At 67.6% G+C, this 41416-nt stretch carries 44 protein-coding genes and 1 tRNA gene; 22 read left to right on the top strand and 23 right to left on the bottom strand.

Translation table 11 applies throughout. From position 1 onward, the window contains the following. Positions 1 to 96: 96 nt before the first annotated feature. The 3 genes from ACYVE7_RS02870 to ACYVE7_RS02860 all read left to right on the top strand — a co-directional run bounded on the left by ACYVE7_RS02870 (position 97) and on the right by ACYVE7_RS02860 (position 1636). A complete protein-coding gene (locus ACYVE7_RS02870; protein ID WP_460362924.1) occupies positions 97 to 897 on the top strand; it encodes a peptidoglycan-binding domain-containing protein in 801 nt (266 codons plus the stop codon). Positions 898 to 989: 92 nt separating this feature from the next. Then, entirely contained in the window at positions 990 to 1418 is a 429-nt protein-coding gene (locus ACYVE7_RS02865; protein WP_460362923.1) for a hypothetical protein, read from the top strand. Positions 1419 to 1450: 32 nt separating this feature from the next. Next, entirely contained in the window at positions 1451 to 1636 is a 186-nt protein-coding gene (locus tag ACYVE7_RS02860) for a hypothetical protein (RefSeq protein WP_460362922.1), read from the top strand. Between the two features lie 8 nt (positions 1637 to 1644). On the opposite strand, the gene ACYVE7_RS02855 is transcribed toward ACYVE7_RS02860, so the two are convergent. The 5 genes from ACYVE7_RS02855 to ACYVE7_RS02835 all read right to left on the bottom strand — a co-directional run bounded on the left by ACYVE7_RS02855 (position 1645) and on the right by ACYVE7_RS02835 (position 5493). Further along, positions 1645 to 2217: a dihydrofolate reductase family protein gene (locus ACYVE7_RS02855; RefSeq protein WP_460362921.1), complete on the bottom strand. Its 573-nt coding sequence runs from the start codon at positions 2215 to 2217 to the stop codon at positions 1645 to 1647. A 159-nt stretch (positions 2218 to 2376) separates the two neighbouring features. Then, the gene (locus ACYVE7_RS02850; protein ID WP_460362920.1) at positions 2377 to 3414 is read right to left on the bottom strand and encodes a hypothetical protein; all 1038 of its coding nucleotides are present in this window, start codon (positions 3412 to 3414) and stop codon (positions 2377 to 2379) included. Beyond that, on the bottom strand, positions 3411 to 3932 hold the full coding sequence (locus ACYVE7_RS02845; protein WP_460362919.1) for a SigE family RNA polymerase sigma factor: 522 nt from the start codon (positions 3930 to 3932) through the stop codon (positions 3411 to 3413). Before ACYVE7_RS02845 ends, ACYVE7_RS02850 begins: the two co-directional genes overlap by 4 nt. 155 nt (positions 3933 to 4087) lie before the next feature. Then, positions 4088 to 4942, bottom strand: a complete 855-nt coding sequence (locus ACYVE7_RS02840) for a CU044_5270 family protein (RefSeq protein WP_460362918.1) — start codon at positions 4940 to 4942, stop codon at positions 4088 to 4090. Next, a complete protein-coding gene (locus tag ACYVE7_RS02835) occupies positions 4927 to 5493 on the bottom strand; it encodes a hypothetical protein (protein WP_460362917.1) in 567 nt (188 codons plus the stop codon). Before ACYVE7_RS02835 ends, ACYVE7_RS02840 begins: the two co-directional genes overlap by 16 nt. Positions 5494 to 6005: 512 nt before the next feature. Between ACYVE7_RS02835 and ACYVE7_RS02830 the strand changes: the two genes are divergently transcribed. Then, positions 6006 to 6371, top strand: a complete 366-nt coding sequence (locus ACYVE7_RS02830; RefSeq protein ID WP_460362916.1) for a hypothetical protein — start codon at positions 6006 to 6008, stop codon at positions 6369 to 6371. 17 nt (positions 6372 to 6388) lie between these two features. On the opposite strand, the gene ACYVE7_RS02825 is transcribed toward ACYVE7_RS02830, so the two are convergent. Both ACYVE7_RS02825 and ACYVE7_RS02820 read right to left on the bottom strand, forming a co-directional pair. Next, the gene (locus ACYVE7_RS02825; protein ID WP_460362915.1) at positions 6389 to 7243 is read right to left on the bottom strand and encodes a CU044_5270 family protein; all 855 of its coding nucleotides are present in this window, start codon (positions 7241 to 7243) and stop codon (positions 6389 to 6391) included. A gap of 94 nt (positions 7244 to 7337) precedes the next feature. Continuing rightward, positions 7338 to 7790 (bottom strand): ATP-binding protein, encoded by a 453-nt coding sequence (locus tag ACYVE7_RS02820; protein WP_460362925.1) that lies wholly within the window; start codon positions 7788 to 7790, stop codon positions 7338 to 7340. A gap of 194 nt (positions 7791 to 7984) precedes the next feature. On the opposite strand from ACYVE7_RS02820, the gene ACYVE7_RS02815 reads away from it, so the two are divergent. Together ACYVE7_RS02815 and ACYVE7_RS02810 are read left to right on the top strand one after the other, a co-directional pair. Next, complete coding sequence (locus ACYVE7_RS02815) at positions 7985 to 8293, top strand: putative quinol monooxygenase (protein ID WP_460362914.1); 309 nt, start codon at positions 7985 to 7987, stop codon at positions 8291 to 8293. Next, a complete protein-coding gene (locus ACYVE7_RS02810; protein ID WP_460362913.1) occupies positions 8290 to 9492 on the top strand; it encodes a helix-turn-helix domain-containing protein in 1203 nt (400 codons plus the stop codon). Before ACYVE7_RS02815 ends, ACYVE7_RS02810 begins: the two co-directional genes overlap by 4 nt. Before the next feature lie 31 nt (positions 9493 to 9523). Here the strand turns inward: ACYVE7_RS02810 and ACYVE7_RS02805 are convergent, their stop codons facing one another. The 4 genes from ACYVE7_RS02805 to ACYVE7_RS02790 form a co-directional block, all read right to left on the bottom strand. After that, positions 9524 to 9997, bottom strand: coding sequence for a hypothetical protein (locus ACYVE7_RS02805; protein WP_460362912.1), 474 nt, complete (start codon positions 9995 to 9997; stop codon positions 9524 to 9526). 2728 nt (positions 9998 to 12725) lie between these two features. Next, positions 12726 to 13010, bottom strand: coding sequence for a DUF2283 domain-containing protein (locus ACYVE7_RS02800; protein WP_460362911.1), 285 nt, complete (start codon positions 13008 to 13010; stop codon positions 12726 to 12728). A 223-nt stretch (positions 13011 to 13233) separates the two neighbouring features. Continuing rightward, positions 13234 to 13662: a DUF6941 family protein gene (locus tag ACYVE7_RS02795; protein WP_460362910.1), complete on the bottom strand. Its 429-nt coding sequence runs from the start codon at positions 13660 to 13662 to the stop codon at positions 13234 to 13236. 252 nt (positions 13663 to 13914) lie between these two features. Further along, positions 13915 to 14289, bottom strand: coding sequence for a hypothetical protein (locus ACYVE7_RS02790; protein WP_460362909.1), 375 nt, complete (start codon positions 14287 to 14289; stop codon positions 13915 to 13917). A gap of 208 nt (positions 14290 to 14497) precedes the next feature. Between ACYVE7_RS02790 and ACYVE7_RS02785 the strand changes: the two genes are divergently transcribed. The 3 genes from ACYVE7_RS02785 (at position 14498) to ACYVE7_RS02775 (ending at position 16664) form a co-directional block, all read left to right on the top strand. Beyond that, on the top strand, positions 14498 to 14779 hold the full coding sequence (locus ACYVE7_RS02785; protein WP_460362908.1) for a hypothetical protein: 282 nt from the start codon (positions 14498 to 14500) through the stop codon (positions 14777 to 14779). A 28-nt stretch (positions 14780 to 14807) separates the two neighbouring features. Further along, a complete protein-coding gene (locus tag ACYVE7_RS02780; RefSeq protein ID WP_460362907.1) occupies positions 14808 to 15296 on the top strand; it encodes an ATP-binding protein in 489 nt (162 codons plus the stop codon). 201 nt (positions 15297 to 15497) lie between these two features. Then, positions 15498 to 16664 (top strand): tyrosine-type recombinase/integrase, encoded by a 1167-nt coding sequence (locus ACYVE7_RS02775; RefSeq protein WP_460362906.1) that lies wholly within the window; start codon positions 15498 to 15500, stop codon positions 16662 to 16664. 90 nt (positions 16665 to 16754) lie between these two features. Here ACYVE7_RS02775 and ACYVE7_RS02770 read toward each other — a convergent pair. Next, a tRNA-Gly gene (locus tag ACYVE7_RS02770) sits at positions 16755 to 16828 on the bottom strand. Between the two features lie 121 nt (positions 16829 to 16949). Between ACYVE7_RS02770 and dcd the strand changes: the two genes are divergently transcribed. Together dcd and ACYVE7_RS02760 are read left to right on the top strand one after the other, a co-directional pair. Then, entirely contained in the window at positions 16950 to 17531 is a 582-nt protein-coding gene (gene dcd / locus ACYVE7_RS02765; RefSeq protein WP_460362905.1) for a dCTP deaminase, read from the top strand. Positions 17532 to 17638: 107 nt separating this feature from the next. Next, on the top strand, positions 17639 to 18301 hold the full coding sequence (locus ACYVE7_RS02760; RefSeq protein WP_460362904.1) for a hypothetical protein: 663 nt from the start codon (positions 17639 to 17641) through the stop codon (positions 18299 to 18301). Positions 18302 to 18352: 51 nt separating this feature from the next. Here ACYVE7_RS02760 and ACYVE7_RS02755 read toward each other — a convergent pair whose 3' ends face one another. Then, the gene (locus ACYVE7_RS02755; protein WP_460362903.1) at positions 18353 to 20488 is read right to left on the bottom strand and encodes a (Fe-S)-binding protein; all 2136 of its coding nucleotides are present in this window, start codon (positions 20486 to 20488) and stop codon (positions 18353 to 18355) included. Positions 20489 to 20760: 272 nt separating this feature from the next. On the opposite strand from ACYVE7_RS02755, the gene ACYVE7_RS02750 reads away from it, so the two are divergent. The 3 genes from ACYVE7_RS02750 to ACYVE7_RS02740 are packed head-to-tail and all read left to right on the top strand — an operon-like array spanning position 20761 to position 22934. Continuing rightward, positions 20761 to 21450, top strand: coding sequence for a hypothetical protein (locus ACYVE7_RS02750; RefSeq protein WP_460362902.1), 690 nt, complete (start codon positions 20761 to 20763; stop codon positions 21448 to 21450). 11 nt (positions 21451 to 21461) lie between these two features. Continuing rightward, positions 21462 to 22190, top strand: a complete 729-nt coding sequence (locus ACYVE7_RS02745; RefSeq protein ID WP_460362901.1) for a hypothetical protein — start codon at positions 21462 to 21464, stop codon at positions 22188 to 22190. Positions 22191 to 22211: 21 nt separating this feature from the next. Next, on the top strand, positions 22212 to 22934 hold the full coding sequence (locus ACYVE7_RS02740; RefSeq protein WP_460362900.1) for a hypothetical protein: 723 nt from the start codon (positions 22212 to 22214) through the stop codon (positions 22932 to 22934). 119 nt (positions 22935 to 23053) lie between these two features. Here ACYVE7_RS02740 and ACYVE7_RS02735 read toward each other — a convergent pair whose 3' ends face one another. The 5 genes from ACYVE7_RS02735 to ACYVE7_RS02715 form a co-directional block, all read right to left on the bottom strand. Next, positions 23054 to 24154, bottom strand: a complete 1101-nt coding sequence (locus tag ACYVE7_RS02735) for a hypothetical protein (protein ID WP_460362899.1) — start codon at positions 24152 to 24154, stop codon at positions 23054 to 23056. Between the two features lies 1 nt (position 24155). Continuing rightward, a complete protein-coding gene (locus ACYVE7_RS02730) occupies positions 24156 to 24692 on the bottom strand; it encodes an RNA polymerase sigma factor (RefSeq protein ID WP_460362898.1) in 537 nt (178 codons plus the stop codon). 80 nt (positions 24693 to 24772) lie between these two features. Further along, positions 24773 to 26560, bottom strand: a complete 1788-nt coding sequence (locus ACYVE7_RS02725; RefSeq protein ID WP_460362897.1) for a HAMP domain-containing sensor histidine kinase — start codon at positions 26558 to 26560, stop codon at positions 24773 to 24775. Positions 26561 to 26565: 5 nt separating this feature from the next. Then, entirely contained in the window at positions 26566 to 27249 is a 684-nt protein-coding gene (locus tag ACYVE7_RS02720; RefSeq protein WP_460362896.1) for a response regulator, read from the bottom strand. Positions 27250 to 27296: 47 nt separating this feature from the next. Further along, positions 27297 to 27842, bottom strand: coding sequence for a L,D-transpeptidase (locus ACYVE7_RS02715; RefSeq protein WP_460362895.1), 546 nt, complete (start codon positions 27840 to 27842; stop codon positions 27297 to 27299). Positions 27843 to 28100: 258 nt separating this feature from the next. Between ACYVE7_RS02715 and dnaK the strand changes: the two genes are divergently transcribed. The 6 genes from dnaK (at position 28101) to ACYVE7_RS02685 (ending at position 35545) form a co-directional block, all read left to right on the top strand. After that, positions 28101 to 29942: a molecular chaperone DnaK gene (gene dnaK, locus ACYVE7_RS02710; RefSeq protein WP_460362894.1), complete on the top strand. Its 1842-nt coding sequence runs from the start codon at positions 28101 to 28103 to the stop codon at positions 29940 to 29942. Beyond that, positions 29939 to 30505, top strand: coding sequence for a nucleotide exchange factor GrpE (gene grpE / locus ACYVE7_RS02705; protein ID WP_460362893.1), 567 nt, complete (start codon positions 29939 to 29941; stop codon positions 30503 to 30505). The genes dnaK and grpE overlap by 4 nt, the downstream gene beginning before the upstream one ends. Before the next feature lie 105 nt (positions 30506 to 30610). Further along, complete coding sequence (gene dnaJ, locus ACYVE7_RS02700; protein WP_460362892.1) at positions 30611 to 31777, top strand: molecular chaperone DnaJ; 1167 nt, start codon at positions 30611 to 30613, stop codon at positions 31775 to 31777. Further along, entirely contained in the window at positions 31777 to 32214 is a 438-nt protein-coding gene (locus ACYVE7_RS02695; protein ID WP_460362891.1) for a heat shock protein transcriptional repressor HspR, read from the top strand. The genes dnaJ and ACYVE7_RS02695 overlap by 1 nt, the downstream gene beginning before the upstream one ends. An 84-nt stretch (positions 32215 to 32298) precedes the next feature. Continuing rightward, entirely contained in the window at positions 32299 to 34890 is a 2592-nt protein-coding gene (gene clpB / locus ACYVE7_RS02690; protein ID WP_460362890.1) for an ATP-dependent chaperone ClpB, read from the top strand. A gap of 430 nt (positions 34891 to 35320) precedes the next feature. Then, positions 35321 to 35545, top strand: coding sequence for a hypothetical protein (locus ACYVE7_RS02685; RefSeq protein WP_460362889.1), 225 nt, complete (start codon positions 35321 to 35323; stop codon positions 35543 to 35545). Between the two features lie 107 nt (positions 35546 to 35652). Here the strand turns inward: ACYVE7_RS02685 and ACYVE7_RS02680 are convergent, their stop codons facing one another. Next, on the bottom strand, positions 35653 to 36120 hold the full coding sequence (locus ACYVE7_RS02680; protein ID WP_460362888.1) for a hypothetical protein: 468 nt from the start codon (positions 36118 to 36120) through the stop codon (positions 35653 to 35655). 6 nt (positions 36121 to 36126) lie between these two features. Between ACYVE7_RS02680 and ACYVE7_RS02675 the strand changes: the two genes are divergently transcribed. Further along, complete coding sequence (locus tag ACYVE7_RS02675) at positions 36127 to 36399, top strand: glyoxalase/bleomycin resistance/dioxygenase family protein (RefSeq protein WP_460362887.1); 273 nt, start codon at positions 36127 to 36129, stop codon at positions 36397 to 36399. 181 nt (positions 36400 to 36580) lie between these two features. Here the strand turns inward: ACYVE7_RS02675 and ACYVE7_RS02670 are convergent, their stop codons facing one another. Then, positions 36581 to 36805, bottom strand: coding sequence for a hypothetical protein (locus ACYVE7_RS02670; RefSeq protein WP_460362886.1), 225 nt, complete (start codon positions 36803 to 36805; stop codon positions 36581 to 36583). A gap of 318 nt (positions 36806 to 37123) precedes the next feature. Here ACYVE7_RS02670 and ACYVE7_RS02665 point away from each other — a divergent pair, with 318 nt between their 5' ends. Next, complete coding sequence (locus ACYVE7_RS02665) at positions 37124 to 38698, top strand: alkaline phosphatase D family protein (RefSeq protein WP_460362885.1); 1575 nt, start codon at positions 37124 to 37126, stop codon at positions 38696 to 38698. A gap of 26 nt (positions 38699 to 38724) precedes the next feature. Here the strand turns inward: ACYVE7_RS02665 and ACYVE7_RS02660 are convergent, their stop codons facing one another. The 3 genes from ACYVE7_RS02660 to ACYVE7_RS02650 form a co-directional block, all read right to left on the bottom strand. Next, entirely contained in the window at positions 38725 to 39288 is a 564-nt protein-coding gene (locus ACYVE7_RS02660) for a tetratricopeptide repeat protein (RefSeq protein WP_460362884.1), read from the bottom strand. A gap of 83 nt (positions 39289 to 39371) precedes the next feature. Then, positions 39372 to 40871 (bottom strand): NYN domain-containing protein, encoded by a 1500-nt coding sequence (locus tag ACYVE7_RS02655; protein ID WP_460362883.1) that lies wholly within the window; start codon positions 40869 to 40871, stop codon positions 39372 to 39374. Between the two features lie 266 nt (positions 40872 to 41137). After that, positions 41138 to 41416, bottom strand: a 279-nt coding sequence (locus ACYVE7_RS02650; protein WP_460362882.1) for a hypothetical protein, incomplete at its 5' end; no start/stop codon positions are given.

Here is a 41416-nt window from a genome sequence, read left to right as displayed (position 1 = left end):
GTGACCGACGACAAGCCCGCGAGGTGCGTGCCTGGGCGTCGCGCAGTAGGACTGAAGATTCATAAGACACGGCCTAGCCTTTCCTCGGAGGTGGCGATGACGGGCCAGTTGGTTCTGCTGGTGACGGGTTTCGTGCTGACGAGCGTGCTGGGCGGTGTGCTCGGTTCGTTCTTCCAGCGCCGCACCTGGAGCCACCAGCACAAGGTCCAGCGGCAGGAGCAGGAACGCCAGCTCGCCATCAAGATCTTCGAGGAGGTCAGCAGTCTTCTCGACCGCCGTCTCTACCGGATGCGCCTGGTGTTCTGGGCGGCGAAGCGCCGCGCCCGCCAGCCGCCCGCCGGCGACCTGGATTCGGCCCTCGACGGCTACCGCGAGGCCCTGGCCACCTGGAACGACAACCTGAACCGTCTTCTGGCGTTGACGGAGGCGTACTTCGGCGAGCCGGTCCGCCGCGAAATGGAGAACGTGTACCAGGAGTTCACCTCGACGGGCCGCGCTCTGGACGAGTTCGTCCGCGACGTGTCCACCCACCCGGGCGAAACCGACGTCCCGCCGATCCGCCGTCGCCTCCGCATCATCAGCAACCGCGTCTACCGCCTCAACCTGCACATGCTCCAGCTGATCCGCTCCGGCCGCCTGGGCCCCGACGCCCCCTCCGAACCACCCCCCACTTCCCCCCGAATGCCCCAACTGGGCGACGAGGGCCCCGACGTCCGCCGCCTCCAGCAGTCCCTCCGCACCACCGGCCACCTGACAGGCCCCGCCGACGGCGTCTTCGGCCGAGCCACCCACCGAGCCCTCACCGACTTCCAACGCTCCCGCAACCTCACCCCCGACGCCATAGCCGGCCCCACCACCCTCACCGCCCTCCCCGATCCGGCCCCCCGGGTAGCCTGACGTGCCCCGCCTCCCGACCACCCACACGTGATCAGACCCCCGCGACGTGCGTCTTCCTCACCCCAAGGCCGCCCATCTTGACCAGCCCGCTCGTGATCAGACCTCACCCCGCGACGCGTGTCTCCCTCGCCGCGGTCTTCGCCGCGCTCGCCGTGAGCACCGCCGTCACGGACCCCGCGACCTGGCCTTTCGGGGCGCTCCTCGGCCTGCTCGCCCTCCCCACCGGATTCCGTGGCGTCCGCGCCGCCGTCCTCCTCGACGCGCGCCACGTGACCGTCCGGGGCTTCCTCTGGTCCAGAACCATCCCCCGCTCCGCGATCACGGCCGTCGTTCCCGACGCTCCCTTCGGCCCCCGCATCACCTGGACGGGCCCGCACGGAAAGCGCCGCTCCACCCCGCTGCTGTTCCTCAGCTCCTCGTCCGGCACGCTCCGCCCGATCCGCGCCCACCACGAACGCCGCACCCGAGAGCTCACCGCCCGCCTGAACCCCCGCCGCCGAAAGACCGGCCCGCACCGGTGAATCCGCAGGTCACGGGCGGTAGGCTCGCCGCCGTGAAACCTCCGACCCCACCGGCTCTGCGCTCCGCCGGGACCCTCGCCCTCACCCTGGCCACGACCCTGATCCTGCTGGACGCCGTCGCCCAATCCCCGGCCCGGCAGCTCCCTCTGATCGTGACGGCCCTCGTCGTCACCGGGGTCGGCCTGCGCCTGGAAGCCGCCATCCTGACCCGCCGCTGAGGTGGCGGTCAGCGTACGACGTCGAACACGTTCTTCTGGATCCCGTTCGTGTACGCCTCGTACTCGACGAGCTTGAGCTTCCGCGCGTCCATGTCCGCGGCGCTGAACAGCCGCTTCCCCGCGCCGAGCAGCACCGGGAACACCAGCAGGTGGTACCGGTCGATCAGTCCGGCCTCGGAGAGCCCCCGCGTCAGCGACGCGCTCCCGTGCACGATGATCGGCCCCCCGTCGCCTTCCTTCAACGCGGCCACCTCGTCCAGCGACCGCAGGATCGTCGTCTCCCCCCACCCGTCGACCAGGTCCTTCTCCCCGAGCATCGAGGACACCACGTACTTCGGCATCACCTTGTACCCGGCGAACTCCTCCATCCCAGGCCACACCGGACTGAACGCCTCATAACTCACCCGCCCCAGCAGCAACGCCCCCGCCTCTTCCTGCTCCCTGCCTTTGATCTCATACGCCTCAGGCACGAACTCGATGTCCTTGAACGTCCACCCCGAGTTCCGATACCCCGGCTCCCCACCCGACCCCTCCACAACCCCGTCCACCGAAACAAACGCCGTACAGATCAGATCCCGCATCCCAACTCCCTCCCCACCCCCGAACGCCACCCGCCCAGGCCCCCCAAGTATCCACCGACAAACAATTTTGTCAACACCCCCAAAACCTGTCGGCTGGTCGGCTCACCCCATCATCGGACGATGGACGCCCGCGAAGACCTGGTCGCACGGTGGAGCGGTTCAGAGGAGGCCGGTTGAGATGACGTCGCCGGGGGCCGGGGGCTCAAGGGGATCGCGGCTCTGTTGGTCTACGCGGTGAAGGGCGCCCTTCTCGTCCTGGACGATGAGGGCGGATCGGCTCGTTCCCACGATGCGGTCGCGCTCATGGAGGGGGGTTCGCTCGACGACCGTGCCGGTGAGGGTGGTTCGGAGTGCGGCGCGTTCGCCGGAATCGGTCCAGGTCGCGATCCACAGGAGCGGCTCGTCCGCCGAAGTCAGGATTTGCGGGGTGGATTCGTAGGTGCCGAGGAACTCTGAGGGGGGCAGTTTGTTTCCCGGTCGCACCTTGATCGGGTCGGGGGTGCCGGTGAGGGAAAGATCGAGGGTGCGGGGCTGCCGGGTCGGGGCTTGGGCTCGGGGGACGGAGAGGACTTGGCCCGTATCGAGGAGCGCCACCGGGTTCGTGTCCTGAGGGAGCTTCACCCGGCGCTGTTCGCCTGTGACGACGTTGAGGATGTAGAGGTCGGGAGCGAGGGCCGGTTCCTGCGCCAGGAGCAAGAACTGTCCGCCCGGGGACCAGGCAACAGCTTTTATCGCGGTTGTCGGGTTCGGGGTGCAGGGTTGCACTCGGAGAGCTCTGCCGTTGAGGGTGTTGGCCGCCAGGTAGGCGCCGGGCTCGGGTCCACCGATCCAGCGGCCGTCGGGTGAGGATGAGTCGGCGTCTCCCTGGTCGACGGACCGGCCGTCGGACAGGAAGATTCTGCTCGGCATACCGTCCTGTCTGCGGATCAGACGGGCCGTGCTTCCTAGTGGGGTGCCCCATCCGTGAGCGGCGGTGATGGGGGCGTCGCGGCAGGGGTCCGGTGGCGAAGCGGACGGCGTGGGGCCCTTGCCCGAGAAGGCCATCGAACCCGCCGCGATCATCGCTACCGTCGCCGCGGACGCCGTCATCGAGTACCGCCGTCGGCGGCGGCGATGCATCAGGGCGATGGCGCGGTCGGTGTCGGAGTAGTCGGATACCGATTCGGCCAGGGACTTGAGGTCGATGCGTGGATTCATGATCGCCTGCCTAGAGGCTCGTCAGGGACGGGAAGCAGATCGGGCAGGGACTTCCTCAGATGGCGCAGACCGTCGTGGGCCTGCCGTTTGACCGTGCCGATGCTGCAGCCGAGTTCGCGTGCGGTGTCGGCCTCGGAAAGGTCCGCGTAGTAACGGAGGTAGAGGACCGCGCGCTGTCTCGGCGGCAAGCCTGCCAGCGCCTTCCCGAGGAGCATTCGAGTGTCGGCACGTGCGGTTTCGTCACCGATGTGGGGAGTGTCGGGCAGGGTCGGGGTCAGCACCGTTTTCAGCCGTGGTCTCAGCCAGTTCCTACGCACCTGATTGATCATCACTTTACGGACATACGCCTCGGGATGACCGCCGGCGACGACCTTGTCCCAGCGCATGGCCGTCTGTGTCAACGCCTCCTGCACCAGCTCCTCAGCGTCCGCGTCGTTCCCCGTCAGAAAGAACGCCAGCCGTGACAGCGCCAACCCCCGCCCCCGGACGAACTCCCGAAAGTCCTGATGTGACGCCAACCACCCTCCTCGGCCGAGCTCTCACCCTAATAAGTCCCCCAGGCCGCAAAAGGTTGTGTGATCCCACGATCAGGGATGGTTCCGGGGAAACAGGGCGGTCGAGCATGACCACGCGAACGACCTTCCCACCCGCCGTATAGGGCTCGCGCCGCCTTTCAGGGAACGTCGCCGATGGCGGAAACTCGCCCCGTCCGAACCCAGAGCGAATAGCTGAGAAGCGATCCTGGCGCCACACCAAGTGAGCCCGGCGACCCGGTCAACGCTTTCTCCTCGGCCAGCAGAGCACCTGTGCGAGAGTCGAAAATAAGCGTGTATCGCGTTGGGAGCCCACCGAACGCGGAATCAACGCCGATGGCGATACCGCGACGCCCGAGCCTGTCGGTCACGTCGCCCTGGAACACCAACGCCTCCTCCGCCGCCAGCACCTTGAGAAGCGCTGCCTGAAGGGCCGGCGGCAGAATCTGGGAGCTCAAGAGATCCGTGACGGCGATCAGACGCTCAGCGGGGCCGTTCGCCACGGGATGGCCGACGGCGAGCTGCCGCGCAAGCAGTTTCGGGTCGCCGGAAAGCGTGGAAACGTCATAGAACGCCTCTCCCGCCTTGGTCTTGATGATCTCCCGCTTCCCGTGACGTCTGGTCCTGATCTCACCTTCGCCTTCTGCGGTGGCCCAGGTCTCCGCTGACCGTTCGACACCTACCGACGCAGCACTTCCCGCCACCCTGGTCTGGAGCGCCCACCCTCTGTTAAGGATGTAGCTGTAAGCGCCGGCACCGGCGGACGGCTGGGCACGTGCCTTCGCCGCGAGCCCATTGAGCACAGGACCCGCCGATACCTGTCCAGGGCGCGCCGAAAACGCGAGCCGCGTCGGCGTGACGACGGGTTCCACCGGACGATCGCGGCGTTCCCCTGCTCCACCGGCCCAGAGCGAAAGCCCCGCGACCAGCCCGGCAGCGGTCACTCCGACGAGCGGCCCGACCCACTTCGGCTGTACCTTCAGCAGTTGCCGCACGTCGACATCGTAAACGCCGTCGCCTTGTCATTGGCCGCAGTACCCACGTTCGAGTTCTCGCTGTTGTAATACTCCCACCACAGCTGGGTATTCGGCTGATTATTTGATCCGATGTTGTTGTACACAACAACTACACGATTATTGTTCGTGTTGACCCAGCTGGTGGTCTGATCATTGAAATCGTAGTCACTTAGGAACTGAGTGCCAGTCTGGGAGAATTGCAGCATACGAGCACCCGACCGGCCCGAATTGAACCGATCATGCTCATAAAAGCAGGCCCACCTAACCGTCACCCCGTAGGGACAGCCGTGCCGGTACTCGGTGTGAAGCCGACTTAGAGAGGAGCGAGCGGGCCACTGCCCGCGCTCATTGGCAAAGAGCATGACCACGGTACCGTTTCGATAGGAGACCTCATATTTCCCACTACGCTTACCGCCTTTCGTCCGCTGGAGCTGCCTGGCAATCGCAGACTCCACGGCCTCCTCTTTCTGCGCGAGGACTTTCTGCTCATGCGCGAGAGCCGGAGCCTCCCCCATGATCCCAACTGCCATGCAAACGGCTGTAGCCAGAGCCAGAACCGAACGACCGGTACCCACAAATACCTCCAGCGTCTACTCAACGACCCCGACACTGCCAGAGTCCGCCGAAACCAACCAGACGCCCTTCAAGAACCCGATCGACACTCCCCGCCATCACCACAGGTGGGCGATCACTTAGCCCTCGCGCAGCGGGCCATGTCCGCATTCGGACGCCGACCGAAGGCAACCAGCACGCTGCAGAGCCAAATCAGGTTGGCAACACGGAGAGGTAAGTCGGGATGCCTACCGCGATAAACCACCAGCGATGATCGATGACATCTATTGAGTCGACGCTCCCGCCAATACCGACCTAGTCTCCATAAATGAACCGAGAGCTCCCGAACCGCCATCCGTCTCAACAAGCGCTTCCCGCACAGGTCCAACCGGCACCACGCCCGCCAGACCTACGCACAGCGGCCGGGCCCCCCGACCCCAAAACCTCTCGGCACGCCCCGCCCCTTGACTCCCCCGGCCAGGTGATTCCCGTGCGCTACCGAACCACCGACGACCGCCGCATTCTCGAAGCCAGAGACGCCCACGTGGTCAAGGTCACCGTCACCCCCAGCCTGGAACTCCACCTCTCCACAGGCCTGGAACTCCACTACCAGGGCCCCGTAGAACACATCCTCGGCGCCTCTTCCCACCCCGACGCCCGCCGCCTGGATTTCCTGACATTCCCGCCCAAAGCCTTGAATCTCCTCATCGGCGCCCGCCCCCTGTCCTGGGTCGTCTTCCACACGGGCGACCAACGCATCGTCTTCTCCAACAGTTGGATGCTCACCCTCAGACCCCACCCGAACGACTCCTGGCGCCTGAACTTCCCCAACATCGCCCCATGGACCCACCCTTAACGGCCCCCGCGGACCTTTCAGGGAACGTCACCGATAGCGGAAACACGCCCCGTCCGAACCCAGAGCGAATACCCGAGAAGCGATCCCGGCGCCACCCCGAGCGATCCCGGCGACCCGGTCAAACTCTGCTCCTCACCGAGCAGAGCCCCCGTCCGCGCATCAAAGATGAGCGTGTACCGCGTCGGAAGCCCCCCGAACGCGGAATCAACCCCGATGGCAACCCCTCGACGCCCAAGCCGGTCAGTCACATCGCCCTGAAACTCCAGCGCCTTCTCTGCCGCCAACACCCGAAGCACCGCCGCCTGAAGCTCCGGCGGCAACACCTGATAACTCAAAAGATCCGTGACAGCGATAAGCCGCTCAGCCGGCCCGTTAGCCACCGGATGCCCAACAGCAAGCTGCCCCGCCAGCCGCTCCGGATCGGCAGAAAGCAAGGACACGTTATAAAACGAGTCCTCCGCCGTGCTCTTGACGACCTCCCGCACCCCAAAGCGCTTAGTCCTGATCTCCCCTTCACCATCCGCAGCGGCCCAGGTCTCCGCTGACCTCTCAACCCCACCCGACGAAACGTTGCCCGCCACCTTCGTCTGCAGCGCCCACCCCTTATTCAGGATGTAGCTGTAAGCACCGCCCCCGACCGCCGGCTGAGCACCCGCCTTAGCCGCAAGCCCCTCAAGCACAACCGCCGCCGACACATTCCCAGGGCGCGCCGAGAACGCGATTCGCGTCGGCGTGACAACGGATTCCACCTGACGATCGGGACGTTCCCTGGATCCACCAGCCCAGAGCGAAAGCCCCGCGACCAGCCCTGCAGCAGTCACCCCGACGAGCGGCCCGACCCACTTCGGCTGCACCTTCAGCAGTTGCTGCACGTCGACATCGTAAACGCCGTCTCCTGGTCAAGTCCCGCAGCCCTTGGCATCAAATCAGAGGGGATGCGAACACGCGAGTCGAGTGGCTATCGGCTCAGATGCGGGAATAGCAGATGCAGGAGGAAAGGTGCCAGCGAGTGATCGTGCGGTCAGGGTGCTGGGTGATTTCGACTTTGGATTGGCAGAGAGCCGTGACGACGAGAAGACCGCGTCCACCGATGCTCAGGTTGGCGACGAAATCGTCACAGGCCGGGTCGGCGTGCGGCGAGTGAAGCGACTCGATCTCCTCGATGGTGGTCCAGGGAATATCGATCTCGACGGGGGCGGCCGGAGCGTGGTCGATGAGGACACCCCGGATGCCGGTGACGTCGTGAGTGAGGCGGAGCGTGGCCGTCTGAGCGCTGCTGTGTTCGGCCAGGTTGGCCATGAGTTCGGTGACCACGGTGGCCAGGTCGTCTCTGGACTCACATCCAGGAGGAAGCCAGCCGAGAGCCCAGCGGCGGGCCTCTGTCGCGGCCCGGACGGTGACGGGGAACTCGCGTTCCACGAACGTCGAGGGGAGGTCGTTCGGGTCGGGGGGCTGTGGCACAGGAACACCTCACGATCATGCAGGTCATGGGCACGGCGACTCCTTGAGTAGTACTTAAAGTACGGCCATAGTAGAATCAATACAAGTCATTCGGAGTTTCTGTGCCGCACAATAGGTACGGATCTCGTGGTCGCCCGCGCCCTGGAGGAACCGTGTTCGGTCTGTACGTGCGCTTCACCTGCAAAGATGAGCAGAGCGCTGCGGCGTTCGACGAGCTCGTGGCGGAGACGCTGGAGCTGATCAAGGATCGGGAGCCCGGGACTCTGCTCTACGTCCCGCACGCGATCGAGGGCGAGCCGCTGGTGCGCGCGTTCTACGAGCTCTATGCGGATCGGGCCGCGTTCGACGCGCATGAGGAGCAGGAACACGTGAAGCGTTTCCTCGGGGCTCGCGGCGAGTTCCTCGACGCGGTGCATGTCGACTGGCTGAGTTCGGTAGACGGCAAGGGGATTCCGGAGTGAGCACGGAGTATCAGCGGGCGCTCGGGCGGAAGATCGCCCAGGAACGCAAGCGGCGAGGGCTGTCGCAGGCCGACCTGGCCAAGCTGATCAATCGTTCGGTCGCGTGGGTTTCGCAGGTGGAACGCGGGGTCCGCAAGGTCGACAGGATGTCGGTCCTGGAGCTGGTCGCCGAGGCGCTTGAAGTGCCGCTGTCCGAACTCGCCGCCGAGGCCCCGGTGGTGGCTGCCGTCTCCGAGGAGATGCCCGGTGCGAACGGTCTACGGCTGGTCCTTTCCGGGACGCATTCGCTGCAGGCGATGCTGCACGACGAGACGTCGCCCGATCTCCCCAGCCTGGGGACGAAGGTCGAGGAAGCCTGGACGCTGACGCACGCAGCTCGCTACCAGGAGCTCACCGAACTGCTACGGATCTTGATTCCGTCGCTGGAGAGCGCGGTGCGTTCCGTGCCGGACGCGCAGCGCGGGAAAGCGTGCGAGCTGCTCGCCGAGACCTACCAGGCGTGTTCGGCCGCACTCGCGAAGCTCGCGGAGCCCGAGGCCGCGTGGATCGCCGCCGACCGGGCGATCGCTGCCGGCGAGCGGGCCGGCGACCCGCTGATGATGGCCGCGGGCGCCTATCGCCTCGCGTTCGTGTTCCTCGGCTCCCGGCACTTCGACCAGGCAGCGGAGATCGCGCGCACAACCTCGGACGCGCTCTGGCCTCTCGCCGACGGAGGCAGCCCGGGCGCCATGTCGCTGTGGGGCGGCCTCACTCTGCAACGTGCCGTCGCCGCGGCCCGCCTCAACGACGCGGACGACGCCTACGCCCACATCGACCGGGCCCGCCGCATGGCCGACCGGCTCGGCCCTGGCCACAACCATTTCAACACCGAGTTCGGCCCGGCGAACGTCTCCGTCCACGAGGTCGCCGTGGCCGTCGAAATCGGGGATGCGGGACGAGCCCTCCGAGTCGCCCAGAACCTCGACCCCTCGGGCCTCTCCGACGAACGCCGCAGCCGCATGCTGATCGACGTGGCCCGAGCCCACGCCCAGCGACGCCACGTCGAGGAAGCAATCTCCGCTCTCCTCAACGCAGAACAGATCGCCCCCGAACAGATCCAGAACCACCGAACCGTCCGCCAGCTGGTCTCCGACCTCCTCACCACACACGAACCCCAAAACCCCGCCCTCCTAGCCCTAGCCACCCGAATGGGTCCCTAGAACCCCACGCCGAATCCGAAGCCGGCCCGATCTAGAGGGAGGGAAGTCCTTCGGGAATCGACAAACCCAGCGCCTTCAGGAACTTCGCGGTCTTCAGCTCCACGAAGATGTCGGCGTCATCCGGTTCGGCGGGGTCTTCGACAGTCTCGTCGTCTTCGACCTCGGCGGTCGGCTCCTCGTCCTGGGCAAGGAAACGCCGGAGCTCGATCTCCTTCGGCCGGACATCGGCTGGGACGGCCCGGTTCCGGAGCGCCCACCAGTCCGCCAGCCCGGCGGCTTCACGATCTGGATCAGTGGCGGGAGCATCGTCGTCACCGACGTAGGAGCGCGGTGTGAATCCCAGATAGGCAACACCCTCCCCGCGCCCGACAGGCGCGTACGACAGTTCGGTGAGATCGCTGTCGTGAATATGGATCCTGAGCCACGGAGCAGTGGGTACGACCTCCGATCCCGGTTCTTCAATCCACTGGTTGCCATCGAGAAGATAGTTTGCGAAGAGACCCATACCCCGTATTTCTCCTACTGGGAGCCATGTTCAGCCGACTACTGTCACCCGCCTGGCGGCCGCTCACTCGCGTCTGGAGCTTGACCTGACGATTCGGCTTCCACCCAGGTCTGGTCTTAGCGCAGCGAGCTTCGATCGTGAATGCTCTCGTTGTGACGATCGTCGGCCTTGCCTGCGGGCTGCCTACTTCAGACGCCTCAAGTCCTTCACTGCGATCTCCGGGACATGGCGCATCAGGTAGCGCGAGCAGACCCGGAATGTGATCACTGCCAGGAAGACAAGAAAGCTCGCAGATCCCGCAAGTATGGCCCTCGTAGCGCCGGTCAAACGATCAACCTACCTCAAACGGGAAATTCGTGCCGCCAAGATACCCAATGGGCGCTTAAGTGTTGAATGTCCCCGGCACACCGTTTCATCCAATCTAGGCCTTTGTCGTTCTTCCTGGCCTGCCTAGGACGCGCCCTCAACCCGGGCGAACTCACCAAACACACGAGCACCCCAGCGGGGTTCGGGGGTATCGGGGGCCGAGCCACTGACCGGGGTTCAGGGCGAAGCCCTGAAGGAAAGGATGAGCCCGAGCGGAGCGAGGCCCAAGCAACTAATGGCTTGGAGCTCCGGGGTCACGTCTGGTTTCACCCTCATTACGGCCGTGACCTCGGCATTAGGTTTCCCGTGAGTGACTCCTAATACCCTGTGATCGCTCGGGCTAATTGCCCGTTGATAATCCGCCGACAGCACCCCTGGCCTGGGCTACCGGTTCCTGACGCCCAACGTTCCGCCAACGAGGTATGGATTCCGTCGCTGGTAACACCGTCCTCGGCCCAGTTGATGAGATCACAGGCCTGAGTAAGGGAGAAGCCGTACTCCTTTCGGAACGCGTTGGCCAGACCGATCCGGCTGCCGTCGCCCCTCCTCGCGTGCTCGTCGAGGGCTTGAGCAACTTCTGAGATCGACCCGCCGCGTAGCCGAAGCTCCCGAACCTGAGCCATCCACTCTTCGTACATCGAAAGCCGCTCCATTCCGGCGCAATGACACCAGCCGCCTGCCTGGCCTTCCCGTCACCGTCGTCCCCGCCCGTGAGGTAGCGGGCCAGATCTCGGGGCCGCCGCTCCGACGCTACCTCAGCCAGCTCCGCCGCCTTCGCCTCGTTGCGCTGGGGAGAAGTCACCGCCCTCCACCGGCAAAAACCTCGACCTTGCCAACCGCGTCGTCCGGGTCCGGGTCTCCTGCACCGAGTCGGCCAACGGAACCATGAACCTTGGCCGTCCAAAGTCCCGAGCTGGCGTCCGTACCGTCGCCATCCCGGCCGCGATTGTCCCCGATCTCGAAACCCACCTGGCCAAGTACACCAAGCCCAGCCCGAGCGCCCTCGTCTTCACCGGCATCAAGGGCAGCCCCTGCGACGGAGCGGCTTCAACAAGGCCACTCGATGGACGCACGTCGCGACCGTTCTCGGCCTGCCCGGCGCGCACTCCCACGATCTCCGGCATACCGGCAACATGCTTGCCGCCGCGACCGGTGAGGCCACCACCAAGGACCTCATGCACCGCATGGGCCACGACAACGAGCGGGCCGCCCTGCGACCCGGCGGGCTGACCAGGACGACGATGACGGCTCGGCCGGAGCCCTGGCCCCGGTCGGCTAATCGCCCGTTAATAGCCCATCGGGCTTGGACAAGGCCCAGAAAAGATCAAGGCCCTGGTCAGGATTCGCCATCCTGACCAGGGCCTTAGTCGTTGGAGCGGATGACGGGAATCGAACCCGCGTGGTCAGCTTGGGAATCGCCTGGATCCACCCCACCAGCACCCTGACCAGCGGCCGAACCTATCCCCGAGTGACCCCCATTGACCTCTGTTCACCCTGCCTAATAGCACGCTAATGGCACGCCGCCAAGCTTCCTACCTGCATCATCTCGATAAGCACCGCTCCCGCCCTACGAGGGCAAACCGGCCCGGCGAACCGACCTCAAGGCGTTGGGGTGGGATCTCAGACCAGAGGTGGCACGGTGGTCGCCCGTGCAACTATGTAGTAGAGACGACTCGAAAGGACTTACCTTCCGGGAGCGATATGGACGACGCACAGATTCGCGAGGCCGTACGCGCGGCCCTTCAGTCCGCATGGGGGCCAGCGGGCAGGCCTGAAGTTCTTGATCGTGCCACGGACATCAGCCTCCGACGCTGGCGCAGCTTCGACCGCCGCAACGGCAGACGCCGCCCGACGACCTCTGACCGGATCGAAGACCTGGCCAAGGGGATTCGGGACGCTTTCGAGGCGGACAGGCGGCTCGTAGGACCGATGATGACGGAATACCGAGCGTCGGCCGAGGCCGCCGCCGCAGTTTTGCTACAAGCTCCTGGACATCCCTGACCATTGGTCATCGCCTGAGCTTCAGGTGGAGCGGATGACGGGAATCGAACCCGCGTGGTCAGCCTGGGAACCGCCTGGATCTACCCCGGTGGGGCCCCTGACCTGCGGTCGCCGGTATCCGCGAGTGACCCCTGTTGACCCTTGATCACCCTGGTTAATCGCCCGCTAATTGCCCGCCTTCGAGCCTCGCGACCTGGGATTTCACGCTGCCCGGCGTACCCCCATTGCCCAGTGGCAAGCCGACCCGGACCGCAGGGACCGCCAGGCCCCGAGAACCGGAAGCGGTGCGGCTACGATCGCCCCCAGCCACGTGCTGACCTCAGCCCTGGCGTGGCGATCGTAGGCCAGCACCAAGCGGGCCCTAGGCCAGAACTGCCGAGGGTGCCGAACGATGAAGCCGACTAGGGGTACTGGTCCGGAAGAGCACTCTCAACTGCTCCACTTCGCCACTTCCGAGTTCGTATTGAGCGAGGATCTTGGCGAGAGGCCATGGGCGACCGTAGTCGATCACTTCAATACCCACAGGCCGACCAGCCTCGTCCAGATCCACGAAGGTCTCCTCGTCGATCTCTACAGTCCGCGCTACTACCGCATCGCTCAGTGCGACGTACAGCGCGTTCGCATCGAAATCGAAGTCAAGGCGCATCCTTCTCCCCTTCCGTGTCTAGTCAGGCCAGACGGCGGTCACGACCGTCTGCTCATCTGGGGTGAGACACACCTTCAGTATGCGGCCTCCTGGCGCGTGCCCATAGACCCAGATGTTCCCCGAGTTTCCAGGATGAGTCCTTGTCCTGCGTCCAAGGGCCGCCCAAAGATCATCCTCCGTGATGCCCCGCTGCGCCATCCGCTGCTTGACGTGCAGCGTAAGCCTAGGCTTCGGCATTCCCTGGCCCTCCCCCGGCAGGGACCACTCGAAGATCAACTTCCTTGAGAGATCTCTCATCAAGCACGAGCGCCAACGCATAGTCGCCCAGCTCAGGCAAAGGAAGCGTCATGACGAAGTTGAGCAGCATGCCAGTGCGCCAATGCACAGGAACGCCCGGCGGTCGATCAGGAACTTGCAAGGTGCCGCTGACCGAACTCAGAACCTTGTCGTTGCTACTGAAGATCAGCCTGAGGAGATGGTCCGCGCCAGGAACCTCGTCGCCACCAAACGTCAACCGGACGGCAAGGTGGGCATTATGAGCTGCTGGAAGCCTATCCGCACGGATTGTGTCGATTCCAGCCGCCATAATGTGAGCGACCCCCGCATCCATCCGGACATAGTCGGCGAGCACCATGTAGTCAAGTTCGGGCACAGTAACCCTTCCTTCGCGCCGTGTAGCGGTCAGAAGACTAATCCCATGCGGCGCATGCCAGCCGTAGATCGCCAAGTTTGGTCGGCGATGACTGGGACCAAACGAGCAAAGGGCCGGTCGTTCGGGACGGGTCGGCCCGGAGAGGCCGCATGCCCGGCCCGAGCGAACCGGCCGGGCGGACCGCTTGCGGGCCGCCCTTGAAAACGTAGAGAAAGTTCTCATCCGGCACGGTCGTCATGGGCTTCGCCGCTCTTACGGGCAGATGGCGCCGCCGGTCTTGGTGTCGAACCATGCACGGTCGACGTGTCCGGGTGCTGGGTCTACGGACCAGCTCTGATACCGAAGGTCTGGATCGACGTCAGTGTCCTCCAGGTGCTTCACTCGGATGACGGTGAGTGGGCAGGCCTTGAGGATGGCGGCCCTGGGGTCGACGTCGCGGTCTAGATCCTCGACGTACACCGCGTTCGGATCACCGGCGAGGTGATCGAAGGCAACCTTCTGAACCGTATGAAGGGCCAACGGGAACAGGATGACGATCAGTACTTTGAGCCATACCGCGCTCCGCTTGAACCAGGGCCTACGCTCCGGCTGCGACGGTGTTGCCATGGGTGGTATTTGCTGATTCATCGCCCTCACTCCTCGGTCGCACGAGTGTAGGGGCACGGCGCTCCGTGTCGTCGTTCCGATCGTGGCCCAGGCCATTGAGCGACCCCGGACTCTGAGAGTTCCGATCGTTATTTCTGCTGGTCGGGACACGTGTGCTGGCAGTTTTTCTGCCAGTTTCGCGATGCGGCCGTCGTATCTTCCGCGTGACCTGTCAACTGCGGAGGGCTATATGGCCGGACCCAAGGAGTATCTGGAAGAACTCGGCAACTCGCTCACATCACAGGGGCTGCGCGTGCGGCTGGTCGAGGGCGAACCGCCGCTGCTGCACGTGGAAAACCCCAAACCGCCGGCGCTTAAGGAGGTGATCGGCTGTCGTGTCGGGCCGGACCGGGCGGAGTGGTTCCACTGGGCCGCACTGGATGTGCTGCTCGCACCCGTCAACGATGTCCCGGTAGCTGCGGAGCGGGTGGCGCTCGTCCTGGACGTCCAGGGCGGTGCTGCCGATGGTTAGCGCGCGACTCATCGCCACAGTCAGGGCGGTGATCCGCGACCGGGAAGGGCCGTGGATGGCCGAACTGGATTTCACGGCGGCCCCGGAGACCGTCGCTGACATCCTGCTCTGGGCCTCGACCCTGATCGCTGAGGGCTGCGTCCCGCGTGACGATCTGCTGATCGTGGTCAGTGAGCTGGTCGGGAACATCGTCGAGCATGGGAGCAATGGCGGCGTGACCGTCACCTTGAGCCACTCTCCGGAAGGGCTCGTAGCCTCGATCGTGCACCACGCTCCCCCGCCTGATGATCTCCCGGACATCCCGCGCGGGATCGCCGCCGAGATCAACAACCTCTTCGCCCTGGACGACGGGGAACCACCCGACGATGAACTGATCGCGGGTCTTTCCGAGAACGGGCGTGGCCTCTTCACTGTCGCGGTGCTCACCGGGGGATCAATGAAGATCGCCCACGACCATGACCAGACGGTGCTGAGGTGGGTTCACGGAGACTGCCGATGCAAAGTGCGGACGCCATGAGCGGGGCGGCCCGTTCGTGGCACCCGGATGACAGCCATGTCTTGCACGCGTGGCTGTCGGGCATCGTCAACGTGTACGAGCCTTGGACGCGTTCAGAGATCGTCCCGGCGAAGGAACGGGCTCTCGCCCTGCGCCGGATCAAGCGGTCTCGTGTCCAGATGGCCGAGATCGACACCCTACGCGCTGACGGGAGCCGGTGAGGTGCCCAAGCGCGGAAAGATCAAGCTCGACGTCTACGCAACGGCGTGGATCAAGCAGCGTCCCAAGCTGCGGCCCCGGACGCGTGAGCTCTACGCCTGGCTGTTCCGCAAGCACATCGAACCGCACCTGGGCAAGGTCGAACTCGGCAAGCTCTCCACTCCGATGATCCGCGACTGGCGCTCACGGCTCATCCAGAACGGCGTCTCCGAGACCGTGGCGGCCAAGGCCTACCGGCTGCTACGCGCCATCCTGATGACGGCCGTCGACAAGGACGGCATCCTCACCCGCAACCCGTGCAAGATCAAGGGCGCGGGCAACGAAGACGCCCCCGAGCGGCCCATCTTCGCCATCGCCCAAGTCTTCGAGATCGCCGAACTCGTCGGCCGCCGTCCGGTCGGCAACATCCGCAAGACCGACGACGGCTTCCGGCTCCGGTACCGAATCGCGGGCAAGGGGATGCGCTCCTTCCCCGAACCGTTCACCACCCGAGCCCAGGCCGAGCACTTCCTGTTCCTGCTCATGCACCAGGGGCGGGCCGACCACGTCCAGGACGACCGGCTCCGCGCCCTGGTCCTGCTCGCCGCGTTCGCCTCCCTGCGGTGGGGCGAGGTCACCGCGCTACACCGCCAAGACCTCGACCTCGCGAACGGACGCGTCCGTATCCGGGTCGCCTTCGCCGAGCAGGACAACGGGACCATGCTCCTCGGCCGCCCCAAGTCCCGCGCCGGCGTGCGGACCATCGCCCTGCCGGACGCCCTGATCCCCGAGCTTGAGTCCCACCTGGCCAAGTACACCAAGCCCGGCGCGAATGCTCTCGTCTTCACCGGCATCCAGGGCGGCCCCCTGCGGCGGAGCGGCTTCAACAAGGCCACCCGCGTCATCTGGACCCACATCGTGACCGTCCTGGGCCTGCCCGGCGCTCACTTCCACGACCTCCGCCACACCGGGAACATGCTCGCCGCCGAGACCGGCGAGGCCACCACCAAGGACCTGATGCACCGCATGGGCCACGACAACGAACGGGCCGCCATCCGCTCCCAGCACGCAAGCCGCCGCGCGGACAAGGCCATTGCGAGCGGTCTCAACCTGCACATGAAGTCAGCCGCGAACGGTGACGCAGAAGAGGGCGACGACGGCGCGGCGGGCGCGCTGGTCCCTGCCGGGTAATTGCACGCTAATTGCACGGACACCGCGTACACGGGCGACAAAAGATCAAGGCCCTGGCAGGATTCGCATCCTGACCAGGGCCTTAGTCGTTGGAGCGGATGACGGGAATCGAACCCGCGTGGTCAGCTTGGGAAGCTGGAGTTCTGCCATTGAACTACATCCGCGTGCGGCCCAGGTTGGCGGGCTGCGTCGGTCAGTCTAGCGGAGTTGCGGGGGGATCGCGACGGGGCCGGGGTGCCGGTGGCTCAGTGCGAGCCGATCACTGTGAGCCGATAACGTTGGGGGGTGTTGCTCTCTGATCGTGACATCAAAGCCGAGATCGAGTCGGGCAGGGTCAAGATCGACCCCTTTGATCCCGCCATGGTCCAGCCATGCAGCGTCGATGTGCGCCTCGACAGGTTCTTTCGGGTGTTCGAGAACCATCGGTACCCGCACATCGATCCGGCGGAGGAGCAGGTTGACCTGACGCGGGAGGTCGCGTCGGCTCCCGGCGAGGCGTTCATCCTCCATCCCGGTGAGTTCGTCCTGGCCTCCACCTATGAGGTGTTCGTGCTGCCGGACGATGTCGCCGGCCGCCTCGAAGGCAAGAGCAGTCTTGGGCGGTTGGGGTTGTTGACTCATGCGACGGCCGGGTGGATCGATCCGGGGTTCAGTGGGCATGTGACGCTGGAGCTGTCGAACGTGGCGACGTTGCCGATCAAGTTGTGGCCCGGGATGAAGATCGGGCAGATGTGTCTGTTCCGGACGTCGTCGCCGGTGGAGCATCCGTACGGGTCGAGTGAGTACGGGTCGCGGTATCAGGGGCAGCGGGGGCCGACGCCGTCGCGGTCCTATCTGAACTTCCACCAGACCAAGCTGCACGACTGACGAGCTCAGGCGAGAACGCCCGAAGAAAGTTGCCGTCGGGGGTCGTCGCGGGGCGGGGTTCGCGCGTCACAGGCAGTGTGAGGGCGTGGAACGGGGCGGCTCGGCGGGTGCGGCGCGGGCCGGTGCTGCTGCTGGGCGGGATGCCCGCGCGAGGGCTGCTGCTGGAGACGGTGCGGCTGTTCGCGCCGGGCGCGGAGAACGACGGCGACGACAGGATCGTGGCCGGCGGGACGGTGCTGCACGGGCCGATCGAGGTGACCGAGGCGCTCGCCCGCCGTGCCCGGCTGCCCGAGGGGTGGCCGGTCGCCTACCGGGCCGACGGCGACGGTGAGGACGGCCTGGTCGCGGGTCTCGCGCACCGGCTGGGTGGTCTGGTGTTCGCCGAAGGCCGCACCCTGCCCGGACGGGATCCCGGCTACCATCTCGTCACCGTCTACCTGGCGGAACGTCCCGAACCCGAGCGTTTCGCCCGGATCGTCAGCCCGTACACGGGTTCCGTCACCCACACGGGCGTGCCCGGCATGGATCTGTACAGCGGCGGCCGTGTCTCCGCCCTGGTGCGGGCGGTGGACGGTCCCGTCCCGCCGGCCGCGGCGGCGGGACGCTGGGAGCTGACCTGCGATCTCAGCGAGACGTCCGCGGAGCTCAACGACCAGCTCGCCCTGGAGGTCGGCCGGACGGCCCTGGTGATCGCCCGCGAGTTCCGCGGCGTCCCCCTCGACTGCGACGGCTACCGCATCACCGAACCCCGCGACCTGCTCCCCACCTGAACGGGAAAGGCCCGCCCCACCAGGGGACGGGCCAGAACCGAAGGGGGGGAGTTACTCCGCGGCGGCGACCGCGGGCTCGCCCTTGATGGACTTGATCAGAAGCTGTGCGACGTCGACGACTTCCAGGGATTCCTTGGCTTCGCCGGCCGACTTCTTCTCGTTGATCGCGTCACCGAGCATGACCAGGCAGAACGGGCAGGCCGTCGACACGGTGTCCGGGTTGGTCTCCAGCGCCTCGTCCACGCGCTCGGTGTTGATGCGCTTGCCGATGCGCTCTTCCATCCACATCCGCGCGCCGCCCGCGCCGCAGCAGAAGCCCTTGTCCTTGCAGCGGTGCATTTCCTGCGTCTTGACGCCGGGGACCTTCGCCATGATGTCGCGGGGCTGCTTGTAGACCTTGTTGTGACGGCCCAGGAAGCACGGGTCGTGGTAGGTGATGTTCTCCTCGATCGGCGTGACCGGCACGAGCTTGCCGTTGTCGACGAGGTCGGCGAGGAGCTGGGTGTGGTGGACGACCTCGTAGTGGCCGCCGACCTGCGGGTACTCGTTGGCGAGGGTGTTGAAGCAGTGCGGGCAGGTCGCCACGATCTTCTTCACACCGGCGTCGTTGAGGGTCTCGACGTTCTGCTGCGCCATCCCCTGGAACAGGTACTCCATGCCCAGACGGCGGGCGGGGTCACCGGTGCAGGCTTCCATCGGGCCGAGGATCGCGAACTTGACGCCCGCGATGTGCAGGAGTTCCGCGACGGCCTTGGTGGTCTTCTTGGCCCGGTCCTCCAGGGCGCCGGCGCAGCCGACCCAGAACAGGTACTCGGCGTCCTCGGGGATCTTCTCGTCGATGACCTCGACCTCGAAGTCGAGTTCCTCGACCCATTCGAGGCGCTTCATCTCCGACATGCCCCACGGGTTGCCCTTGTTCTCGAGGTTCTTCAGCATGACGCCGGCCTCGGAGGGGAACGAAGATTCGATCATGGCCTGGTAGCGGCGCATGTCCAGGATGTGGTCGATGTGCTCGATGTCGACCGGGCACTGCTCGACGCAGGCGCCGCAGTTGGTGCAGGACCACAGCACGTCGGGGTGGATCACACCGTCTTCGCCGACGAGGGGCTTGTCGACCTGCATGGCGAGCTTCTGCTCGTCGGTGAACGCGGCCTTCTGCTCGTCGGTGGCCATGAAGTACGGCGCCTTGGCGAAGGCATGGTCACGCAGTTCCAGGATCACCATCTTGGGCGACAGCGGCTTCTCGGTGTTCCAGGCGGGGCACTGGGACTGGCAGCGGCCGCACTCGGTGCAGGTCGCGAAGTCCAGGAAACCCTTCCAGGTGAAGTCCTCGATCTTGGACCGGCCGAACAGGTCCTCGTCGGGGTCGGCTTCCTCGAAGTCGAGCTGGGAGCCGTCGGCCTTCAGGACGGGCTGAGCCGCGCCGAGGCCGTTGGGGCGGCGCTTGAACATGACGTTCAGCGGCGCGAGGAAGATGTGGAGGTGCTTGGAGTTCACCACGATCACCAGGAAGGCGAGCGCGATCCCGATGTGCAGGAGCAGGCCGACCGAGGCGATGATCTCCAGGGTGTGCTCGCTGAGGCCGTCGAACAGCTCGCCGACGCCGTAGGAGGCGTAGGCGGCCTTGCCGAAGTGCAGGTGGTGCAGCGCGGCCTGCGCTCCCCGGAAGAAGAACATCGTCCAGATCACGTTGAAGATCATGAACAGGATGACCCAGGCGCCGCCGGTGTGGGAGCCGTCGAACCGGGACTTGCGGCCCAGCTTGGCGGGCGCGTTCTTGATGCGGATGAGCGCGAAGGTGAGCAGGCCGCCCGCGCACAGCAGCGCGATGGTGTCCTGGACGAACCCGATCGGACCCCACGTCATCAGGAAGGGGATCGAGGCGTCCAGCCCGAACAGCAGCGCGACGGCTGCTTCCAGGTACACCGTGACCAGCAGGAAGAACGCCCACATCACGAAGAAGTGCGCCAGTCCGGCCACGGTCCACTTGAGCAGTTTCTTCTGCCCCAGGACCTCGGTGACCTGGCCTTCGACGTCGCCCTTGGGGTCGCGTTTGACCGAAGCGACCCGGTCCGGAGCGGGCTGGCCGCTCTGGAACAGCTTGACGAGGAACAGCACGCGCTTGCCCGCGAGCGCCAAGGCCACCAGCGTGCCGGCTATGCCGACGAGCAACGTAGCGAGATACAAGGTTCCGTCCTCCTGGGTACGGCCGTTGGCGCGTAGCTTAGGCCCCCGCCTAGAACGCCGTTCGAGTCGGGTCGGCCCACATCATACTGACGAGTAACTTACCGCACCATCCCCGATGCGCCCGCACGTTAGTCGCGAGATCACCCTGTGAGGTACCCCGCGTTTCCGGTTCGTGACACAACAGATCTTTGTTCGTCCCATTTGTGAGGTTACTCTCACGTACACCACGAGGCAGGCGCGGCCTCTCCCACCCCTCCCGAGGAGCACGCACCATGCGGCGTCTCGCCACTGTCCTCGCCTCCACGGCGCTGGCACTCGGCCTTTCCGCGGCCCCGGCCCACGCGGCCAACACCTACCACCCGTCCGAGGCCGACTTCGCGGACTGCCCGGCGGCCCCCGCCGGAGCCACCGGCTGGACCTGCTACGTCTTCACCGCACTCGACGGCCAGCTCCGCCTCAACGAGAAGAAGGCCAGGATCAACAACCCGATCCGGCTGACCGTCGGGCAGGGGAACGTCGCGGGCACCGCCAAGGCCGTCGTCGGCTCCCTCAAGGGCGACCCGATGCCGTTCGTGACCGGAGTCCTCGGCACCGCACTCGAATTCCCCGACCCCACCGGCTGGAAGGTCAAGATCGAGGCCACCGGGACGATCACCCCGGGCTTCCTCTACCCGTCCGAGATCGGCGTCAAGGCGAAGATCATCGGTTCGGGGCTCGGCGACAACTGCTACATCGGCGCGACGAACGCACCGACCGTGCTCAAGCCGCGCACCCAGTGGATGCTCCCGTGGATCTTCGACGGGGTGCCGATGCTGCAGACCAAGGTCTACGACGACGTCTTCAGCATCGACTGGGCCACCGGCTGCGACAGCGATCTCGTCAACGTGCTCATCGGCAAGGCCAACGCGACGAGCAACCACATGGACGTCACCTGGGCCGTCCGCCACAAGACGATGCAGTAGGGGGGCACCGAATGCGCTTCCGTAAGACCGCCGCCGTCCTGGCGGCCGCACTGGGCGGGGCCCTGTTCGCCTCGCCCGCGCACGCGGAGTTCTCCGCCTACCAGCCGTCCGAAGCGGACTTCGCGACGTGCCCCGCCAAACCGGCCGGCGCCAAGGACTGGACGTGCTACGTCAGCACGGCCATCTCCGGTGGCTTCACCATCGGGTCCAACCGGGGCGTCCGCATCATCATGGACAAACCCCTCCAGTTCACCGCCGCGTCCGGCACCCTGAACGACGGCACGGCCGTGGCGGCGTGGGGCGCGCTCAAGCAGCCGCAGAACTTCAAGGTCGTGACCGTGGTCCCCGGCACCACGATCATCCTTTCGGTGCTGCCGGAGATCGAGGCGAAGGTGATCGGTCTCGGGCTGACCGATCCCGGCTCCATCGACGGCTTCAAGGTCAAACTGCAGCTCTGGAACTCGGGCGGGCTCCTCGGCCAGAACTGCACGATCGGCACCGACGCCGACCCCGTCCAGCTCCGCCCGCAGGAGACCCTGACCCTGCCGTGGCTGTTCTGGTTCACGCCGATGGCCAAGCGCTGGTCGTCGGAGAACACCTACGCGCTGCCGAAGTCGACGAACTGCGGCCGCATCCCCCTGTACATGCCGAACGGCCTGGACTCCTTCATCGGGCTACCGGCCGCCTCCGGCACCAACACGGCGGACTTCACCTGGGCCATCCGCCACAAGACCTACTGAACATCCCCTCAGGAGCACCCCTTGAAGCACTTCCTGCGCAGAGCCGCGGTCGGAGCCGCTGCCGCTGCCGCCGTCCTCGGATTCGCGTCACCGGCCTCCGCCGAGAACGCCTACACCCCCACCGAGGCCGACTTCGACACCTGCCCCGCCAAGCCGGCGGGCGCCCAGTCGTGGACCTGCTACGTCTCGACCGTCGTCGACGGGACGATCGACATCAAGAGCGTCCGGGTCAAGGTCGACTCCCCGCTCAAGCTCGTCAGCGCGCAGGGCAAGCTCGCCGACGGCACGACCGTCGCCAAGCTCGGCTCGCTGACCGGCGGCAACCTCACCATCCTGACCCCGCTGCCCGGCACGCCCCTTTACTTCCAGGACCTGACCGGCACCAAGGTCCAGATCGCCGCGACCGGGCAGGTCTCCCCCGGCACCACCATGCCGAACTCGTTCGGCGTGAAGTTCCGGTTCGTGCATCCGCTCCTGTCGTCCAAGTGCTGGGTCGGCAGCGACGAGCACCCCATCACGATCAAGCCGCAGATCGCGTTCGCGCTGCCGTGGATCCAGGGCACCGTCCCCACCCTCAAGGTGTGGACGAACGACAACGCCTTCGCACTCCCCAAGGCCGTCGGCTGCGGCCTCATCGACGGCGGTCTCATCGACCTGATCGTCAACGACCGCTTCAAGCTCCCCAACAACGCCGGCGACAACAAGGCCGGCTGGACCTGGGTGGTCCGGCACAAGACCCTCTGACCACCCCAGAGACGAACGGGCCCCGCTGCGCCCACCCCCCGATGGGTGCGCGGGGCCCGTTCCCCTTTTCAGCCGCCGTCCAGACGGTGCCCGCTGGGAGGCCCCGCTGGTGTCCGGGGCTACGGGATCCGCGGCTTGTCGTCGGTCCAGCCCGAGGCGAGGACGGTGAACGACTGCCAGAGGGTTCCCGGGGCGGCGTCGGCGAAGTTCGCGGTCGGGCGCAGGTAGCGGGTCTCGGCGGCGAGCGGGCGGAGCGTGCCCCGTTCGTAGATCACGCGGTACTCGCGGTCGCCTTCGAGGCCGAACGCGTCGGGGATCGCGGTCGTCCAGGAGACCGCGTCGCCCTTGCGGCCCTCCGCATCGGTGACGTTCTTGAGGTTCCTGGCGCCCGGCATCCTCCGCAACATCTCCAGAGCCGCCCCGCGGACCCTCCCCTCCACCGGGGTCTCCAGCAGCAGGTACATGCCCTTGAGCCAGATCGACATCGGTTCGTCCTCGGGCAGATCGTGCGCCTGGGCGAGCAGATGGGAGCGGAGCTCGCCGGGATCGACCGGGAGGGCGCGGAGGTCGGCGAGTGACATCGGCTCGAGTGAGAACGGCCCGTCGAGGAAGGCCCGGTCGTCCTTCGCGGGGTCCACGTCGTCGCGCGAGCCCATGCCCAGGGTCGGCTTCTCTGCGTCGACCGCGACGCGCGGGGACTCCGCCAGCTCCTGGCAGACGATCCTGCCCGGGATCGGTTTGCAGTTGACGGACGGGATCGAGCGCGGCGATCCGGCCGCACGCCACGCGGCCGCGTCCTTCTCCGACACGGGCTTCGCCCCCAGATACTGCGCCCGCACATACGAACCGGGTGTGCGATAGCCGTACCAGTTCTCCTCGTTCCTGCGGGTCTCCAGGTAGTAGCGGCGCTTGCCCTGGCCGACCTTCTTGACCTGGGTCTCTGTCGCCTGCACATACCAGCGGCGCCCCTGATCCGACAGTTTCGGCGTCGGGACGTTCGCGGTCGGCACGGCCAGAGTCTCCTCACCTTCCGGTGCGGGCCCGGACAGCAGAGCCATCCCCACCGCGACGGCCGCGACCCCCGCGACGGGCGCCAGCAGCAGCCACCGCCGCCGTGACGTCCGCCGGGGCAGCGCCCGCGCCCTGGCCGCCACCACGACGTGCGGCGCGGGCGGCGCCGGGGTTCCGTACAGCGTGCGGATCTCCTCGAGATCGGACATGTCAGGTCTCCTTCGCGAGGGCGCCGAGGGACGAGCGGAGCGCGGTCCGTGCCCGGTTGAACCGGGACGCGACCGTCCCGGGGCGGATCTTCAGAGCGGTGGCGACCTCGTCGTAGCTGAGGTCGGCGAGGGCGATCAGCAGCAGGACGTCGCGCTGGCCCTGCGGGAGGGCGGCGATCGCGGCGGCCAGGGGGCCGCGCAGCGACCCGGCCGAGACCTGGTCGGCGACGCGGTCGGCGTGACCGGGGTCCTCGGCGAACGGGAGGCGTTGGAGGGCGGCGAGTTTACGGGCCTCGTCGCGGCGGTGGCGGCCGATGAGTTTCGTGGCGATCCCGTACAGCCAGGGCCGCCACGGTCCCAGGTCGGGGTCGAAGGCGTGGCGTTTGCGGAAGGCGATCGTGAAGGTCTCGGCGGCGACGTCGTCGGCCGTCGCGGCGTCCAGGCGTTGGGCCGCGTAGCGGTGGATCTCGGGGAAATGGCGGTCGAAGATCGCGCCGAAGTCCGTGTCGGGTGGCGCTTCCAGCACTGTTCCCTTCACCGGGGGTCCTTGTCCTCGCAGGGATGGTTTCACCCCTGTTCGTCCGGACCTCTGGTGTTTCTTCCGTTCGGCGCTTCCGGCTAGCGGAAATGGACCGTGAAGACGCTGCCCTCGCCCAGGACGCTGGAGGCGGTGATCGTGTAGCCGTGGATCTCGACGAGCTGTTTGGTGATGGCCAGGCCGAGGCCGGAGCCGCCGGTGGAGCGGGTGCGGGATCTGTCGGCCCGCCAGAACCGGTCGAAGACGTGCGGGAGATGGTCGGGGGCGATCCCGGTGCCGGTGTCGGCGACCGAGAAGCCGTGCTCGGTCCCCGTCAGCGTCACCCGGCCGCCGGGCGCGGTGTGCCGCAGCGCGTTGCCGACGAGGTTGCCGACGACCTGCCGCAGCCGCACCGGATCGGCGGTGAGGGTGACGGGCGCCGCCTCCACCCTGATCTCGATCTCGGGATTGCGGGAGCGGTGCGCGGTCGCGACCTGGTCCAGCAGCTCCGGCAGGGACAGTTCCTCGGGGTGCAGGAGCAGCCGGCCCGCCTCGGCCAGCGCGAGATCCTGAAGATCGTTGACCAGCCGGTGCAGGGTCTCGGCCTCGCCCTTCAGAAAGCCGACGAGATCCTTGTCGAACTCGGCGACACCGTCCTCCGCCGCCTCCAGCCAGCCGGTGATGTTGGCGAGCGGATTGCGCAGCTCGTGCGCCACGTCGCTCATCATGGTCTGGCGGTTGCGCTCGTTGCGCTCCAGCTCGCCCGCCATCGTGTTGAACGCCTCGCCGAGCCGGCCCAGCTCGTCACGGGAGCGGACCTCGACGCGCACCGACGGGTCGCCGCCGCCCATCTGCGCGGTCGCTGCGGTGAGGACCCCGATCGGCCGGGTCAGCCGGCGCGACGCCAGCCACGCCGCGGCCACCGCCACCAGCAGGACCAGACCCGCGACCATGACCGTCTTACGGCGGCCGACGTCGGCGAAGCTCGGCGGCTCCGCGCCCAGATAGAGCAGGGCGGGCTCGGTGGCGTAGGGGGCGAGCATCTCCCGCCGGGCGCTGATCACGCACTGGCGGGCGGCGACCGGATCGGAGTTGCCCCGGACGTCCAGGTCCCGGCTCAACCCGGGAAAGATCTCCGACGAGCCGGGGATGCGGTACTTGTCGTCGACGTGCGGGGCGTCGAGGCCCTTCTCCCGCATACAGCGCAGGGTCAGGGCGCCCCACCGCTCGAAGGCCGCGTTCTGGGTCTTGGTCCGGCTGGTGAGGCTCAGCGGGTAGCAGGACTGGGAGTGCAGCAGGTCCAGGCTCTCCTGATCGCCGGTGATCATGGGACGGCCGTCGAACGGATCGCTGACGATCTTGAAGGCGGAGCCGTCGGCCCGGGCGGCGGAGACACCGTCAGGGCTGGACCTGGTGCACTCCGTGGCCAGATAAGCGTTACGGAGCAGGTCCTTGTATTCGGCGTCGCTGACCCGGAACGGGCCCATGATCCGGTTGTCGATCCCGTCCTTGGACGCGTTGGGCGCCAGCCCGACGTTGACGTTCAGCGGGTCGATCTCGGCGGCGGGGGCCGCGGACCGGCCGCCGGAGCCGGTGTCGCCGACCGGCAGCCCGTTCTTGGTGGTCAGCGTGATCCGGCGGCCCGACTCGGCGGCCAGGTCGTCCAGGATCGGGCCGACGTCGTCCCAGTCCCGGTGGGTGGCCGCGTACTCCAGCAGCGCCGCGTAGATCTTGGCGTCGCCCTCCAGGCTCTGGTTCTGCACCCTGCGCAGCGCGTTCTCGGTGGACGCCAGGGCCAGCCAGGCCGTGGCGGCGATCGACGCCGACGCCACGACCACCATCACCACCAGCAGCCGGAGCGCCAGGTTGCCTGGCACGAATCTAGACATCGGCGTCAGACATCGGCGAACTTGTAGCCGACCCCGTAGACGGTCAGCAGCAGGACGGGACGCCGCGGATCGACCTCCACCTTCTTCCGCAGATTCCGCATATGGGCGTCGATCGTGCGTTCGGTGATGTACTTCCCCATCCCGGTGACGTGTTCGAGGAGCTGGGCGCGGGTGAAGACCCGGCCGGGCGCGCCCGCCAGGACCGTCAGCAGCCGGAACTCGGCGGGAGTGACCTCGATCGGGGCGCCCGCCCTGGTGACCTGGTGCCGGTCCAGGTCGAGCTGCAGATCACCGGCCGTCATCCGGCGGGCGGCCTCCTGGCGGGGCCGGGAGCGGCGCAGCACGGTGCGGACCCTGGCGGCCAGCTCGCGCGGGCTGAACGGCTTGACCAGGTAGTCGTCGGCGCCCAGGTCGAGGCCGAGCAGGACGTCGGCCTCCGAGGAGCGGGCGGTCAGCATGATGATCGGGATCTCGGAGGTGCGGCGGACCTCGCGGCAGACGTCCAGGCCGTCGACGCGCGGCATCATCACGTCCAGGACCATCAGATCGGGGACCTGGCGGAAGAACTCCGACAGCGCGTCGGCCCCGTCGTGGACGGTGACCACGTCATGGCCGTCGCGCTCCAGATACCGCCGGACCAGCTCGGCCTGGCCGGGATCGTCCTCGGCCACGACGATGCGAGCGCCCATCCTTCGCCTCCCGCCTTTACCCGTCCCCGACTGACAGTTTGCCCGACTCAGCCGACCACCTGGACGGGAGTGCCCCGCTGGAGGAACTTGAAGAACGCGTGGGCGTCGGCGCGGGACAGATGGATGCAGCCGTGCGACGCCTGGCTGAGGCTGCCTTCGTGGAAGGCGATCCCGCCCGGGGCGAAGTAGGAGGCCCAGGGCATCGGCGCGTCGCCGTAGGTGCGGCTGTAGTCCATCTCGTCCTGCCACTCGACCTTGAAGCGCCCGGTCGGGGTGGGGTAGCCGGGACGGCCGTGGGTCGTCGGCACGGGCCCTCTCACGATCTTTCCGTCTCTGAGCAGCCAGGCCTGCTCGCTGCTCAGCTTCACACAGGCGCCGGTGATCTCCCAGCAGCTCTTCGGGACGGTCTTCCTGACCCGTGCCGAGACCGTGATCGTCGGGATGGGCGCGGGGATCGCCCGCAGCTCGGGCGGGGCGACGTCGATCTGCTCGACGGCCACGGGCTGGACCGGGGCGGGCTGCTCCGCGGCGTGTCCCGAGCAGCCGGCCGCCCCCGCGAGCACCAGCAGCCCCAGCAGGACTCTCTTGATCATGATCGGCAGAGTGCCTGTGGATTGTGAAGAACCCAAGGATTTGTCTTCAACATCCCATGCGGTGGCGCTACGTAGCCGATCGACAGGGAAGGGGCATCATGCCGGAGTTCGGGCACCTTGGGCGGCACTCAAGCGTTCTGCCGTATGGGTGGCAATAAAGTTGAGTCGTCCAGACTCAACTCACTTGACAAGCGAGCGCCCAGATCGCATAGTAGAGACAGCAGAGAACCCAGGCACATCAGACGGAGGAAACTGACGATGGCACGTGCGGTCGGAATCGACCTCGGGACGACCAACTCGGTCGTCGCGATTCTGGAGGGCGGCGAGCCCACCGTTATCGCCAACGCGGAGGGGTCGCGGACCACGCCGTCCGTCGTCGCCTTCGCGAAGAACGGCGAAGTCCTCGTGGGCGAAGTGGCCAAGCGCCAGGCCGTCACCAACGTGGACCGCACCATCCGCTCGGTGAAGCGAGAGATCGGCACCGACTGGAAGGTGGAGATCGACGGCAAGGACTTCAACCCGCAGCAGATCTCCGCGTTCATCCTGCAGAAGCTGAAGCGCGACGCCGAGGCCTACCTGGGCGAGCCGGTCACCGACGCGGTGATCACGGTCCCCGCGTACTTCAGCGACCACCAGCGCCAGTCCACCAAGGAAGCCGGCCAGATCGCGGGCCTCAACGTCCTGCGGATCATCAACGAGCCGACCTCGGCGGCGCTCGCTTACCACCTGGAGAAGGAGGGCGAGGCCACCATCCTGGTCTTCGACCTCGGTGGCGGCACCTTCGACGTCTCGCTGCTCGAAGTGGGCGACGGCGTGGTGGAGGTCAAGGCGACCTCGGGCGACAACCACCTCGGTGGCGACGACTGGGACAACAAGGTCGTCGACTGGCTGGTCACCAAGTTCAAGAACGCGCACGGCGTCGACCTGTCCAAGGACAAGATGGCGCTGCAGCGGCTCCGCGAGGCGGCCGAGAAGGCGAAGATCGAGCTGTCCCAGTCCGCTGAGACCACGATCAACCTGCCCTACATCACCGCTTCGGCCGAGGGCCCGCTCCACCTGGACGAGAAGCTCACCCGCGCCGAGTTCCAGCGGCTCACCGCCGACCTGCTCGAGCGCTGCAAGGCCCCGTTCCAGAACGTGATCCGCGACGCGGGCATCACGGTCAAGGACATCGACCACATCGTGCTGGTCGGTGGCTCGACCCGGATGCCGGCCGTCACCGAGCTGGTCAAGGAGCTCGCGGGCAAGGAGCCGAACAAGGGCGTCAACCCGGACGAGGTCGTGGCCGTCGGCGCCGCGCTCCAGGCCGGCGTGCTCAAGGGCGAGGTCAAGGACGTCCTGCTGCTCGACGTGACCCCGCTGTCGCTGGGCATCGAGACCAAGGGCGGGATCTTCACCAAGATCATCGAGCGGAACACCACGATCCCGACGAAGCGCTCCGAGACCTTCACCACGGCCGACGACAACCAGCCGTCCGTGGAGATCCAGGTCTACCAGGGCGAGCGCGAGATCGCGGCGTACAACAAGAAGCTGGGCACCTTCCAGCTCACCGGTCTGCCCCCGGCGCCCCGCGGCGTCCCGCAGATCGAGGTCACCTTCGACATCGACGCCAACGGCATCGTGAACGTCAGCGCGAAGGACCTCGGCACCGGCAAGGAGCAGTCGATGGTCATCTCCGGCGGCTCCGCGCTGCCGAAGGACGACATCGAGCGGATGATGCGCGAGGCCGAGCAGTACGCCGAGGAAGACCGCAAGGTCAAGGAGAACGCGGAGATCCGCAACCAGGCGGAGACTCTGACCTACTCCACCGAGAAGTTCGTCAAGGAGAACGACGAGAAGCTGCCGGAGGACCTCAAGAAGGAGGTCAACGACGGCATCGTCGAAGTCCGCAAGAACCTCGAGGGCACCGACGTCGACGCGATCAAGGCGTCGGCCGAGAAGCTCGCGCAGGCCTCGCAGAAGCTCGGCGCCGCGCTCTACGCGCAGCAGCAGGCCGACGGCCAGGCCGCTCCCGGCGACGCCGCGGGCGACCAGTCCGCGCCGAAGCAGGACGACGACGAGGTCGTCGACGCCGAGATCATCGACGAGGACGGCAAGTGACGAACTCGTCTGAAGAGCCGGTGATCCGCGACTCGCGGCGCATCGATCCTGAGACGGGCGAGGTTCGGGTTCCGGCGGCCGACGAGGCCGCCGAGCCCGGCGTCCCGGAGCAGGGCGAGGCTTCCAGCGAGGAATCCGCCGCCCTCCAGGCGGCGCTCGACGAACGCACCGCTGACCTGCAGCGGCTGCAGGCCGAGTACCAGAACTACCGCAAGCGGGCCCTGCGCGAGCAAGGCGCCGCCAAGGACTACGCGGTCGGTTCCGTGGTCGGCGATCTGCTGCCGGTGCTCGACAGCATCGACAAGGCACGCGAGCACGACGAGCTGGTCGGGCCGTTCAAGTCGGTCGGCGAAGGGCTGGAATCGGCCCTCGGCAAGCTCGGACTGGAGAAGTTCGGGACGGTCGGCGAGCCGTTCGACCCGAACGTCCACGAGGCGCTCACGCACGTGCCGTCCCCGGACGTCGCCGAGGAGACCGTCCTGGAGATCTACCAGGCGGGCTACCGGATCGGCGAACGGGTGCTCCGCCCGGCCCGCGTCGTGGTCGCGGGGCCCGCGCAGTAGCAGGCGCGCTAGCCAAGTCTGGCCCGGCAGAGTAAAGATCAATAGTTGTACCGCCCCCGGGCTCTGCCCGGGGGCTCACCCGAAGCTTTGAAGGGGAGCCAGCCGGTGAGCACCAAGGACTACCTTGAGAAGGACTATTACAAGTCCCTCGGTGTCGCCAAGACCGCCACCCAGGACGAGATCAAGAAGTCCTACCGGAAGCTCGCTCGCAAGTACCACCCCGACACCAACAAGGGTGACACCGAAGCCGAGGAGAAGTTCAAAGAGATCTCCGAGGCGTACGACGTCCTCTCCGACGAGAAGCGGCGCAAGGAGTACGACGAGGTCCGCTCCTACGGCGGCTCGTACGGCGCCGGCGGCGGACCGCAGGGCTTCGACCTCAACGACCTGTTCGGCCAGGCGTCCGGCGGGGGCGCGGGCGCGAGCGAGCGGATCGGCGACCTGTTCGGCGGGCTGTTCGGGCGGGGCAGCGGCAACACGCGCGGCACCACCGGCACCACCCGCCGGCCGCGGCGCGGAGCCGACGTCGAATCCGAGGTCACCCTCTCCTTCTCCGAAGCGCTCGAAGGCATCACGGTGCCGCTGCGGCTGTCGTCGGAGGCGCCCTGCAACACCTGCCGGGGCACCGGCGCGAAAGCCGGAACCCTGCCGCGGGTCTGCCCCTACTGCGAGGGGACCGGCCAGGAGACCAGGAACATGGGCGGGTTCGGGTTCGCCGAGCCCTGCCACCACTGCCACGGGCGCGGCATGGTCGTCGACGACCCGTGCCCCACCTGCCACGGCTCCGGCCGCGCCGTCGGGCACCGCACGATCCAGGCGCGGATCCCCGCCGGGGTGAAGGACGGCCAGACCATCCGCCTCAAGGGCAAGGGCGCGCCCGGCGAGAACGGCGGCCCGTCCGGTGATCTGCTGGTCAAGTTGAAGGTCACCCCGCACAAGGTGTTCTCCCGCGACGGCGACAACCTGACCGTCACCGTCCCGGTGACCTTCCCCGAAGCCGCGCTCGGCGCCGAGATCTTCGTGCCGGTGCACGGCGCGCAGCCGGTGAAGATGCGCATCCCCGAGGGCACCCCCAACGGGCGGGTGCTACGGGTCCGCGGACGCGGCGCGACGCGACGCGACGGCAGCAAGGGCGATCTGCTCGTCACCATCGAGGTGCAGGTGCCGCAGAAGCTGACCGCGGAAGAACGCGAGGCGCTGGAACGTTTCGCCGACGGCAACCGGGGCGATGAGCTCCGGGAGGACTTGGTCAAACAAGCCAAGGAGGGGTGATGGACCTCCCCGACGACACACCTGTCTACGTCATCTCGATCGCGGCGCAGTTGTCGGGCCTTCACCCGCAGACCTTGCGCACCTACGACCGGCTCGGGCTGGTCTCCCCCGGGCGCGCCTCCGGACGCGGCCGCCGCTACTCGATGCGCGACATCGTGCAGCTCCGCGAGATCCAGCGCCTCTCCCAGGAGGAGGGCATCAATCTCGCCGGAATCCAGAAGATCCTGGAGCTGCAGCGCGCCAACAACGATCTCGCCCACGAGCTGCTGGCGTTGCGGCGGCTCGTCGACGATCTGAGCACCGAGCTGGAATCGACCCGGGCGGTGGCGGCCCGGCTGGCGCACCGGCGCGGCGACCAGACCCCCACCGGAGGCGGCGCCGAGCTGGTGCCGATCCGGCAGACGGGCGTCGTCCTGTGGAGACAGCACGACCACTGACCACGCGGGTCGGAGCTGTGCGCGCGGTGATGCGCGGACCGCCGAAAAGTTATGCACAGACTGTGGAAACCCGAGGAGGGTGGAGTGGACTACAAACTGACCAACCGAAGCCAGGACGCGGTGTCGGTCGCGGTTCGGCGGGCGGCCTCCGAAGGATCGCCGCAGGTCGAACCGGTACACCTGCTGGCCGCACTGCTGACCCAGCAGGACGGCACCGCCGTGCCGCTGCTCGAGGCCGTCGGCGCCGACCCCGCGGCACTGCGCCGCCGCACCGAAGAGGCGATCGCCGGCCTGCCGAAGGCGCAGGGCTCGACGGTCGCCGCACCGCAGACGTCACGGCCGCTGCTCGCCGCGCTGAACACCGCGGCGTCCCGCGCCCGGCAGCTCCAGGACGAATATGTGTCGACCGAGCATCTGCTGGTGGGCCTCGCCACCGACGGCGGTGAAGCCGCGACCCTCCTGAAGAACGCGGGCGCCACCGCCGACTCCCTGCTGGAGGCGTTCGAGAAGGTCCGCGGGCACGCCCGGGTGACGTCCGAGAACCCCGAGGACACCTACCAGTCGCTCGAAAAGTACGGCGTCGACCTGACCGAAGCGGCCCGCGAAGGCAAACTCGACCCCGTCATCGGCCGCGACGCCGAGATCCGCCGCACCATCCAGGTGCTGTCACGGCGCACCAAGAACAACCCGGTGCTGATCGGCGAGCCCGGCGTCGGCAAGACGGCCGTCGTCGAGGGGCTGGCACAGCGGATCGTCGCGGGCGACGTGCCCGAGTCGCTCCGCGGCAAGCGGCTGATCTCCCTCGACCTGTCGGCGATGGTCGCGGGCGCGAAGTTCCGCGGCGAGTTCGAGGAGCGGCTCAAGGCCGTCCTCAACGAGATCAAGAAGTCGGACGGCCAGGTCGTCACCTTCATCGACGAGCTGCACACCATGGTCGGCGCGGGCGCCGCCGAAGGCGCGATGGACGCGGGCAACATGCTCAAGCCCATGCTGGCGCGCGGCGAACTCCGCATGATCGGCGCGACCACCCTGGACGAGTACCGCGAACGCATCGAGAAGGACCCGGCCCTGGAACGCCGCTTCCAGCAGGTCCTCGTCGGCGAACCGTCCGTCGAGGACACCGTCGCGATCCTGCGCGGGCTGAAGGGCCGCTACGAAGCCCACCACCAGGTGCAGATCTCCGACTCGGCGCTGGTCGCCGCCGCCACCCTGTCCGACCGGTACATCACCTCCCGGTTCCTCCCCGACAAGGCCATCGACCTGGTCGACGAGGCCGCGTCCCGGCTCCGGATGGAGATCGACTCCCGGCCGGAGGAGATCGACGAACTGCAGCGGGCCGTCGACCGGATGAAGATGGAGGAGCTGGCGCTCGGCAAGGAGTCCGACGACGCGTCACGGCAGCGGCTGGACAAGCTCCGCGCCGACCTCGCCGACAAGCAGGAGCAGCTCGACGGGCTCGTCGCCCGGTGGGAGCGGGAGAAGGCCGGGCTGAACCGGGTCGGCGAGCTGAAGAAGAAGCTCGACGACCTGCGCAGCCTCGCCGAACGCGCCCAGCGCGAAGGCGACTTCGAGACGTCGTCGCGGCTGCTGTACGGGGAGATCCCCCAGCTCGAGAAGGACATCCAGATCGCGTCCGAAGAGGCCGAGACGCGCGGCGCGATGGTCAAGGAGGAGGTCGGGCCCGACGACGTCGCCGACGTGGTGTCGGCGTGGACGGGTGTCCCCGCCGGACGGCTCCTGGAAGGCGAGACCGCGAAACTCCTCCGGATGGAGGACGAACTCGGCAAACGCCTCATCGGGCAGCGAACCGCCGTCGCCGCCGTGTCGGACGCCGTCCGCCGCACCCGCGCCGGCGTCGCCGACCCCGACCGTCCCACCGGATCGTTCCTGTTCCTCGGGCCGACCGGCGTCGGCAAGACCGAACTGGCCAAGGCCCTCGCGGACTTCCTGTTCGACGACGAACGCGCCATGACCAGGATCGACATGTCCGAGTACGCGGAGAAGCACTCCGTCGCCCGGCTCGTCGGAGCTCCTCCCGGTTACGTGGGATACGAGGAGGGCGGGCAGCTCACCGAAGCCGTCCGGCGCCGCCCGTACAGCGTGGTGCTGCTCGACGAGGTCGAGAAGGCGCACCCCGAGGTGTTCGACATCCTGCTCCAGGTCCTCGACGACGGCCGCCTCACCGACGGCCAGGGCCGCACCGTCGACTTCCGGAACACGATCCTCATCCTCACCTCCAACCTGGGCTCACAGTTCCTCGTCGACCCCAACCTGTCCGAATCCGAACGCCGCGACGCCGTCATGCAGACGGTCCGCGCCTCGTTCAAACCCGAGTTCCTGAACCGGCTCGACGACGTCATCCTGTTCGACGCGCTCAGCACCGCCGAACTCACCCAGATCGTCGACCTGCAGGTCGACCGGCTCGCCAAGCGGCTCGCCGAGCGCCAGCTCACCCTGACCGTCAGCCCCGCCGCCCGCGACTGGCTGTCGCTCACCGGTTTCGACCCGGTCTACGGCGCCCGCCCGCTCCGCCGGCTCGTCCAGACGGCCATCGGTGACCAGCTCGCCAAGGCACTGCTGGGCGGCGAGATCCGCGACGGCGCCGAAGTCGTCGTCGACCTCGACCCGGCCGCCGACAAACTCACCGTCCACCAGGGCGTCGCCCTCACCAAGTAGCGTTTTTCGCATGAACGAATGGCTCGCGCTCCGGCGCGAGCCATTTTTCTTTCCTCCACCCGTTGACATCACCCACCATTCCGGTGGTACTGTTCACGGCATGGAGATCTGATCCTTTCCCGGTAGAGCACAGCGGCAGGCCACGCGCTTCGAGCGCCACCCGTCCCGCTCCCGCCCCCAGCCGAGGCTTCGCCCTCGCACGCTGACCCACGTCAAGGCGCTGCCTGAGCGTGGAACCACGGACCGTCCAGGCAGGCCACCCGTCGCGACCAACCTTCCGCGACGACTGGCTCCCTGAGCGTCCCCCACCGCGCAGCCCACCCAAGGGCACCTTTCGCCCTTGACTCCTTCACCCTGCGCGGCCTTCCACCGACCATTCTTCACGGCCTTTTATCGCCGTTTCCCCATAACGCCCGGAGGTGTTTTCCGTATGCGCGAAATCCCCCAGATCACCGTTCCGCCCCTCCCCCTCACCGACCTCTCCCCGAAGGAGCCCACCTTGCAGGTCCCGCCCGCCACCCCCGCCAAGAAGCCCAGCAAGAAGTCCGCCCTCAAGCGCACCAACCAGAACCCCGCGACCTCCACCCGCGCAGCCGCCCACCGCAACGCCCGCCACCTCCCCACCCGCCAAATGAACAACCGCGGCGGCCGCTGACCCCACACCCCACCCCAAGATCGCGTCGAACTGCGGCGTGTCGCCCGTTTCACGGCCGCAAACGGGCGACACGCCGCAGCTCGAGACGATCTTGAGCGCCCGGGGCGTCAGGAGCGGCGGTGAGCGGCGAGAGAGCCCAGGAGGCGGGCAGCGGTAGCCGTCGCGAGGACCGCCAGGACGGTCAGCGCCACAACACCGGTCTTGCCGGGAGTCAGGGATGTGCCGGTCCAGCCGAGCGCGTCACGCAGGTTGTCGCCGTCCGGCGAGGCGAGCGCGGTCCGCCAGGTCGTGGACGACGTCCACTCCGGCCCGGCCCGCCAAGCAGCGGTCGCCGCCCAAGCAGTCCCGAACGCAACCCCCGCCAGCGGCCCGGAAACCGCCCGTGCCCGCACCACCAGACTCCCGACCCCCACCCCGATGACGCCCGCCCCCACGAGATTCCACTGCCAGAACCCCGCGACCGTGACCGGAACCGCCAACCACACGGTCCACCCCGTCGCCGCGACGGCCGCCCCCAACGCGAACAACGCCACCTCACGCCCGAACCGCCGCACCCCGCCCACCCCCGGCATCATCGCCCCATGGTCCTCGTCATCTACACGGCCTCACTCAACGAGTGCCGCTCCTTCTACACATCCCTCGGCCTGACCTTCACCACCGAACAACACGGCACCGGCCCCATCCACTACGCCGCCGAACTCCCCCACCTGCTCCTGGAGCTCTACCCACCCAGAAACGGCCGGACAACCGGCCCCCTCCGCCTGGAGCTCCACCTCCCCACCCCCACCACCACCCCGCCCACCCGCCGAGTCCTCCAGGACCCCGACGGCCGAACCATCGTCCTCACCACCTGACGACCACCCCGCCCGACCGCCGACCCTCAACCCAGGCGCACGGCGAGCGCACCGTCGGCCGACACGACTCGGGCATCCCATGCCACCGGCCAGACTGCCCGAAAGCCAGTTGGTCGCTACCCAGGCCCAGCGGCTACTGCTCCGCGATCCCGCCCCGCCCTCCGAGCCGAGGGCAGCCGGTTCAGTGCAACGGCCCGATCTTCTCGCCCTCACCGGCAAGCCAACAGGGCGAAACTACCCGGTTCCCCGCTAGGTAGCCCGTATGCCACCCCGCCCACCACAACGAAGCACTCAGAGCCAGAACCACCCGCGCCACCGCAGGCCGGCCCACGTTGTCCAACAAGGAAGTGAACGGCATCATCGGCCGGTACATCTCGACGGCGTCGTCGTCGAACTCCTCGAACATCGCGAGCCGCTCCCGCGCGAGGAGAACAGGTCGCGCCGCCGCGACACCCGCACGACGTCCGCGTGCCCGGTCACCGCCCAGAAGTCGGGCCTGCCGGCCGTATCGGTGTGCCGGCACACCGGCTCGTTGGCCCGCGGCCACGCGAACCGCTCGTGCGGCACCCCGCCCTGCTCCTGCACGTGGGGACTGAGGCTCGCTTTCCTCCCCACTGAATGAGACTTGAGTCTAGATAAGAGTCCATACCCAAGTATGGCGACCGTCGCATCGATAGAGAGCGGGCGGTGGACGGGGAGCCGGAGATCCGGTGAGATGGGGGGTATGACCGCACTGGTGCTTGGGCCGTTGCTCCGACACGTCGGGGAGAGGGCGGCCACCGTCTGGGTGGAGACGTCCGAATCGTGCGAGGTGTCCGTGCTGGGCAGGACCGAGCGCACCTTCGCGATCCACGGGCACCACTACGCCCTGATCGACGTGGACGGCCTGGAACCGGGCGGCGCGACCCCGTACGAGGTGGCGCTGGACGGCCGGAAAGTGTGGCCCGAGCCGGGCAGCGAGTTCCCCGCCTCGGTGATCCGGACGCTCGGCGGCGGCCGCGAGGCGTCGGTGGCGTTCGGTTCGTGCCGGATCGCGCCCGCGTCGCAGGAGACGCACGGGATCGACGCGCTGAGCGCGTTCGCGCACGCGTTGAAGGAAGGCGCGGAACCGCCCAGCGCCCTGCTGATGATCGGCGACCAGGTCTACGCCGACGGCACGGGCGAGCGGATGCGCGACTTCATCCGCGGCCGGCGTGACATCACGGTCGAGCCGTTCGAGGAGATCGCCGACTTCGAGGAGTACACCGAGCTGTACCGGCTCGCCTGGATGACGGATCCGGCGGTCCGCTGGCTGCTGTCGACGGTGCCGACGTTCAGCATCTTCGACGACCACGACGTCCGCGACGACTGGAACACCTCCTACGCCTGGCGCGAGTGGATCTGGACGCAGCCGTGGTGGCGGCAGCGGATCGTCGGCGGCCTTGGCTCGTACTGGATCTACCAGCATCTGGGCAACCTTCCGCCCGGCGAACGCCACCACGACGTGGTGTTCGCGGCCGTGCTGGAGGCGTGCGAGCAGCCCGGCGGTGACGGCGGCAAGGTGCTGGACGAGTTCGCGGAGCGCGCCGACAAGGAGCCGACGGTGGCCCGCTGGTCGTTCACGCTCGATCTCGGTAAGACCAGGGTGGTCGTGGTGGACAGCCGGGCCTCACGGCTGCTCACCGAGGATCGGCGCGCGATGCTCGACGACGTCGAACAGGCCTGGCTCGACTCCCAGTTGACCGGTGGGGTGGACCATCTGCTCATCGCCAGTTCCCTCCCATATCTGCTTCCCCCGGCGATCCATCACGCCGAAGCGTGGAACGAACGTATCGCCGCCCGCCGACAGAACGGCTTCGGCGAGAAGCTGCGCCGGTTCGCAGATCTGGAGCACTGGGCGGCGTTCGACGGCTCGTTCCGCCAGGTCGCGGCGGCCGTCACCGAGGTGGCGGAGGGCAAGCGGGGTGACGCCCCCGCCACCATCGCCTTTCTCTCGGGGGATATCCATTACAGCTATCTGGCAAGGGTGAAGGGGCTGCCGGTCGTCCAGATCGTCTGCTCGCCGTTCCGCAATCCGCTGTCGGGCGCGTTCAAGTGGGCGAACCGCCTGGCCTGCCTGGGCTTCACCTCGGCCCCCGCCCGCCTGTTCGCGATGACGGCCAGGGCCCCCAAGCCGCCGTTCAAGTGGCGTCTCACCGAGGGCCCGTGGTTCGACAACGCGATCGCGACGGTCTCCACCGACGGCCGCCAGGCGAGTGTCGTCTGGCAGACCCCGGCGACCCCCACCTCACTCCGTCCCCTCCGCAGGACCGCCGTGTAGGGCGTGCCGGAGCACGCCCCCGGCGGTCAGGCGTCGAGGAGGGCGTCGTATTCGTCTTCGGGGCGGCCGAGGTCGACGCGGGCGCGGAAGCGGAGCCGCAGCAGCCCTTCGAGGCTGTCGGCGGCGTCCCCGCGGGTGTCCTCGGGTTGGGCGAGGACGAGGTCGGCTCCGTCGGTGGACCAGGTGTGGGCGCCCAGCAGGTCGCCCTGCTCGTAGAGGATCTCGGCGACGACCCGGTAGACCTCGGGGTCGGTGGGGCGGGAGTCGCGGATCGCGGCGAGCAGCGCCAGCGCCTCGTCGTTCTCGCCGAGCTTGAGCAGCGCGTCGGCGAGGTAGACGCGGGGGTCGCCGTAGACTTCGCCGCCGTCGGCGATGGCGAGCCGGTAGACCTCCGCCGCACGGACATGATCGCCGGCGTGCTGGAACTGCTCGCCTGCGCGCAGCAGGACGTTGGCGCGGGAGACGCCCCCGGCGGCGGGGGTGGCCTGGTCGGCGAGTTCGGTGAGCCGGACGGCGGTGGCGCGGTGTTCGCCGGTCCGCAAGCTGTCGAACTCAAGGTCGTCGAGATCGGCTTCGGTCACGTGGGTCACGTCTAAGACGTTACCTTCGAGTCACCCCGGAAACCGGAGAAATACTCAAGATCGGACCATCCGCGTTGAACCGCTGGGCGGTGCTAGCGGCGCGAGCGTTCCAGGGCGTCCCAGAAGCCGCGGCGCAGGGCGTGCCTGACCTCGTCGTGGAGCAGGAAGTCGATGGGGAGCGCGGAGCCCTGGAGCAGGCGGGCTTCGAGGTCGGACGGCATCCGCGGCTTGCGGGCGAGCACGGCCTCCAGCCAGAGGGCGGGCGCGTCGCGGGCGACGGACTCGCCGAAGTCCTGGCCTTCGGTGTGCGCGGCCTTGACGGCGTCCGACAGCGACGGCCCCGGCACGGGCGCCGCCGACTGGGCGGGAAGCTGCTGCGGGCCTGTGTAGGGCCCGTGCTGCGGCTGGGCGGGCGCCGGGTTGGCGGGCGGCGACAGCGGATACGACGACGAGGGCTGCGACGGCGACGGGAAGCTCGACGTGGGCTGAGAGTACGACGACGTCGACGACTGGGGCAGCGCCGAGAACGCCGAGGTCGCGGACTGCGGCGGGGTCGAGTACGACGAGGTCGACGACTGCGGCGGAGTCGAGTACGACGACGTGGACGACTGCGGCGGGGTGGAGAACGACGACGGCGTCGAGTACGACGTGCTCGAACTCTGCGGCGAGTACGAGGTGCTCGAGCTCTGCGGCGGGAACGGCGACGGCGCGGGCGTCGAGGAGGTCGGCAGCCCCGGGTAGGACGACTGCGACGGCGTCGACGACGACCCGGTCGGCGGGTTCAGATACGACGGCGAGGACGACTGCGAGCTGCTGTAAGGCAGCCCGCTCAGCACGTTGGCGGCGTTCGCCGACAGCCCGGAGGTGTTGACGGGCGCCGGGAGCTGCGGCTGAGCCAGCGCGGGCGGCGGCGTCAGCGGCGAGGCGGCGGGCGCGGGATTGTGCGTGCCGGAGGAGTGGAGGCTGCTCTGCAGGCTCGTCAGCGACGAGCCGTTGGCGCTGGCGCCGTGCCCGTTGGACAGCGGCGAGAGCCCGTTGTCGGACTGCCTGTCCAGCCCGGACAGCAGGTTGACGTACGGCCGCAGATGCTGGGAGCTGATCTCGATGAGGTCGTCGCACTCCTGGCGGAGCACGCGGGAGATCGTCCAGTTGCCGTCGACGGCGACGTGCACGACGGTGACGCGGAGTCCGAGGTCCTGCGCGTCCTCGATGACGGTCGCGAGGTCCTCGTCACCGCTGACGATCACCGCGTCGGCGACGGCCTTGTTCCGCGCCAGCGTCATCAGGTCGCGGTGCATCTCGGTGTCGACCCCGCCGCGGCCGCTGGCGCGGCTCCGGCCGAGCCGCAGCTTCAGTCCCGGAAGGTCGGCCAGCGCCTCGTGTTCGGGCCCGCGACGTCCTTCGACGGACGCCTCGTACCAGTAGCAGCGCAGCAGGTTCATCCCGGAGCGTTCTCTGGCGAGATTCCCCAGGAGCTGCAGGAGCCCGCTGTAATCCCAGGAGACGGACTCACGGTGGCGGGTTCCGTGCACCGCCATCGCGCCGTCGGCCAGCAAGTAGCCGGCGTCTACGAACAGCGCACAGCGTTCCACGCGTTCACCGCACCTCTCCGACCCCGTGTCACGGGATCTTGACCTACATCGACCCAGCTCAGATCCAGGCCTGTCCAGCCTAATGAAGTCCGCCCGCGACGTACGCCGAACCTGGGATTCGCATCTTTCCCCGCTCACCCGCTGTACGCAAGGGTCCCGGGGATCGGCCCAAGTCCTCACTGACTCTGTCAGCGCGGACGCTACCAGCGATTCCGGTCTGTCCGTAATGAGTTCACATGATCTTTACGCCGTGCCTGCAGGGCAGGTCAGCTCCGTAGGGGCACCGTTACCGTCACCACACCGGCCACATAAGCATCACCCTTCGTAGTCAGTGAGATCACCGGTTCGTCGCGCAGGTTCGCCGGATACTCCACGATGTCGACGCCGTAGGCGGTCGCTGGTCCGACCGCGCCCGCCGCCCGGCTCAGGAACGCGTTGCCGGTGCTCAGCGGGGCGCCGTCGAGCAGCACCCGGTCGTCGGCGAGCTGCTGGTCGCCCTCCCAGGCGACGATCCCGACGCGGGCGGGGGCCGCGGCGGGCAGCAG

Source organism: Actinocorallia lasiicapitis, assembly GCF_054778695.1.
The sequence above is the reverse complement of the archived record's forward strand: the minus strand, read 5'-3'. Positions and strand labels throughout refer to the sequence as shown.

Coding starts and splice junctions, on each gene's coding strand:
- ACYVE7_RS02750 (WP_460362902.1), top strand. CDS start 20,761: ATGCGGCGTCTCGCCACTGTCCTCGCCTCCACGGCGCTGGCACTCGGC.
- ACYVE7_RS02855 (WP_460362921.1), bottom strand. CDS start 2,217: ATGCGGGATCTGATCTGTACGGCGTTTGTTTCGGTGGACGGGGTTGTG.
- ACYVE7_RS02870 (WP_460362924.1), top strand. CDS start 97: ATGACGGGCCAGTTGGTTCTGCTGGTGACGGGTTTCGTGCTGACGAGC.
- ACYVE7_RS02745 (WP_460362901.1), top strand. CDS start 21,462: ATGCGCTTCCGTAAGACCGCCGCCGTCCTGGCGGCCGCACTGGGCGGG.
- ACYVE7_RS02665 (WP_460362885.1), top strand. CDS start 37,124: ATGACCGCACTGGTGCTTGGGCCGTTGCTCCGACACGTCGGGGAGAGG.
- ACYVE7_RS02675 (WP_460362887.1), top strand. CDS start 36,127: ATGGTCCTCGTCATCTACACGGCCTCACTCAACGAGTGCCGCTCCTTC.
- ACYVE7_RS02800 (WP_460362911.1), bottom strand. CDS start 13,010: ATGCGCCTTGACTTCGATTTCGATGCGAACGCGCTGTACGTCGCACTG.
- ACYVE7_RS02680 (WP_460362888.1), bottom strand. CDS start 36,120: ATGATGCCGGGGGTGGGCGGGGTGCGGCGGTTCGGGCGTGAGGTGGCG.
- ACYVE7_RS02735 (WP_460362899.1), bottom strand. CDS start 24,154: ATGTCCGATCTCGAGGAGATCCGCACGCTGTACGGAACCCCGGCGCCG.
- ACYVE7_RS02835 (WP_460362917.1), bottom strand. CDS start 5,493: ATGGCAGTTGGGATCATGGGGGAGGCTCCGGCTCTCGCGCATGAGCAG.
- ACYVE7_RS02695 (WP_460362891.1), top strand. CDS start 31,777: ATGGACCTCCCCGACGACACACCTGTCTACGTCATCTCGATCGCGGCG.
- ACYVE7_RS02850 (WP_460362920.1), bottom strand. CDS start 3,414: ATGAATCCACGCATCGACCTCAAGTCCCTGGCCGAATCGGTATCCGAC.
- ACYVE7_RS02725 (WP_460362897.1), bottom strand. CDS start 26,560: ATGTCTAGATTCGTGCCAGGCAACCTGGCGCTCCGGCTGCTGGTGGTG.
- ACYVE7_RS02670 (WP_460362886.1), bottom strand. CDS start 36,805: ATGTTCGAGGAGTTCGACGACGACGCCGTCGAGATGTACCGGCCGATG.
- ACYVE7_RS02685 (WP_460362889.1), top strand. CDS start 35,321: ATGCGCGAAATCCCCCAGATCACCGTTCCGCCCCTCCCCCTCACCGAC.
- ACYVE7_RS02790 (WP_460362909.1), bottom strand. CDS start 14,289: ATGAATCAGCAAATACCACCCATGGCAACACCGTCGCAGCCGGAGCGT.
- ACYVE7_RS02720 (WP_460362896.1), bottom strand. CDS start 27,249: ATGGGCGCTCGCATCGTCGTGGCCGAGGACGATCCCGGCCAGGCCGAG.
- ACYVE7_RS02805 (WP_460362912.1), bottom strand. CDS start 9,997: ATGGGTCTCTTCGCAAACTATCTTCTCGATGGCAACCAGTGGATTGAA.
- ACYVE7_RS02715 (WP_460362895.1), bottom strand. CDS start 27,842: ATGATCAAGAGAGTCCTGCTGGGGCTGCTGGTGCTCGCGGGGGCGGCC.
- dnaK (WP_460362894.1), top strand. CDS start 28,101: ATGGCACGTGCGGTCGGAATCGACCTCGGGACGACCAACTCGGTCGTC.
- ACYVE7_RS02785 (WP_460362908.1), top strand. CDS start 14,498: ATGGCCGGACCCAAGGAGTATCTGGAAGAACTCGGCAACTCGCTCACA.